Source organism: Flammeovirga aprica JL-4, from assembly GCF_012844305.1.
Lineage (GTDB): Bacteria > Bacteroidota > Bacteroidia > Cytophagales > Flammeovirgaceae > Flammeovirga > Flammeovirga aprica.
Genome location: NZ_JABANE010000005.1, coordinates 57,672 through 115,342 on the forward strand (window position 1 = coordinate 57,672; position 57,671 = coordinate 115,342).

54 protein-coding genes (2 of these 54 cut by a window edge) are annotated in these 57,671 nt (G+C 36.1%); 31 read left to right on the forward strand and 23 right to left on the reverse strand.

Going from position 1 to position 57,671, the window contains the following annotated elements; translation table 11 throughout:
• Positions 1–287: the 3' end of a SusD/RagB family nutrient-binding outer membrane lipoprotein gene (locus tag HHU12_RS02650; protein WP_169654739.1), read on the forward strand. 1,354 nt of this gene lie to the left of the window's left edge; 287 of the gene's 1,641 nt are visible here — the last part of the coding sequence; the start codon falls outside the window, past its left edge; the stop codon is at positions 285–287.
• A 72-nt stretch (positions 288–359) separates the two neighbouring features.
• Here HHU12_RS02650 and gdhA read toward each other — a convergent pair whose 3' ends face one another.
• From gdhA to HHU12_RS02675, 5 genes are all read right to left on the reverse strand, one after another.
• Positions 360–1,703 carry an NADP-specific glutamate dehydrogenase gene (gene gdhA / locus HHU12_RS02655; protein WP_169654741.1) on the reverse strand — a complete coding sequence of 448 codons (1,344 nt, stop codon included), beginning with the start codon at positions 1,701–1,703 and terminating at the stop codon, positions 360–362.
• 164 nt (positions 1,704–1,867) lie between these two features.
• Entirely contained in the window at positions 1,868–3,097 is a 1,230-nt protein-coding gene (locus HHU12_RS02660; protein ID WP_169654743.1) for a PP2C family protein-serine/threonine phosphatase, read from the reverse strand.
• A 23-nt stretch (positions 3,098–3,120) separates the two neighbouring features.
• On the reverse strand, positions 3,121–4,392 hold the full coding sequence (locus tag HHU12_RS02665; protein ID WP_169654745.1) for an ABC transporter permease: 1,272 nt from the start codon (positions 4,390–4,392) through the stop codon (positions 3,121–3,123).
• A gap of 33 nt (positions 4,393–4,425) precedes the next feature.
• Entirely contained in the window at positions 4,426–4,680 is a 255-nt protein-coding gene (locus tag HHU12_RS02670; protein ID WP_169654747.1) for a hypothetical protein, read from the reverse strand.
• 93 nt (positions 4,681–4,773) lie between these two features.
• Complete coding sequence (locus HHU12_RS02675; protein ID WP_169654749.1) at positions 4,774–5,838, reverse strand: glycosyltransferase; 1,065 nt, start codon at positions 5,836–5,838, stop codon at positions 4,774–4,776.
• 247 nt (positions 5,839–6,085) lie between these two features.
• Between HHU12_RS02675 and bcp the strand changes: the two genes are divergently transcribed.
• The 3 genes from bcp to HHU12_RS02690 all read left to right on the forward strand — a co-directional run bounded on the left by bcp (position 6,086) and on the right by HHU12_RS02690 (position 8,643).
• A complete protein-coding gene (gene bcp, locus HHU12_RS02680; RefSeq protein ID WP_169654751.1) occupies positions 6,086–6,535 on the forward strand; it encodes a thioredoxin-dependent thiol peroxidase in 450 nt (149 codons plus the stop codon).
• 73 nt (positions 6,536–6,608) lie between these two features.
• Positions 6,609–7,451, forward strand: a complete 843-nt coding sequence (locus tag HHU12_RS02685) for a transketolase (protein ID WP_062615180.1) — start codon at positions 6,609–6,611, stop codon at positions 7,449–7,451.
• A gap of 169 nt (positions 7,452–7,620) precedes the next feature.
• On the forward strand, positions 7,621–8,643 hold the full coding sequence (locus tag HHU12_RS02690) for a linear amide C-N hydrolase (RefSeq protein ID WP_169654753.1): 1,023 nt from the start codon (positions 7,621–7,623) through the stop codon (positions 8,641–8,643).
• A gap of 71 nt (positions 8,644–8,714) precedes the next feature.
• Here the strand turns inward: HHU12_RS02690 and HHU12_RS02695 are convergent, their stop codons facing one another.
• The 3 genes from HHU12_RS02695 to HHU12_RS02705 form a co-directional block, all read right to left on the reverse strand.
• Positions 8,715–9,248 (reverse strand): dihydrofolate reductase family protein, encoded by a 534-nt coding sequence (locus HHU12_RS02695; protein WP_169654755.1) that lies wholly within the window; start codon positions 9,246–9,248, stop codon positions 8,715–8,717.
• Between the two features lie 112 nt (positions 9,249–9,360).
• Positions 9,361–9,807, reverse strand: a complete 447-nt coding sequence (locus HHU12_RS02700) for a GNAT family N-acetyltransferase (RefSeq protein ID WP_169654757.1) — start codon at positions 9,805–9,807, stop codon at positions 9,361–9,363.
• A 153-nt stretch (positions 9,808–9,960) separates the two neighbouring features.
• A complete protein-coding gene (locus HHU12_RS02705; protein ID WP_169654759.1) occupies positions 9,961–10,269 on the reverse strand; it encodes a rhodanese-like domain-containing protein in 309 nt (102 codons plus the stop codon).
• A gap of 87 nt (positions 10,270–10,356) precedes the next feature.
• On the opposite strand from HHU12_RS02705, the gene HHU12_RS02710 reads away from it, so the two are divergent.
• Complete coding sequence (locus HHU12_RS02710; protein ID WP_169654761.1) at positions 10,357–10,782, forward strand: OsmC family protein; 426 nt, start codon at positions 10,357–10,359, stop codon at positions 10,780–10,782.
• 138 nt (positions 10,783–10,920) lie between these two features.
• Positions 10,921–12,105 (forward strand): trans-sulfuration enzyme family protein, encoded by a 1,185-nt coding sequence (locus HHU12_RS02715; protein ID WP_169654763.1) that lies wholly within the window; start codon positions 10,921–10,923, stop codon positions 12,103–12,105.
• Between the two features lie 363 nt (positions 12,106–12,468).
• Here HHU12_RS02715 and pgeF read toward each other — a convergent pair whose 3' ends face one another.
• From pgeF to HHU12_RS02740, 5 genes are all read right to left on the reverse strand, one after another.
• Positions 12,469–13,260: a peptidoglycan editing factor PgeF gene (gene pgeF, locus HHU12_RS02720; protein WP_169654765.1), complete on the reverse strand. Its 792-nt coding sequence runs from the start codon at positions 13,258–13,260 to the stop codon at positions 12,469–12,471.
• A gap of 11 nt (positions 13,261–13,271) precedes the next feature.
• Positions 13,272–14,006, reverse strand: coding sequence for a 1-(5-phosphoribosyl)-5-[(5-phosphoribosylamino)methylideneamino]imidazole-4-carboxamide isomerase (gene hisA, locus HHU12_RS02725; protein ID WP_169654767.1), 735 nt, complete (start codon positions 14,004–14,006; stop codon positions 13,272–13,274).
• Between the two features lies 1 nt (position 14,007).
• Positions 14,008–14,595 (reverse strand): imidazole glycerol phosphate synthase subunit HisH, encoded by a 588-nt coding sequence (hisH, locus tag HHU12_RS02730; RefSeq protein WP_169654769.1) that lies wholly within the window; start codon positions 14,593–14,595, stop codon positions 14,008–14,010.
• Between the two features lie 209 nt (positions 14,596–14,804).
• Positions 14,805–16,661 carry an alpha-amylase family glycosyl hydrolase gene (locus tag HHU12_RS02735; RefSeq protein ID WP_169654771.1) on the reverse strand — a complete coding sequence of 619 codons (1,857 nt, stop codon included), beginning with the start codon at positions 16,659–16,661 and terminating at the stop codon, positions 14,805–14,807.
• A gap of 55 nt (positions 16,662–16,716) precedes the next feature.
• Positions 16,717–16,962, reverse strand: a complete 246-nt coding sequence (locus HHU12_RS02740; RefSeq protein WP_169654773.1) for a hypothetical protein — start codon at positions 16,960–16,962, stop codon at positions 16,717–16,719.
• A gap of 414 nt (positions 16,963–17,376) precedes the next feature.
• On the opposite strand from HHU12_RS02740, the gene HHU12_RS02745 reads away from it, so the two are divergent.
• Positions 17,377–19,017 (forward strand): ABC-F family ATP-binding cassette domain-containing protein, encoded by a 1,641-nt coding sequence (locus HHU12_RS02745; protein WP_169654775.1) that lies wholly within the window; start codon positions 17,377–17,379, stop codon positions 19,015–19,017.
• 459 nt (positions 19,018–19,476) lie between these two features.
• Here HHU12_RS02745 and HHU12_RS02750 read toward each other — a convergent pair whose 3' ends face one another.
• From HHU12_RS02750 to HHU12_RS02760, 3 genes are all read right to left on the reverse strand, one after another.
• A complete protein-coding gene (locus HHU12_RS02750; protein ID WP_169654777.1) occupies positions 19,477–21,126 on the reverse strand; it encodes an FAD-binding oxidoreductase in 1,650 nt (549 codons plus the stop codon).
• Positions 21,110–22,762, reverse strand: coding sequence for a glycerol-3-phosphate dehydrogenase/oxidase (locus tag HHU12_RS02755; protein WP_169654779.1), 1,653 nt, complete (start codon positions 22,760–22,762; stop codon positions 21,110–21,112). The genes HHU12_RS02750 and HHU12_RS02755 overlap by 17 nt, the downstream gene beginning before the upstream one ends.
• Before the next feature lie 70 nt (positions 22,763–22,832).
• On the reverse strand, positions 22,833–23,105 hold the full coding sequence (locus HHU12_RS02760; protein ID WP_169654781.1) for a SelT/SelW/SelH family protein: 273 nt from the start codon (positions 23,103–23,105) through the stop codon (positions 22,833–22,835).
• A 104-nt stretch (positions 23,106–23,209) separates the two neighbouring features.
• Between HHU12_RS02760 and HHU12_RS02765 the strand changes: the two genes are divergently transcribed.
• Positions 23,210–24,313, forward strand: a complete 1,104-nt coding sequence (locus HHU12_RS02765; protein WP_169654783.1) for a lactonase family protein — start codon at positions 23,210–23,212, stop codon at positions 24,311–24,313.
• Between the two features lie 114 nt (positions 24,314–24,427).
• Here HHU12_RS02765 and HHU12_RS02770 read toward each other — a convergent pair whose 3' ends face one another.
• A complete protein-coding gene (locus HHU12_RS02770; RefSeq protein WP_169654785.1) occupies positions 24,428–25,429 on the reverse strand; it encodes an META domain-containing protein in 1,002 nt (333 codons plus the stop codon).
• 234 nt (positions 25,430–25,663) lie between these two features.
• Here HHU12_RS02770 and HHU12_RS02775 point away from each other — a divergent pair, with 234 nt between their 5' ends.
• From HHU12_RS02775 to epsC, 6 genes are all read left to right on the forward strand, one after another.
• Positions 25,664–26,032, forward strand: coding sequence for a hypothetical protein (locus tag HHU12_RS02775; protein ID WP_169654787.1), 369 nt, complete (start codon positions 25,664–25,666; stop codon positions 26,030–26,032).
• 203 nt (positions 26,033–26,235) lie between these two features.
• Positions 26,236–27,156 carry a PfkB family carbohydrate kinase gene (locus HHU12_RS02780; protein ID WP_169654788.1) on the forward strand — a complete coding sequence of 307 codons (921 nt, stop codon included), beginning with the start codon at positions 26,236–26,238 and terminating at the stop codon, positions 27,154–27,156.
• A gap of 117 nt (positions 27,157–27,273) precedes the next feature.
• Positions 27,274–27,939, forward strand: a complete 666-nt coding sequence (locus HHU12_RS02785) for a TatD family hydrolase (protein ID WP_169654790.1) — start codon at positions 27,274–27,276, stop codon at positions 27,937–27,939.
• Positions 27,940–27,976: 37 nt separating this feature from the next.
• Positions 27,977–28,696 (forward strand): tRNA threonylcarbamoyladenosine dehydratase, encoded by a 720-nt coding sequence (locus HHU12_RS02790; RefSeq protein ID WP_169654791.1) that lies wholly within the window; start codon positions 27,977–27,979, stop codon positions 28,694–28,696.
• 258 nt (positions 28,697–28,954) lie between these two features.
• Entirely contained in the window at positions 28,955–29,545 is a 591-nt protein-coding gene (locus tag HHU12_RS02795) for a 1-acyl-sn-glycerol-3-phosphate acyltransferase (protein ID WP_169654793.1), read from the forward strand.
• A gap of 242 nt (positions 29,546–29,787) precedes the next feature.
• Positions 29,788–30,537 (forward strand): serine O-acetyltransferase EpsC, encoded by a 750-nt coding sequence (gene epsC / locus HHU12_RS02800; protein WP_240970831.1) that lies wholly within the window; start codon positions 29,788–29,790, stop codon positions 30,535–30,537.
• Positions 30,538–30,749: 212 nt separating this feature from the next.
• On the opposite strand, the gene HHU12_RS02805 is transcribed toward epsC, so the two are convergent.
• The 3 genes from HHU12_RS02805 to HHU12_RS02815 form a co-directional block, all read right to left on the reverse strand.
• Positions 30,750–31,277 carry a hypothetical protein gene (locus HHU12_RS02805; protein ID WP_169654795.1) on the reverse strand — a complete coding sequence of 176 codons (528 nt, stop codon included), beginning with the start codon at positions 31,275–31,277 and terminating at the stop codon, positions 30,750–30,752.
• 185 nt (positions 31,278–31,462) lie between these two features.
• Positions 31,463–32,290, reverse strand: coding sequence for a PspA/IM30 family protein (locus tag HHU12_RS02810; RefSeq protein WP_169654797.1), 828 nt, complete (start codon positions 32,288–32,290; stop codon positions 31,463–31,465).
• Between the two features lie 21 nt (positions 32,291–32,311).
• On the reverse strand, positions 32,312–32,740 hold the full coding sequence (locus tag HHU12_RS02815; protein ID WP_169654799.1) for a J domain-containing protein: 429 nt from the start codon (positions 32,738–32,740) through the stop codon (positions 32,312–32,314).
• A 332-nt stretch (positions 32,741–33,072) separates the two neighbouring features.
• Here HHU12_RS02815 and HHU12_RS02820 point away from each other — a divergent pair, with 332 nt between their 5' ends.
• From HHU12_RS02820 to HHU12_RS02830, 3 genes are all read left to right on the forward strand, one after another.
• Positions 33,073–34,770 carry an AMP-binding protein gene (locus HHU12_RS02820; protein ID WP_169654801.1) on the forward strand — a complete coding sequence of 566 codons (1,698 nt, stop codon included), beginning with the start codon at positions 33,073–33,075 and terminating at the stop codon, positions 34,768–34,770.
• A gap of 54 nt (positions 34,771–34,824) precedes the next feature.
• The gene (locus HHU12_RS02825; RefSeq protein ID WP_169654803.1) at positions 34,825–35,487 is read left to right on the forward strand and encodes an alpha/beta hydrolase; all 663 of its coding nucleotides are present in this window, start codon (positions 34,825–34,827) and stop codon (positions 35,485–35,487) included.
• Positions 35,488–35,569: 82 nt separating this feature from the next.
• On the forward strand, positions 35,570–36,157 hold the full coding sequence (locus HHU12_RS02830; protein WP_169654805.1) for a phospholipid scramblase-related protein: 588 nt from the start codon (positions 35,570–35,572) through the stop codon (positions 36,155–36,157).
• A 34-nt stretch (positions 36,158–36,191) separates the two neighbouring features.
• On the opposite strand, the gene HHU12_RS02835 is transcribed toward HHU12_RS02830, so the two are convergent.
• A complete protein-coding gene (locus tag HHU12_RS02835; protein WP_169654807.1) occupies positions 36,192–37,100 on the reverse strand; it encodes an RluA family pseudouridine synthase in 909 nt (302 codons plus the stop codon).
• 228 nt (positions 37,101–37,328) lie between these two features.
• Between HHU12_RS02835 and HHU12_RS02840 the strand changes: the two genes are divergently transcribed.
• From HHU12_RS02840 to rhuM, 12 genes are all read left to right on the forward strand, one after another.
• Complete coding sequence (locus HHU12_RS02840) at positions 37,329–39,341, forward strand: T9SS type A sorting domain-containing protein (protein ID WP_169654809.1); 2,013 nt, start codon at positions 37,329–37,331, stop codon at positions 39,339–39,341.
• 42 nt (positions 39,342–39,383) lie between these two features.
• Entirely contained in the window at positions 39,384–40,415 is a 1,032-nt protein-coding gene (gene ribD / locus HHU12_RS02845; RefSeq protein ID WP_169654811.1) for a bifunctional diaminohydroxyphosphoribosylaminopyrimidine deaminase/5-amino-6-(5-phosphoribosylamino)uracil reductase RibD, read from the forward strand.
• Positions 40,416–40,512: 97 nt separating this feature from the next.
• Positions 40,513–41,220 carry a DNA alkylation repair protein gene (locus HHU12_RS02850; RefSeq protein ID WP_169654812.1) on the forward strand — a complete coding sequence of 236 codons (708 nt, stop codon included), beginning with the start codon at positions 40,513–40,515 and terminating at the stop codon, positions 41,218–41,220.
• Between the two features lie 154 nt (positions 41,221–41,374).
• A complete protein-coding gene (locus HHU12_RS02855) occupies positions 41,375–41,953 on the forward strand; it encodes an RNA polymerase sigma-70 factor (protein ID WP_169654814.1) in 579 nt (192 codons plus the stop codon).
• 319 nt (positions 41,954–42,272) lie between these two features.
• Positions 42,273–43,229 (forward strand): FecR family protein, encoded by a 957-nt coding sequence (locus HHU12_RS02860; protein ID WP_169654816.1) that lies wholly within the window; start codon positions 42,273–42,275, stop codon positions 43,227–43,229.
• A gap of 90 nt (positions 43,230–43,319) precedes the next feature.
• Positions 43,320–46,643, forward strand: a complete 3,324-nt coding sequence (locus tag HHU12_RS02865) for a SusC/RagA family TonB-linked outer membrane protein (protein WP_169654818.1) — start codon at positions 43,320–43,322, stop codon at positions 46,641–46,643.
• Between the two features lie 13 nt (positions 46,644–46,656).
• On the forward strand, positions 46,657–48,276 hold the full coding sequence (locus HHU12_RS02870; protein WP_169654820.1) for a RagB/SusD family nutrient uptake outer membrane protein: 1,620 nt from the start codon (positions 46,657–46,659) through the stop codon (positions 48,274–48,276).
• 100 nt (positions 48,277–48,376) lie between these two features.
• A complete protein-coding gene (locus HHU12_RS02875; protein ID WP_169654822.1) occupies positions 48,377–49,306 on the forward strand; it encodes a metallophosphoesterase family protein in 930 nt (309 codons plus the stop codon).
• Positions 49,296–50,546 carry an NPP1 family protein gene (locus HHU12_RS02880; protein ID WP_169654824.1) on the forward strand — a complete coding sequence of 417 codons (1,251 nt, stop codon included), beginning with the start codon at positions 49,296–49,298 and terminating at the stop codon, positions 50,544–50,546. Before HHU12_RS02875 ends, HHU12_RS02880 begins: the two co-directional genes overlap by 11 nt.
• Before the next feature lie 189 nt (positions 50,547–50,735).
• Entirely contained in the window at positions 50,736–52,004 is a 1,269-nt protein-coding gene (locus HHU12_RS02885) for a bifunctional folylpolyglutamate synthase/dihydrofolate synthase (RefSeq protein WP_169654826.1), read from the forward strand.
• Between the two features lie 139 nt (positions 52,005–52,143).
• The gene (locus tag HHU12_RS02890; RefSeq protein ID WP_169654828.1) at positions 52,144–52,629 is read left to right on the forward strand and encodes a hypothetical protein; all 486 of its coding nucleotides are present in this window, start codon (positions 52,144–52,146) and stop codon (positions 52,627–52,629) included.
• Positions 52,630–52,803: 174 nt separating this feature from the next.
• Positions 52,804–53,802, forward strand: coding sequence for a virulence protein RhuM/Fic/DOC family protein (rhuM, locus tag HHU12_RS02895; RefSeq protein ID WP_169654830.1), 999 nt, complete (start codon positions 52,804–52,806; stop codon positions 53,800–53,802).
• A 64-nt stretch (positions 53,803–53,866) separates the two neighbouring features.
• Here rhuM and HHU12_RS02900 read toward each other — a convergent pair whose 3' ends face one another.
• On the reverse strand, positions 53,867–55,609 hold the full coding sequence (locus tag HHU12_RS02900) for an alkaline phosphatase D family protein (RefSeq protein WP_169654832.1): 1,743 nt from the start codon (positions 55,607–55,609) through the stop codon (positions 53,867–53,869).
• Positions 55,610–56,056: 447 nt separating this feature from the next.
• Between HHU12_RS02900 and HHU12_RS02905 the strand changes: the two genes are divergently transcribed.
• Positions 56,057–56,308, forward strand: coding sequence for a hypothetical protein (locus HHU12_RS02905; RefSeq protein ID WP_044205002.1), 252 nt, complete (start codon positions 56,057–56,059; stop codon positions 56,306–56,308).
• A gap of 270 nt (positions 56,309–56,578) precedes the next feature.
• Positions 56,579–57,196 carry a DUF4251 domain-containing protein gene (locus tag HHU12_RS02910; RefSeq protein ID WP_169654834.1) on the forward strand — a complete coding sequence of 206 codons (618 nt, stop codon included), beginning with the start codon at positions 56,579–56,581 and terminating at the stop codon, positions 57,194–57,196.
• Positions 57,197–57,261: 65 nt separating this feature from the next.
• Here the strand turns inward: HHU12_RS02910 and HHU12_RS02915 are convergent, their stop codons facing one another.
• Positions 57,262–57,671: the end of a PepSY domain-containing protein gene (locus HHU12_RS02915; protein ID WP_169654836.1), read on the reverse strand. It continues 1,120 nt past the right edge of the window; the window shows 410 of its 1,530 coding nt (coding positions 1,121–1,530); its start codon lies off the right edge, out of view; its stop codon occupies positions 57,262–57,264.

A 57,671-nucleotide genomic window follows, 5' to 3' on the forward strand; every position in this document is an offset into this window, starting at 1 on the left:
TAGAAGGGGCTTTAGATGAAATTCATACTCAAAAATGGGTTTCTTTATTACTTAATGGATATGAGTCTTATGCAGAATGGAGACGTACACATTATCCTTCTATTGTTACCAAAAAACAAATCAATCATCCAGATAACAGATCCAATGGGAAAATTCCAGGACGCGTATTATATCCTAGCCGTGAGCAAGGTGCCAACAGTAAAGGGTACAATTCTGGAGTTCAAGCTTTAGAAAATGGAAGTAATGATTTTATGAGTGATTTATGGTGGGCAAAAGATCACCACTAATAGGATATAAAAAAAACAGGTTAAGTCATAATGAAACGACTTAGCCTGTTTTTTATTTATAAACGGAGTAAATTAGATCACACCATATGCCAATAAAGCATCAGCAACTTTCACAAAGCCACCAATATTTGCTCCTTTCACATAGTCAACCCATCCGTCTTCTTGACCATATTTCATACATTTAGCGTGGATTTTCTTCATGATACCTTGAAGTTTTTCATCAACTTCTTCGAAGCTCCACTGTAAACGCATTGAGTTTTGCGTCATTTCAAGACCTGAGATTGCTACACCACCTGCGTTGGCTGCTTTACCAGGACCGTACATGATTTTATTTTTCTCAAATACTTTTACGGCTTTATTTGTAGAAGGCATGTTGGCACCTTCACAAACAAGAATACATCCATTAGTAATTAGAGTTTCAGCATCTTTTTCATCCAACTCGTTTTGAGTTGCAGAAGGGAATGCTAAATCAGTTTTGATGCCCCAAGGTCTCTGACCTTCAGTATAAGTAGCACCAGGGTCTTTCTTCACGTACTCACCTAAAGAAACACGGTCTACGTTTTTCAACTGTTGGATGTGAGTCAATTTCTCAGCATCAATGCCATCGGGATCATGTAAGAAACCGCCACGGTCTGATACGGTAAGAACAGTTGCACCTAGCTGAATTAATTTTTCAACAGTGTATTGTGCTACGTTACCTGATCCAGATACAACCGTTTTTTTACCATTGAAATCATCATTTCTAACGGCAAGCATTTCTTTTGCAAAATAAACTGAACCATAACCTGTTGCTTCAGTTCTAGCATTTGATCCGCCAAATGCTAAGTTTTTACCTGTAAGAACACCTGTATATTCGTTGGCAATACGACGGTATTGACCAAACATAAAACTTACTTCTCTACCGCCAACACCAATATCGCCGGCAGGAACGTCAGTATCCTTACCAATATATCTGTAAAGTTCCGTCATGAATGCATGACAGAATCTCATGATTTCTGCTTCTGATTTTCCTTTAGGGTTAAAGTCAGAACCACCTTTAGCACCACCCATTGGAAGCGTTGTTAAAGAGTTCTTCAATACTTGTTCAAAACCCAAGAATTTTAAAGTACCTAATGATACCGACTTGTCGAAACGAAGTCCCCCTTTGTAAGGACCAATAGCACCGTTGAATTGTACACGGTGGCCTCTATTTACACGAATGTTGCCTTCGTCATCCATCCACGTTACACGGAAACTGATTACTCTATCTGGTTCTGTCATTCGTTCCAGAATCGAGGCGTCTAAGTATTTGGGGTTTTCGTTGATGAATGGAATTAATTTCTCTGCCACTTCCTCCACAGCTTGGTGGAATTCTGGTTGTCCAGGATTTCTTCTGATTAAACCCTGCATGAAGCTTTTTAACTCGAGCTTTTGCATTTAATTCTAGGTTAGTAATTAATATAAGTAATAAAATATGTGTTTATTGCCAGAGCAAAGTTTAAATCTTCTTTTGATAGAACTATTAATCATGAAGAGTCAATATATTTAGTAATTAACTCAGATCTTGGATAATAAATTCCATTTCAAAAGAATGATTTCTACTAACTCTTCTCAAGGTCCACCTTACATGATAATAAAGTGATGTCGTCAGCATACGCTTGATGACCCTTGAAAGTATTAAGGAGTGCAATAAGATTCTTGTGCATTTTTTTCTGATCGAACTGAACATTTGCAGTTAAGAACTCTAATAACTTGTCATCTCCTAGCTCTTCATCTTCGTCGTTATAGGTTTCAGTAAAGCCATCTGTGAACCCGAAAACGAAGAACTTGCGCAAGTTATTAATTTCTCCAACTTCAATGAAAGGTAATTTTGTAAATGACCCCAAAATAGTTGTACCTTCTTCTAAACGAGAGAATTTGTTTTCATTATAGAGGAAAGGAGGGTTGTGTCCTGCATTGATGTAGTGGATGCATTGTGTATCGGTATCGTACACCATGAAGAAAGCAGTGATGAAATTCTCACCTTGAGCACTTTCTAAAATCTGAGTGTTGGCCTCATGAACAATGCTCTCAATATCCATATTTCTTCTTGCCAAAGCACGTATTGTCCCTTGGAAGTTGGACATTAAAATAGCAGCTGGAACCCCTTTTCCTGATACATCGGCAATGGAGATTAAAAACTTCGTATCCGTCATCTGGATAAAGTCATAATAATCACCGCCGATAGAGTGGTGGGGCATGTAGCTTGCGTGAATCGAAACAGGAACATCATCGCCGTAAGGCAAGTTTCTAGGGAAAAGCATCGTCTGCACCTGAGAGGCGATTTTCAACTGCTTCTTTGTTTCTTTTTGCTTTTCTTCTTTTCTGGCTAGCTTTTTATTTTCGATTGCTACCAATATAATATTGCTCAAAGCCTCTGTAAAGCCTGAGTCATGAAAGTCGATATGTTTTTCCGAGGCAACTCCAACCAAAGCATAAGCCAAAACATCGTTTTTGTGTTTGATTGGAATGATAGTATCAAAATTTTCAAACCCTTCAGGTTTAACCTTTACTTTTGAAGTTTTAGTGTAATCCTCAAAAAGTTTGGGGAAACGCTCTGTTAAATCATGATCATGGTTGCCATAATTAACATAACGTACATGTTCTTGCAAATCTTCATCAAAAACAAAAAGAAGAAGATTTGAAATACTAGGGTTTGATGAAAGTGTTAGTTTATAGATAGTATAAAGGTCTTCTTCCGATTTATTAGCATTGATTGCACTTATCGTCTCAAAAAGAGATTCCAACTGCATTTCTTTTAGCATTAATCGTTTATCAATAAGATTCGCCATAGATATATGAATACAATAATATTTTATTTAGAATTAGTATGTGGGTCAAAGGCATCTCTAAGCCCGTTCCCAATTAAATTAAAGGCCAAAACAGTAAGGCTAATAGCAAGACAAGGGAAAATGATCAGATGCCAATGTCCACTAGGTGTTAATTCTGTTAAACCTTCTTTAATCATCGTTCCCCATGACGGCATTGACGGTGGTCCGCCCAGACCAAGGAAACTTAAACCTGCTTCAATAAGTATTGCTGAGGCAAAATTGGAAGCACAAATTACTGCAAGAGGGCTCAATACGTTTGGCAAAATGTGATGCCAGATAATACGGGTATTCGAATAACCTAAAGCTCTTGCCGCTTCAACATAGTCTTGTTGTTTGATGGATAAAATTTGTCCTCTGATCACACGTGCAACTTCTACCCACATTGTAAGGCCGACTGCTACGAACGTGACCCAAACGCCTTCACTCTGCAACGCTAAACGGACTGCCACTACCAGCATAATGGCAGGAATAGACCAAGTAATGGTCATTAGCCATAAAGCAATTTTATCTATATATCCACCAAAATAACCACTCATGGCACCAATGGAAATACCAATAGTCAATGAGATGATCAGTGAAATAAAACCAATGGTCAATGATACTCTTGTGCCGAAAATCAATCGGCTTAATACATCACGACCAATTTTATCTGTACCTAGAATAAAGGTTTTCTTTTCCACATGCTTGCTCTGAAACTCTTTAATAAGGTCGTTTCTGTAGGCTTTCTTTACATTTTGTCTCTCATCAAGGTAGATTGTAGAATCACCTCTAGTAAGATAGTTGTGTGGCAGGTTTTTACCGAGAATTTCTGAAGGAGAAGAGTAAATAGATTTTACAACTTCTACCAAAGGCAGTCCCATTTCCAACCTTTTTGTAGTGTGCAGTGATTTTTTTTCTAAACCAGGGTACACCACAAAAAATACCGAGTCACCTATGATTTTTGGAGTGCCGACAATCGGAATTTCAAAGAATTTATTTTCCTCTCCATTCAGTAAAATATCAATCACCGAAGGCGTATGTACTACAATGTCTTTTTTCTTTTTCAGTACATCTACCGAAAACATTGGTGGCTTTTTAGCGGTTTCTAAAAGGCCATCATTGGCAAAGTGCGTACCATCAGGCATGATCAAATAGCCTGCAATAGCCATGCATGCCAATATGAAAATATAGACAATAGAAACCATGGCAGGAGTATTCCTCTTTAGTCTCTTCTTGACAAAGTGAGATGGTGGTTTATGTACTTCGTACGCTGTCATTTATGCTATGTAAAAGAATAAAAGTTAGTGTCTTTATTGAGAATTATGAGCCAACAAGCCTTTCTTTGAGGCAAGATAATACAATGATGAGTATAAATTCTCATAATCCGAAAGTTCAATTTCAATTTCTTCCGAAGGAGAGGAAAAAGAACGTACCCACCCTTTTTCAATCAAATGCTTTAATTCAATTTTTAAAGTACTTTCTTGGAGAGAAGTTTCTGAGAGTAAGTCTTTGAAACTCACTACAAAATAGAGCTCGTCAAGAATGTTGTATTCTATATCAGTCATAAAAAAAAATCTTATTTCAAAAATAACAAATTTGAAAGATTAAGCGCAGGTTTGTAAAATATTTTTCGTCAAAAGCACGTTTTCTAAGCTATTCTAAACCTTATATTTTCTGTTCTTCCATGAATATGGACTAAAAGTAGCAAGCAAACCTATACTGAATGCATAAAAAGGATAGAGAAGAGAAACAAGGGGAATCCATTTTACAAGCTGATTATCGCCTTGCCATCTTAGAATGATCCTATTAAAAATGTATTCTATTAATAGCCTTACGCCCATACCCGAGAGCAATATTAACGAATTTCCTGAAAAGAAAGCAATGGAGATCAAAGAAGCTATAAAACTAAAATGTAATAAGAAAATAAAAACTGCACTGATTTGAGGTAATGTATTGTCATAATGCCTCCATTTACTGGCCCATCTTATTCTTTGTTGAACAAAAGATTTCAGGTCTGAAGGCGGAGGCGTTTTTACAATCGCTTTGGTATCTTTTACAAATTGAATTTTTGAAGGGTCTTCTTTTGCAATTTGATGCATCAAGAATTCATCGTCACCTGTAGGAATATGGATATGTTTTTCATAATCATTCTGCTCAAGAAATGCTTTTCTTTGGAATGCAAGGTTGGCCGCATTGCACATATTAGGTTGTCTACTCAAAATAGAAGTTGCCCCGGTAAGTATCAGACTTCCAAATTCAATGGTCATCAGTTTTTGTGAAAATGTTCGGTAAGGTGAAAATTGTACAGGGCCGGAAAGCAATTGAGGTTTATGGTAGCTATTGTAATTTTCAACCATCGTTTGAATCCACTCAGCATCATGAATACAGTCTGCATCAGTAGTAATGATCAGTTCACTGTCAGAAAGTTCTACACCTTTGCGAATAGCCATTTTCTTCCCTTTTTCCTCTGAATCTAGAGAAATTACATGAAAATGATCATAACTCTTACAGAATTCTTGTAAGTGTTGAAGTGTGGCATCTTCAGAATGATCGTTGATAAAATAACAATTGTAATTCGTGTAGGACTGATTGATAAGGGATTGAAATAATGAGGAAATGTTACTTTCTTCATTCCTTAAAGCCACTACAATAGAAACTGAGGTGCTGAATGTCTGTTCGGATTTTTTTGTGACAGAAGAATTCCAGAGATGGATTAATCTCATCAAATAAAGAAAATAGAAAATACTCAGTATTAAAAAACAGAATTCCAATGTGATTTATAAAGGTTCTTGTGAAGTGGTTGATGTTTTTTTCAAACTTAATGCAAAAATAAGAAGTAAACTATTTCATTTTGATGAAATGCCCCAACTTCCTAAATATATTGATTTAAGGTAAATGCATTTTTTGTAACTCCCTCTGAAACTTTTACATTTGTCAGCACACAACAAATTACACTAAAACAATACAATTATGGCATTGGAAATAGGACAAGCAGCTCCGCAATTTGAGAGCGTAGATCAAAATGGTAATACAGTAAAACTATCCGATTTTAAAGGGAAGAAAGTAGTTTTATATTTTTATCCAAAGGATATGACTCCAGGGTGTACAGTTCAAGCTTGTGACCTGAGAGATAACTATGAAAAGTTAATGTCTGAAGGTTATGTGGTATTGGGCGTGAGTACTGATTCTGAAGAGCGTCACCAGAAATTTATTGCCAAACATGAGTTGCCATTTCCACTTTTGGCAGACGTAGATCACAAAGTTCATGACTTGTATGGTACTTGGCAATTGAAAAAAACGTTCGGAAAAGAGTACATGGGTACGGTCAGAACCACTTTTATCATCGATGAAGAGGGAATTTTAACGGACATTATTAAAAAGGTGAAGACGAAAGAGCATACTAAACAGATAATTGGTTAAGTTTGCAGTCGGAAATAAAATTTGGGTATAAAAACCCAATGAACATATAATAAATAGCTTACATCAAAGAAAGATGGCAGAGATAGCAGAATTGAAAAGAATAGCGTCTCAAGTAAGACGTGACATCGTTAGAATGGTAAACGGTGCAGGAAACGGTCACCCAGGCGGAGCCCTAGGATGTGCTGACTTATTTGTAGCACTTTACTTTAAGCACATGGAACACAACAAGGAGTTCAAAATGGATGCTGTAGGTGAAGATGTTTTCTATCTTTCAAACGGTCATATTTCAGCTGTTTTTTATAGCACGCTGGCTAGAGCTGGTTACTTCCCAGTATCTGAATTGGCTACTCACAGAAAAATCGACTCAAGATTACAAGGTCACCCAACTCCTTATGAGCACTTAGAAGGTGTACGTATGGCTTCTGGTTCATTAGGACAAGGTTTATCAGTTGCTGCAGGTACTGCATTGACGAAGAAATTAAACAATGACGACAAAATGGTATATTGTTTAATGGGTGATGGTGAGCAACAAGAAGGTCAAATTTGGGAAGCAGCAATGTATGCCGCTCACAACAAAATTGACAACTTAGTAGGTATCATCGATTACAACAACCGTCAAATTGATGGTGATGTATCTGACGTGTTAAGTTTGATCGACATCGAAGCGAAATACAAAGCATTTGGTTGGGAGACTATCGTTGCTGAAGGTAACGACATGGAGAAATTAGATGCTGCATTGACGCAAGCAAAAGAGCTTTCAGGAAACGGTAAGCCGATCATGATCGTAATGAAGACTGAAATGGGCTTTCCAATCGATTATATGGTAGGTACGCACAAGTGGCACGGTGTTGCTCCAAATGCAGAGCAAACTGAAGCAGCTTTAGCTCAATTAGAAGAGACTTTAGGTGATTACTAATCAATCTCTTTGAGATATTAAAAAGGCTAGGTGATTTTAGAATTACCTAGCCTTTTTTGTGCTTATATAAGAGTGATTTACAGTATGTTTGATCTTTCTGTTTTTTAAAATAGGGTTTACGTATTCTATTTTCCCATTCTAAGATATAACATTAATAATATTCTTAGAAATGAAAAAATTAAACATTAAAACACTTATTACAGCATTTACTGCTTTAATACTTACTGTTTCACAAACTACTTTTGCTTGTACTTCCTTTAATTATGTAGCTCCTGATGGAAGCCGTATTGTTGGTCATTCAATGGAATTGCCTGTTGAAGCACATGAACACCTCGCATTGATTCCAAGAGGTCACCAATTTGCTGAAGATGGTATTAAAGCTTTATATGGCTTTGTCGCTATGCAACATGGTACTGGAGATGCTACAACTATTTCTTCAGGAATGAATGAGCATGGAGTATCAATTACTGCTCAGGAATTAGGGATGTCAGTGTATGCTTCACAAGGAAAAGGAGATTTAAGCCACTGGAATGTTCCTGCTTATATACTTGGTAATGCTAAATCAGTAGATCATGCAGTAGAGTTGTTGTCAAAATTATCGATTTATCAAGGTAATGATGTATTCGGTACAATGGGTACTCACTGGTCTATTCAAGATAATGATCGTGCGATTGTGGTAGAAGTAGAAAGTGCTATGGGTATCCCAACCGTTTATGAAAGTGTTGGAGCAATGGCAAACAGTCCTTCGTATGATACTCAAATCGTAATAGCTAAAGAGAAATTTAATAATGCACAAGACCTAAGAAAAGTGGATCGCAATCAAGTTGAATCAGTTGGTGTTTACGGAAACCAAACTTCTCCAGATCGTTTTCAACGTGCTATCTTTTTGAATGCAACAGCAGATTTTTCAAGAGATGATTCTAAAGCAGCAATTCTAAACCACACATGGAATATGCTTAATACATTTGATATCGCTCAAGGAACGTTGTACTGGACTTGGTTAGCTCCTGAACCACAGACTGTAACTCACTTTACAGTTCACGATTTGAAAGAAAAAGCGTATTATTATCGTACTTATAAAGATATGAATATTAAAAAAGTAGATGTTAACGCTATTGATTGGGCAACTGCTAAGTATTCATCTTCAGATATCTATAAGAGCGTGACTAAATATGAAAATGTAACTTTCTAATTGGTTTTCAATTAAAAGGTAGATAAAGTATAATAGGGTTGTTCCAGTTAAAAGTGGAACAGCCCTATTTTTTATTTTTTTCTAGAATAATGCGTCTGAACAATTTGCCCCAAATGTACTTTTGTACTAACCAATTCAAACTCCAACAGCTTATCTGTTTCGCCAAACAATGGAAATCCACCGCCAAGGACTACTGGAATAGTTGATATGATCAAATCATCAATTAAATCTTCTTTTAAAAAACTTTGAATGACAGAACCACCGTCAATATACAGGTTTAAGTAGTTTTGAGCATAAAGTTGTTCCAGGATTTCATTTAATGTCCCGTTGATGATAAATACTTTGTTTGATAAATGCTCTGGAATTTCCTTGATAGAGGTGCTGAGTACAAAAACTGGCTTAGAATAAGGCCATTCTCCTCCGAAACCTTTTACGATTTCATAGGTATTTCTTCCCATCACCAAAGCGTCTATGGAGTCCATAAAAGCACCAAATCCCATATCATCATTATTAGGATTAGGAACTGTTTGAAGCCAATCCAATCCTTCGTTTTTATCGGCAATAAAACCATCAATGCTAGTAGCGATATAAACTTTATTATTCATTTCTTTCGTTTTTTATCTATTGGGTTATTCAAAATTGTCCTACTTCATACATTATAGCCATAATCCACCATAAAAAAAAGAGACTGTTATAATTAACAGCCTCAAATATCATTTAAACGAATTGTTCCATCAATACATGTGGAATGCCATCTTCCATAAACTCATCACCTTTCACGGCAAACCCTTCATCTTCATAAAAGGCAGTAGCATAGGTTTGAGAGTGGAGATACATTCTAGTTCCTTCTTCTGCGATATCTTCGATTTCAGAGAGACTCGCTTGAAGTAAAGCATTTCCAATACCTTGACCGCGGTAAGGCTTCGATACAGCAAAGCGTCCTAATTTGTATCCTTCTTCTGTTTTGAAGAACCTACAAACTCCAGCAGGATGTCCGTCATCCAACACTAACAAGTGAAAAGCTTTTGGTTCAAGCTCATCAAATTCCAGAGAAATATCGATTTCCTGTTCATCCACAAAAACTTCTTTACGGATTTGCATTACTGCAGGCCACCAATCAGAGTCAGTACCTTGAAAAATGACAATGGATAATGTATCAGACATTGATAAATAAATTATGATTATTAATGAGGCAAATATCGGGAAAAGATCTTTTCATTGGGCTCTTTGTTAAAGATAATACACAAAAAAGCCTTCTTGAAATTAGAATAATCTAGATCAGGAAGGCTAAAAAAAGGTGTATTCTTGTGAATAGAATTAGTCGTCTAATCCGTATTCGTCGATGTAAGCTAAGATGCCACCCTCAAGGTTCTCAAGGTTAGTGAATCCAAACATGCCTTCAAGAGCTTGAATAGCATTAGCAGATCTCTTACCGCTACGGCAGTGAACGATCACTCTTTTGTCTTTGCTGAATTGTTCTACTTCATCAACAACAGTAGCTAACGGAATTAAAATTCCACCAAGGTTAGCCTCGTCATACTCGTAGTCTTCACGTACATCTATAAGCTGGAAGTCAGCACCGCTTTCCTGTAATTCTTTGAACTCTTCTACAGTAATACTTTTCATAGTTCCTTAATTTAGTTTGTATTTTCGTAATTTTATCAAACCTTTGTGTATTGAACAAATAATCAAGTATAAAAATAACATTCAGTCATGAAAATTGAACTAAATCGAGTAAATGAAGGCGTAAAATTCGAAGCTACCTCAGAAGAAGGCAACTCTTTGTTCATTGATGCAGGCAAAGGCAAAATGGATGGCATGGGCGAGGGAAGTGCGTTTAGTCCAATGCAATTAGTTCTGACAGGCGTGGCTGGCTGTGCATGTTTTGACCTGATTCATATCCTGAAAAAACAACGTCAAGTAATCAATGATGTGAAGATTTCAGTAGAGGGCGACCGTGTGGATGCTGTACCTGCACCGTTTGAAAAAGTGCATGTTCACTTCCAATTATTCGGTGAAATCAACGAAGCGAAAGCAAAGCGTGCTGTGGAGTTAGCAGTAGAGAAATATTGTTCTGTAGCCGAGATGGTAAAATCAACAGCAACAATCACGCACTCTTTTGAGATTATTGCGGAATAAAACCATCCTAGAAAGTCTATTGTGTGCGATAACTAGCTTTAATTGCTCTTAAAAAATCACAATGGAAGACTTTATTTTCATTATTAATTAGTAATATTGGAACTTGATTGATAATCAAGTATCTAACTAACAAACTGTATGAGTCAAGAAGAGAAGAAATTTGAAACTATTGCGGTAAGAGCGCAAACACCCCGTTCGCAAAACAGAGAGCACTCTGTGCCAATTTATGCCACTTCAAGTTTTACATTTGAAGATGCTGACCATGCGAATGCACTATTTTCAGATGAGGTAGAAGGTAATATTTATTCAAGATATTCTAACCCTAACAATGACGAGTTTATTGATAAGCTAGTGAAATTGGAAGGTGCGGAAGCTGGTATTGCCACATCATCAGGTATGGCGGCCATGTTTTTGAGTATCGCTTCTTTTGTAAGTCAAGGTGATCATATCGTAGCTTCTCGTTCATTATTTGGTTCTACACACCAAATTCTAACGCAGTTATTACCTAAGTGGGGCGTTACTCATACATATGTTGATATTCACGATTTAGAAGGATTTGATAAAGCGATCACTCCAAACACGAAGATGATCTTTATCGAAACACCTTCCAATCCAGCATTGGACATTATTGATATTGAAGCTTTAGCGGCTATCGCTGACAAGCATGATGTCATTTTGAATGTAGATAACTGTTTCGCTACTCCATATTTACAGAATCCTTTGAAATTAGGTGCTCATATTGTTACACACTCCGCTACTAAGTTCATTGATGGGCAGGGTAGAGTGTTAGCAGGTGCTATTCTAGGTTCAAAAGAATTGATGGAGAAAGTGAAGTTTATGTCAAGACATACAGGTCCTGCATTATCACCTTTCCATGGTTGGATTCTTTCGAAATCGTTGGAAACATTATCAATCAGAATGGAGAAGCACTGTGAAAGTGCTCACGCTGTTGCTGCTGCTTTAGAAGGTCTTTCTGAAGTGGAGTTAGTGAAGTACCCATTCTTGGAGTCACACCCTGGTCATGAATTAGCGAAAAAGCAAATGAGATTAGGTGGTGCTTTGGTTTCATTTGAAATAAAAGGTGGTGTAGAAGCTGGAAAGAAATTCTGGAACAGCTTAGAGTTGATTTCTAAGTCGTCGAACTTAGGTGATACAAGAACAATTGCAACTCACCCTGCATCAACAACGCACTCTAAATTGACAGAGGAAGAAAGATTAGCCGTAGGTATCACGCCTGGTCTAATCCGTATTTCAGTTGGTTTGGAACATGTAGATGATATTTTAGCTGATATCAAACAAGCTTTAGCGAAAAGCCTAAGCTAATCATCAGCCTTAAAAATAAATTTAAACACCAATTTGGGAGCTATTCCTGAGTTGGTGTTTTTTTATTGCGAATTTATTGAAGCACAAACGCCCCCGCTCACTGTTCGACGTATTAAGCTGTAGGCATTACTCTCTGGCGCAAGTGTTAAGCCGATAGGCGTCACTTGTGTCTAACAATCGGAAAAGTCTCCAGACTTCCGAATCAACTAAACAAATTCCACAAACCCTTTCATCAGTAAACATTGACTATTAATTTGTGGGGTAGGGAGTCAACAGACTCCTTCCAAATATAGACACAAGTGACGCCTCCGCCTTAACACTTGCGCCAGTGGAGGGAGTGGGTAGGTGTTTTAGATTACAGGTTTATCGAAGCACAATCGCTCCACCAAACCTTCCCGTTTGTCCAGGAGATGCTTTTCTTGCAGAGAAGAACCGTTCATCCGTATAGGTGTCAAAAGGAAGGAATTCAATGTTTTCCTTAAGAATGCCTAAAGCACTACATTGTGATTTTTGGGCTTCTGTGATATTAAGGTAGGCTTTTTCAGGATTGATGTGGGGTAATAGAATTTTATCTATGTCGTTTGGAAATGCGTCTTCATATTGAACGATTACATCCTTTCCAATTTCATAGTTGGCTTCTTTGATAAATGGGCCGAAAGAGATTTTGATATTTTTTACCTCAGAATCAAAATCAGTAACCATTTGCTCTACCGCTTTTGTTAGGATTTTTAGTACCGTTCCTTTCCATCCAGAATGCACCGCACCTATCACTTTTTTTATAGGATCAAATAATAGGATAGGAGTACAATCAGCTGCTAAAGTCAATAACCCAATGTTTTTCACATTAGTGATCATGCCATCAGATTCAGGAAAGGGGTTTTCCATTTTCAGGTACTCCTCCACATTATTTTCAGTGATGGAGAAGACCTTATTGGTGTGTTTTTGGTCGGCAATAAAAAGGCGTTGACAGCCTAGAGCGTCTTTGACAATTGCTCTGTTTTTTAGAACGGCTTCATGATTATCATGAAGCATATTGCCAAGGTTCAAAGAAGCAAAAGGAGGGGTACTAACCCCTCCATTTCTCGTGGTGATGAAATGATCAATCTGACCTTTGTATTCACTAAATTGTTCAAAAACTAAGGTTTCAATACTCATTTCTTACCAATCTATTTAGACATGTGTTGATATATATCCTCAATTGAGATCGTATTCTCATAAATGGCTTTTCCAACTACGACAGAAGGAATACCTGCTTCTTCCAAAGCAATCAAGTCATCAAATTTACTTACACCGCCACTCGCAATTAATTCGATATGTGGGAAGTCTTTCATGATTTCGCCATACAACTCAGTGTTAGGACCTTGCATCATTCCATCTTTAGAAATGTCAGTACAAAGCACTTTTGTAATACCTTTAGCCGTATAGTTTTTCAAGTATTCAAATAAAGGCAGTTTAGAGTCTTCTTGCCATCCACTTACAGCAATCATTTTATTTTTAGCATCTGCTGCTAAAATGATTCTATCGTTTCCGAATTTTGTAATCCAAGAAGTAAATTTTTCTACCTCTTTTACTGCAATACTACCACAAGTTACCATTTCAGCACCATGGTCAAATACTTTCACCAAATCTTCGTCTGACTGAATTCCTCCACCGAAATCAACAATCAAAGAAGTATTTTTTGTGATTCTTTCTAATACACCATAGTTGACAACTTGCTTCGCTTTAGCACCATCTAAGTCTACCAAGTGCAATCTTTTGATTCCCGCATCTTCAAATTGTTTTGCGATTACCAACGGATCATCAGCATAAATTTTCTTTTGATTGTAATCTCCCTGTGATAAACGTACGCATTTACCATCAATCAGGTCGATAGCTGGAATGATATCTATTTTTGTAGACATATTAGATTTTTGTTAGAAAGTTTTCTATAATTTTTTGCCCAACATCACCGCTTTTTTCAGGGTGGAACTGTGCCGCGTAGAAGTTGTCTTTATGTAATGATGCACTGTAAGGGTTTACATAATCCGTCACAGCAATTGTATTTTCGCACAATTCAGCATAGTAACTATGCACATAGTACACATAGTCTTCATTACTGATTCCCTCGTATAAAGGAGTTTTCAGATCATGAATATTGTTCCATCCCATGTGAGGGACTTTTAGTGTCTCGCTTTCAAATTTTTTGACATTCACATCAAAAATACCAAGACAGTCCGTGTTTCTCTCCTCGGAATGCTTACACATTAATTGTAGACCAAGGCAAACCCCTAGTGTAGGTTGTTTTAAATCTTTGATCAATTGATCTAATTGACGTGCCTTAAGATAGTCCATTGCTGATTTCGCCTCTCCAACACCTGGAAAAATAACCTTATCGGCGCTTTTCAACTCTTCAGCATTGTCTGTCAAGATGGGATCAATCCCTAAACGTTGCAATGCATAACGTACAGATTGTACATTTCCCGCATTGTATTTTAAAATGGCAACTTTCATCTAACAGATAGTTTTATTATTACGCAGTTACGCGATTTGAAATTTGAAAATCAAAATTAAAACTCTTTCTATAGAATGAAAAAAACATTGCCATTTTTAATACAAAAAGGAGTGAAATCTATCAAATAAATAGAATTCACTCCTTTTTTTTGAATTTATCTTACGTTGAAACAGAGTTGTATCTCACACCTCAAACATGGATTCAAATCCTAAAATGAAAGGTATAAAGCACCGTATTTCTGTACCGGAATACTTAATCCACTTTCATTGGCTGTATTGAAATCAAGATCATATGTATAACCAGTAATCAGGTCTTTAGCCGTGATTTTTTTCTCTTTGATACCGATTAAGGTCATTACTTCATTCGGAATAATCACTTCAGAAGTAATGTCTTTGTTCTCAAAATTGGCAATTACAAGCACCTTATCATTATTAGTATAACGAATAAAACTATAAGTCTTGTCCACATTATACTGAGAGTTTGTACGGTTAAACTGCTGTAAATCTATCAAATGACCTTTGCGAATTGCTTCAGAACCTTTGGCCGCTTTTAATAGTTTTTTATAGTCATTTCTTAATGTTTTCTGACTTTCGCTCAGCAAACCACCATCATATTTATGGTCATTGACCCATTTTTGATGCTCTGGAATTCCCCAATAATCAAAAATTGTAGACCTGCCATCATCACCACTGAATCCAGATTCACCAATAGCTGGCTCACCTACTTCCTGACCGAAATAAATCATCACAGGACCACTACCTAGTGCCGCACTTACAGCCATACCAGGAATACCTAAAACAGGATCGCCTGCAAACTCCTTAGATGCAATTCTTTGTTCATCATGATTCTCTAAGAAACGCAACATATGATTGTTGAAGCCGTCCATGTCTTTCCATACCTTTGTAAGGTGAGACAATGAAGAACCTGGTCTGTCTTCCATTACCGCTCTTAATGAATCATACACGCCCACTTTGTCATACAAGTAATCAAATTTACCATTGAAAATGTAATTCTTATATTCAGTAGGGTTGTAAACTTCAGCAATAAAACGGATTTTAGGATTGATTTTTTTGATCTGAGGAATCATCCAATTCCAGTACTCAACAGGTACCATTTCAGCCATATCACATCTAAATCCATCTACTCCTTTCTTGGTCCAGTAAGTCAAAACTTCCAAAGTCTTTTTCCAAGTAGATGGAACTTCTCCATTGATGTCAAAAACTTTTTCACCATTACCAGAAAGGTGATTGACACCGTAATTCAGACGAACTGTTTCAAACCAGTCATTGACCGTAGGCGCAAAAGTTACGGCTCCATTTCCAGAAACTTTTGCCGGTATTTCCTTAAATTTCCCATCAGAGGTAGTGAATTTATCACCGCCCAGTGGCTTGTAGCCTTCAGGTACTTCAAAAGGTTTTCCAGGGATATAATAGAAGTTGTTATTGGCATCAAAACCTTCTTTTAGATTGTCAGAAGCACCGAAATCTTCAATTCCTTCTGGTTTTTTATCAGAGTGGTATTTTCTCGCAACATGGTTTGGAACGAAGTCAATAATCACTTTCAGACCATTATCATGTGATCTTTTGATCAGCGTTTCAAACTCTTCGACTCTTTTGTCAACATTCACCGCAAGGTCAGGGTTGACATCATAATAATCCTTGATAGCATACGGAGACCCCGCACGTCCTTTTACCACATCGGCATCATCCAGTGGAATGCCATTTTTTCTGTAATCAGTAATCACAGCATGCTCAATGACACCTGTATACCAAACGTGAGTTGCCCCAAGGTCTTTAATTCCTTGTAGTGCGGCATCATTGATATCATTAAATTTACCTACGCCATTATCAGCGAGAGTACCCCACTGTTTATTTGTAGTATTGGTATTACCAAAAAGGCGAGTCATCATCTGGTAAATGATGATTTTATGGTCTTCAATTTTTTCAGTGGATTGAGATTCCGCCAATAATTTTTTCACTTTCTTTTCTTCTTTGTCATGCGATGTAGAGCACCCTGCAATAAGCATTGACAGCAGTGCTCCAACGATGGTAATTTTTTTGATCATTGTTATTTAGGAAACAGGAATTGATAATAAAACAGCAGGTTGGAATTTTAAGATTTTATTCCTTTGCACCTTTCTTGTTGTAAGGTCTTTTCTGGTTTAATGAATTGGCAATTTTGTACAGGTCTACTTGGTCTAAAATAGTGTCATACAGGTTTCTATGTTTGTCTACATCTTTTAAATCATCCTGCATTTTTACAGCTACAGTAAAAGGATTTGTGTCTTTCAATTGCTTTTTTAAGGCATTTAAATAGTCCTTGTCTTTTTTGATTGCATTTAGAACAATTTGTTCAATTTCATTCATATTTTAATAGGGGAATAAGGTTAAATTCTTAATAAAAAGTGTGTAGTAATAATAGTTAATTTTGAACAGAATTTGAAATTAAATTACTATAAATATTTTTTAATTATATGATATTATAGTTGTGGCAATTTAAGATTAATTCTAATGGACTCTTATTGAGTTAATTTTTTGTGTTTTTGATTAATTTTAATGAATTGACTTACAGATTAAAGGACTAAAAGTTACCTCTTTTCCTTAGTGGTGCATTATTATTTTATTAGATGATTTTTTTAATAATAACAGCTTGTAAAGTAATCCATTTCCATTTTTACTTTTTGATGCACAAAGAAAGTGTATAATTACTTTTTAATAGTTATCAAAAAAATCTAATTCCTTCATTCCTTCTCTTATCTTTGCTTCATTAAATAAATACCTATGATTTCAGTTGATAATTTAGCCGTTGAATTTAGCGGTCAGACACTTTTCAGTGATGTAAACTTTGTGATTAATCCTACCGATAAAATCGCCTTGATGGGGAAAAATGGTGCAGGAAAATCTACAATGATGAAGATAGTAGCAGGTGTACAGAAGGCTACTAAAGGACAGGTGACAGCTCCAAAGGAAGCGGTGATTGCTTATTTGCCCCAACATTTATTGACTGAGGATGACTGTACAGTATTCGAAGAGGCTTCCAAGGCGTATCAGCATATTTTTGAGATGCGTGATGAAATGGAAGGACTTAATAAGCAACTGGAAACACGTACGGATTACGAAAGTGATGAGTATATGAAAATCATCGAGCGCGTAACGGACTTGAGTGAGAAGTACTATGCTATTGAAGAGATAAATTATGATGCTGAAGTTGAAAAGGCATTAAAAGGTCTTGGTTTCAAACAAGATGATTTCCAACGTCAGACAAGTGAGTTTAGTGGTGGGTGGAGAATGCGTATCGAATTAGCAAAAATTCTTTTACAGAAGCCTGATTTGATTTTGCTAGATGAGCCTACTAACCATATTGATATTGAATCAGTAATTTGGCTTGAGGATTTCTTAGTCAATAAGGCTGATGCAGTAATGGTGATTTCCCATGATAGAGCATTTATTGATAATATCACCAACCGTACTATTGAAGTGACTATGGGGCGAATCTATGATTATAAAGCCAATTATTCTCATTATTTGGAATTAAGAGAAGATCGTAGAGCACAGCAGTTGAAAGCGTATCAAGAACAGCAGAAGTTCATAGCAGAAACTAAAGCTTTTATTGAGCGTTTTAGAGGGACTTATTCTAAAACAAATCAAGTGAACTCGAGAGAGAGAATGCTTGAAAAGTTAGAAATTATAGAAGTGGATGAGGTAGATACATCAGCATTGAAACTGAAATTCCCTCCGGCACCAAGATCTGGAGAAATTGCTGTGACAGTGACAGATGTTTCAAAATCGTATGATGATAAAGTGATTTTCAAAGATGCCAACATGTCCATCCGTAGAGGAGAGAAAGTGGCTTTTGTAGGTAGAAACGGTGAAGGAAAATCGACTATGATCAAGTCCATTTTAAAAGAAATAGGAATTGATTCTGGTGAAGCGGAACTAGGACATAATGTACAAGTAGGGTACTTTGCTCAAAATCAAGCTTCTTTATTAGATCCTAAATTGACCATTTTCCAAACGGTTGATGAAGTGGCGAAAGGTGATATCCGAAAACACATCAACAATATTTTAGGGCAGTTTATGTTCGGTGGTGAGGATGTAGATAAGAAAGTAGGTGTTCTTTCAGGTGGAGAGAAAACACGTTTGGCAATGGTGAAATTATTATTGGAACCCGTCAACTTACTGATTCTTGATGAACCTACCAATCACTTGGATCTAAAATCAAAAGACGTATTGAAAGAGGCTTTGAAAGACTTTGACGGTACTTTGATTTTGGTTTCCCATGATAGAGATTTCTTACAAGGTTTATCTGAAAAAGTATTCGAATTTAAAGAGCAAAGAGTCATTGAGCATTTTGAAACGATTGATGCTTTCCTTGAGAGAAATAGAATAAAGAGTATCGCAGATATTAATTTATCTAAGTAATTCATTATTAGGTAGATGAAAGGATGTCGCTTGAGTTTGAAGCTCAAGTGACATCCTTTTTTTATGTTATTTTCAATGTTATGATTTTTTAATTGAAATATTAGCAGTTTTTATAGGATAATTGTATTAATCTAATATTTTTATTTAGCGATTATTTGGTAAAAAACTTAGATTCGAAACCGAAAACTTCTATAACGAAAACTAAATTATTACTTACGTAAAAACTAATTGTAAATGAACGACAAGAGACTAATTATTTTGCTAGGACTCATCATCGCACCACAAATGTTGCGTTTTGTATTCAACTTGAACACTAGCTTTATCTTCATCGCATTTCAGTGTATAGTTATTTCCTTATTCTTTTTTGTATTATACAAGAAGGTAAGAGTCACTGAATAAGGCTTTTATAATAAAACCCCATTGTGTTAATACGATGGGGTTTTATTTTTGAAATGCAAATTATTTATTTGATTCGTTTATCACACTTCCAGGATTCATTATTCCGTTAGGATCAATAATACTTTTTATACCTTGCATGAGCTGATAGCTGTTTTCTCCAATTTTTTCTTTCAACCAAGGTGACAAGGCCCTGCCTATTCCGTGATGATGTGAAAGAGATCCATTATTGGATAAAATGGTGTTGACAAGTCCTTCATGGAATTGCTGATAATCTTCAAGAGGAGCAGACTTATCTGTAGGAGAAATAAAAGTAAAATAGAGGTTGGCTCCATTTTCATACACATGTGAAATATGACACATACAAACGGTATTGGGTCTAGATTTTATATAAGTACGCACATTCTTCCATAGCTTTTTAAGATCTTTCCACATTACTGAAGTTTCTATAGTATCAGTCATCAGCCCAAGGTCCATTAGAGGCTCACGCATATAAGCGGAGTGGAAACGCTGTGAAAGCCATTTTTTTGTAGGACGGCTCCCGATAGATCTGCCACCAAATTTCTTTGAGGTCGATTTGATTTTATCGATTACCAGAGAGGTATAATCTTTATCTCCTTCCACTGAGATAAACATCAGAGACCTGCTATTCGGTTTGTAGCCTATTGCTTGCAGTGCTTTATCAGAGAAAGAACCCTCAAAACCTTTCATTCTAAAAGCAACTTCTGTTTCTTCATGATCTGAAATTCGGAACAGATGGGGCAAGCCAAATTGCCCTTGAATACAAGCTTGCATTGACCCTTGAGCACTTTCAAAATCTTTGAAGATGATACAAGCATTACGGCGATTATTCGGTTCAAATTTTCTAATCTTGATGGTAGCTTGTGTGATCACACCTAAAGTTCCTTCGGCCCCAATAAACAAAGGCATTACATCCCATCCTTGTGCGGCTTTAGGATAGCTTTCATTTTCAAAGATCCCGATAGGAGTGAAAGCTTTTAAGCTTAAAACAATATCTTCTATTTTACCATAGCCAGTAGAACATTGACCGGCACCTTTCGCTGCAATCCATCCGCCTAAAGTGGAAAACTCAAAGGATTGAGGGAAGTGACCGCATGTGTATCCTTTTTGATTCAAGAATTTCTCCAAAGCTGGTCCGTTGATTCCTGCCTGAGCAGTGACGGTGAGACTCTCCTCATCCAGATGAATGATTTGATTGAGATGTTTGGTCAAATCCAATGCGATACCTCCATCAGGAAGACCTATACCTTTAGTGACAGAAGATCTTAAGCCTTGAGGACAAATTGCTATTTTCCACTCATTGCATTTCTGAATGATTAATTCCACCTGTGATTCATCATTAGGACTGATTACTAAATCGGGAGGAGTAGTTACTTTTTCTTGTCTTAATTCAAGAAGCTCACTGTAAAACTTTCCAGCAGCATGTTTTGCTCTGTCAAAATCTGAAGTTTTAATATTTTCAGCACCTACTATTTCAGTAAACTCTTTGACATATTTAGGTGGAAGCTGAATTTTCCGATCTACAACTACTTCTTTTTCACCGGGTAAAAAAGTAGGTAAATTCACTTCCAAAACAGGTATTCCGACAAGTTCTTGTATTGTTTTCTTTACATCATCAGAAAGCACTTCCTGATAGTTAGGATCTCCCCAATTAAGAATTTGTCTGTAAGTTTTTTTAAGCAATGTTTTCATTTCTCTTACTTTGATTTTGAATCAAACGATAATGGTTTAACAAGTTTTCTTTTTGTTGTATTAGTTGTTCTTCACTGTAATTTAATTTCTCCTTCAAAATTAAACTTACTTTTTGAATTAGCACATCTGAAGGCTGTCTTAATGTGCCCAAACCTGTTCTTCTTAGAAATAAATCTTCCAAAGTGAAGGCCATTTCATTCTTGATTGCATAATGGATTTGTGCCGTTACTTCACCTTCTTCTGATAGGTTTTCTGAATTACTATTAAAATGAATATCTAGAATTTCTTTCGCTTCCTCTCCATACATATTCACTAAAGTGTCGATTTGAAGGTGAATAGCTTTTGGAAATTCATCCATCAAATATTTTTTATAGTTTTCAATATGTAAAATCCCACAACCAAAAAGTGGCTGTTTTGCAGTTTGTTCATGCTTTTTTTCTAAATCAACTACTGATGAAATCTTTTCTCCCAATAGCTCAGCCAAATGCCTTGAAGTAGTATACTTTCCCCCCTCAACTGTCAATAAGTTTTTGAAACCCTCAGAAGCATGGTCTACAATTTCATGTTTGCGGGATTGATCATACGTATTTTCTGTATTTTGATCCACCAAAGGCCTCAATCCTCCATAATAATAAGTGATATCTTCTTTTGTAAGGAGTGCATTTCCATAGCAAGCATTGACTTCTTCAATCAATTCATCAATACTTTCTTGCGTCACATCCCATTCATCCACTTCTCCCTTATAAGGTTTGTCTGTAGTGCCAATAATGGTATGTCCTCGCCAAGGCAGCAACATGATATGTCTGCCTTTTGGAGTAACCAATGCCACGGCATGTTTATTTCCCAATGAAGGAGTGACAATATGAATTCCTTCTGACCTGAGTGGTATATTTTTTCTTTGAGGTGAATGCTCAAGCTGTAAAACCGAGTTAGCCCAAGCGCCAGCACAATTAATGACTACTGTACCATTTAGTTTTACTTTCTGCTGATGAATAAGATCAAAAGCCTCTATGCCTTTCACGACGTTGTTGATCACTTTGAAATCCGTCACTTTACAGTAATTACTCACCTCGGCATCATGAAGCATAGCCGATTTGATAAAATTTAAGGTCAGCCGCTCAGCATATGCATTCTGACAATCATAATAGATATAACTACCCATAAGTCCTTTTTCATGAATAGTTTTCTCTCTTATCATTGTTTTCCTTCTGCTTAATGTTTGATAGTTCGGAAGGGCATTTTCTTTCAGTTTTGTTTTCTGCTTGTCAAATGAGAGATAATCATAAGCTTCCATTCCAGCTTTTAGCATCAATTGCTCTTTCAGCGAATAATAAGGAAGCATAAATGGAATAGGGCGTACAAAATTAGGGGCAATGTCTGACAAATAACGCCTTTCTCTCAGCGATTCTCTGACAAGCCCAACTTCAAGGTTTTTAAGATAGCGTAAGCCCCCGTGAATTAATTTGGAGGTAGCGGCAGAAGTACCACTACCAAAATCACTTTTTTCCAACAAGGCCACAGAAGCTCCTTTCAAACTTAATTCATAAGCAATAGAAGCACCTGTAATGCCGCCTCCAATGATGATCGCATCATAATGAGGAGCAGAAAAGCCTCTATGAGACATAGGGTATTGCATAGGTGTTTATTTATTGGTTGGTTCCCAAAAAATAAGGAATGCAATTCATATTTCAATAGAAATCATTCATTTATTTGTCAGTGTGACCCAATGAACGCTCTGGATCAACCAAGTCTCTGATCGCTTGTTTTACTTTTTTGGGCTCAGGAAATCCCTGCTCTTTTCTGTCCCATACTAATTGCTCATTGACAGAAATTTTAAAAACACCGCCGTTTGTAGGTCTTAAACTGATCTCTTCAATTTCATTATTGAAAGTGTAGAGTAATTCCTGTTGCAACCACACCGCTCTTGGAGTCCATTGGCATAGTGTGCAATATTCTATTGTGATTTTAATTTTTTCCATTGCTTTCGTTTCTTTTGTCGTAATGTTACGGTTGTATACAGAAATAAATGTAAATAATTTATGTATTTTTTGTACTTTGAAGATCTAAATAAATTAAATAAACGATGAAAAAAATTCTGATAGCTTCTTTAGTGTATTTACTTTTTAACCCCGTTTTTGCACAGCAAAATTTTTATGTAGGAACGTATACTAGCACCACTTCAGAAGGAATTTACAAAATGCATATTGATGCAAAGAATGAAAAGTTGGTTCTCGATGGAGTAGCCGCTAAATCGGATCAGCCTTCTTACCTTGCCTTTTCAAAAGACCATCAGTTTGTGGTGGCAGTAAATGAAAACTCAGACAATAAACTTCCAGGCAAAGACGGTCAGGTAAGTTTATTCAAAGTAGACAAAGCAACAGGAGATCTTACATTTGTCAATCAGGTCAATAGTGGGGGAGCTCACCCTTGTCATGTTTCCCTTGATGATCAGAATAATGTTTTTGTAGCGAACTATTCGGGAGGAAATGTTGGTGTTTTTAAAATCAAAGATGGTCTTCTTGAAAAAAAATCTGACTTGATTCAGTATGAAGGCAAAGGGCCTCAAACCAACAGACAAGAAGCGGCTCATGCTCATTTCTCTAATTATATCGCCGCTAAAGAAAGAGTTTATACCGTTGATTTAGGGAGTGATAAAGTACATGAGTACAAGGTGGTAGATGGTAAACTGGAAGAGACAAACACTATAGCAATTACAGCAGGCGGAGGTCCTCGTCATTTAATATGGTCAAAAGGAGGAAAGTTTCTTTATGTATTGAATGAGTTATCTTGTACAGTTGCTTCATATACCATGTCAGAAAGCGGTTTTGTGCTTAAGGAGGAACTATCTACTCTTCCTGCAGATTTTGATAAAAGTAAATTGAATACTTGTGCAGCTATTAAAGTATCGAAAGATGGAAAATACTTATATGCTTCTAACAGAGGACATAACAGTATTGTCACTTATAAAATTGATCAGAAAACAGGTAAACTAACGAATTTGGGCTACACGAAAATTCATGGTGATTCTCCAAGAGATTTCAGTATCAGCCCTAAACAAGATTTTGTAGTTGTTTCAAATCAACAGTCCAATAATGTTGTTTTATTTAAGAGAAATAAGAAAACAGGAGCATTGGAATACAAAAATGAAGTGAAAGTACCACTGCCGGTAAATGTAGTTTTCTGGTAAAAAAATAAACCCTGATGCAAAACATCAGGGTTTTTTAGCTTAATGATAAAATAGTTTCGTTTGAATTGTAAGTCCGGGTACTTGTCTTAAAAGATCAAGTACCTTTCTATTGCATTATTTTCGCTTAGCTTTGATCAGCAATTGATCATCTTGGTATAAGTAAAGTTCCTTGTCCTTTACTTCATAACGGTTGACTTTATCAATTTGCATGAAGAATGCACCTTCCACATTGTTTTCAGCGCACATCATTCTTGTAGCAGCCAATGGACCTATTTTGATCGCAGATGAGTAAGCATCTAATTCAAATTTACCTTTGAAATTATTACAGCTTCCAGTACCATTTGCTTCAAGGTCTTTTGACAAGAAGAAGTTAGGAATATTGCCACCCAAGTCAGCAACACCTTCAATTTGCGTTACTTCCCAGTTTCTGAATAAATCTCTGTGATTCATACCTTTTTTGGCAGTAACCAGCACTTCATCCCCTTTGTATAAAGTAAGTACATCACCTTCCACTTTAAACTTATTGAACTGCTCAAGCACTTTTCCCAAAGCACGCTCATGCTCTGCTACTTCTTGGCAGAACATCATTGTTGACATAAAAGGTCCAGCACTTAAAGTATCCGCCTCAGCATCATATTTCATCGATCCGCCTAACCCGTTACAGCCAGCGTAACCTGAAATTCTATCAGTGGCAGGATCAAAAGCGATATATGTTTTCAAAGGATCAGTAGTCTTACCGTCCAAGCTTTCGATTACCCATGTACCCGAAAGTGTCATATATGGATCCTGTGTTTCTTTCAAAATCTTTACAAGTTTATAATTTAATGAAGAAGCATCTGCCGGAGGGTTTTCCACCTCAGTAATAGCTACTTCAATTTGGTATTCATACCCTTCTTTGTATTCAAATCCTTCAATGTTGCCGTAGAAATTACTCCACTCTTGAGCTCCATCTTCTTTTACTTGATAGCATTTTTGAGGACCTACACCTGTGCAGTCCACTTTTTTACTGCCAATGATTAATGTTTTTGTTGATAAATTAGGCTGTTTTGTTGTAGCACAACTTAATAATGAACCAATGCTTATTATAAATAAAGCGAATTTTAGTATTTTTGCCATGTTATTTAATGTAGTTATGTTGAGTAAAACTTAACGGTTCAATGACATTTAAGTTTTTATTCAAGTGATATATTGATAAATTACTTTTTAAATAAACTGTAAACCAGTTACTTATTCAGTATTAAAAATAGTTAAAAGAAATAACGATCAACCAATATTTTTAAAATATTTGGGCATACTATATTGTTCATACTATTTTTTTAATTGTCGTTATAGCAGATGAATTAAAGTATTATGACAAGATATATTATCAGTTTACTAACATGTTTGTGTGTTTGCTTTGGCGTGGTCTCCTGTGGTCAAGAAGAAGCTTCTTCGGTGACGGCCTGCGATAATGCAAGTATTGCGAATATGGTGAAACAATACAATGACATCATTGAGGAGGCGGTCAATAGATCAGATTGTAGCACATTGCTTACGGTCAGTCCCGATGTAATCAGTTTTATAGACAACAATTATAATTGCCTTATTATTTATTTTGTGCTCACTGACGACGATATAACGACGGATAGAGAGGCAGAAGAATATATCAATGATATCAGGGAATTTATGTTAGACCTCACTTATGCGTGTGAGTTGGAGAATACTCCGGTTTTGAATTAAATGAAGTTTTAGGCTTAGCGGACTACTTTTAATTATAATAACAACCTAATACCCACCTTTTATTTTGTAATTATCTTAATGATAATTTATAGAATGAGGTTTTTCCATTCATATTTTTTTACTTTTGTGCTCCAAATAAGTACTAATCAGAATTGAGATAGTACTTTCTTATCTAGAAATTACAAAGTAATAATATAAAACTTATGAGTTTATTAACTGTAGGTTCAGTTGCTTTTGATGCAATTGAAACACCTTTTGGCAAGACTGATAAAATCATCGGCGGTGCTGGAACATACATCTCTATTTCTTCTTCATTCTTCGTAAAACCTGTTAGAGTAGTAGCTGTAGTAGGTGATGACTTTCCTCAGGAATACATCAAAACACTTCAAGATCAAGGTGTTGATACAGAAGGTCTTCAAATCAAAGAAGGTGAGAAAACTTTCTTCTGGGCTGGTAAGTATCATAATGATATGAACTCAAGAGACACTTTGGTGACAGAATTGAACGTTTTAGAGCACTTCGATCCAATCGTACCGGAAAGCTACCAAGGGACTGAATATGTGATGTTGGGTAACCTTTCACCACAAGTTCAAAGTACAGTTATTGAGCGTTTGAAAGATCGTCCAAAGTTAGTAGTAATGGATACTATGAACTTCTGGATGGACATTGCAATGGAAGATCTTAAAAAAACGATCTCTATGGTAGATGTACTTTCTGTAAATGATGAGGAAGCACGCCAATTATCAGGTGAGTATTCTTTAAAGAAAGCGGCGAAGAAAATCATGGCAATGGGACCTAAGTACTTAATCATCAAAAAAGGTGAGCACGGTGCTTTATTATTCCATGAAGACCAAATCTTCTCAGCGCCAGCTTTACCATTAGAGGAAGTGTTTGACCCGACAGGAGCAGGTGATACTTTCGCGGGTGGTTTCATTGGCTATTTAGCGAAAACAGATGATATTTCATTTGAAAACATGAAAAAAGCAGTGATCTACGGTTCAGCAATGGCTTCTTTCTGTGTTGAGAAATTCGGTACTGAGCGTTTGTTGGAAATCACTGAAAAGGATTTAGAAGCACGTGTTCAAGAATTCCATAAATTGACATCATTTGATATGACTTTCTAATTTGAAAGCATTCAATTGTTGAAACTAAACTTCTCTGCTTATTTTTGAATAAGTTATTGAGCATTTAAAATTTCAATTTTAATTGTACAATAGCTTAAAAAGTAGAGAAGTTTTTTTATGCACAAATATTTCAATTCACATACACATTATGCCACTGAGCATTCATTGGAATTAATCAACAGGTTTATTCAGGATGACTTTAAATTATCTGATGAAAAAATAATCAGTGCTGGTCTTCATCCTTGGCATTTAGAAGATGTGGATGTGGAGAAGTGTTTGACAAAGCTTGAAAATGAAGCGATACATTTAGATGCGGTAGGGGAAACAGGTTTGGATAGAGTGATTTCATTTCCCTTGGAGGAGCAGAAGCGTATTTTTAAACGACATATTGAAATAGCGGAGAAATATCATAAACCCGTCATCATACATTGTGTACGCGCTTATTCCGATGTACTTCAGATCAGAAAAGAAATGAAGTGCAAAATGCCTTGGGTTTTTCATGGGTTTATGGGAAATGTACAGATAGCACGTCAGTTGATTGATAAAGGCTGTTTTTTATCCTTCGGAAAAGGAATTTTACAACAAAGACCCAAGCTGCATAAGGTCCTTCAGGAAACTTCTACTGCATTTCATTTATTTGAAACAGATGATGATCCTGATCTCAAAATAGAGGAGGTATATCAAAAAGGTACAGCTCTTTATGATAGTACGCTAGAGGATGTGGTAGAAGAAAAATTAGAAATAGCTAAAAAGTTATTTCCCAAAATTGATGAACTTCTTTAGATTTGCAGTCGATTTTTAAAATATACATTCAAACAAGATGGGACACTGGCAAGAAAGAACGGAGTTATTGATAGGTCAAGATGGCATTCAGACATTAGGAAGTAAGCATGTGCTGATAGTTGGAGTTGGTGGAGTTGGTGGTTTTGCAGCAGAAGCAATTGCGAGAGCAGGAGTAGGTAAAATTACTATCGTGGATGGAGATGTTGTTGATGAGAGTAATAGAAACCGTCAGATTGCAGCATTGGTAAGTACAACAGCTAAACCTAAGGCATCAGTAATTGGTGACAGAATCAAAGATATTAATCCTGATGTAGTATTGGATATCAAGGAAACGTACCTTGAAGATGAAACGGCAATTCATCAATTGCTGGAAGAGTATGACTACGATTATGTGGTGGAATGTATCGATACTCTTACTCCTAAAGTAGCTTTATTGTCAGCTTGTATGGAGAAAAAAATCAAAGTGATCAGCTCTATGGGTGCCGGTGGAAGAATGGACCCTTCGCAAACAAAAGTAGGTAGATTGAGAGATACTTATAACTGTCTTTTGGCAAAACAAGTGAGAAAACGTATACCTCAGAAATCATTTAGAAGAAAAATTAAATGTGTTTTCTCTCCAGAATTAGTGGATAAAAATAAAGTGGTGACCGTAGAGGATGTGAAACATAAAGCTTCTACAATTGGCACTATTTCTTATATGCCTGCAGTGTTTGGTTTAACAGTTGCGTCAGTGGCAATCAGAGACTTACTAAAGTAAAAACAGTGAGGTGAGAGAGTGGAATTCCATTGAAATAATCACTTTCTGTATACACTTAGTTGTTGTTTGATGCTCAGTTTTTAAGTACTTGAAAGTAATTTAAAGACTGAGCATTTTTTTGTATTAACATAGGTTTGGTAAAAAAGATGGGGCTTTTTGTCACAAACAGCCCCGTGAGCTGGTCCTATCTATTACATGAATTTTTAATGTCTTTCATTTAAGATAAACCTATAGAACCTTCATAGAAAGGAACAAAGCATGATACGATTAATCTTCCGTTTATTATTCAATTTGAATGGTTGGTCATTAAGTATTGATCATATTGATCAAAATGATTTAAAAAAGAGTGTTTTTTTAGCTACTCCGCATACTTCTAATTGGGATGCTGTATATATGGTAGCGGCCATGTTGAAGATAGGAGTTAAACTACGATTTGCTATCAAAAGAGAATGGATTAGATTTCCACTCAGTATTGCGCTCAAACCTATGGGGGCGATTGGTATTGACAGAAGACCTCAAGGAGAAAGAAAAACAAAGTTGAGTATGGTGGAAGCCATGGCTAATCTTTTTGAAGTCAAAGAAGAACTTTCATTGGTTATCCCACCAGAAGGATCAAGATCCTTGAGAGAAGAATGGAAATCAGGCTTCTATTATGTAGCCACTACTGCCAAGGTGCCTATTGTGTTAGCTTATTTAGATTATGACACTAAAACTGCAGGAGTATACGAGGCTTTCCATCCCACAGGAAACTTCGAAGAGGATATGAAATACATCATTTCTGTCTATAAGAAACACAATCCGGGACCAAAATTCCCAGAAATGTTTATGTATGATAAAAGGTTTGCCTAGCAAAAGGCGAAATAATATTTTAAAGTAGAAATGAAAGTTTCTACTTTTTTTTGTCTAAAAACCCGTTTACATTTGAATAACAACCCGAAATGAATAATTTTCGTTCTTAAATTATTAATCCGGAAATGCGGTAACTACCTTTATCAAGGAATTATCACCAATAATTGGTTATGGAAAGTAAAGTAAAAAACGTGGAGAAAGATATAATCACTCAAATAAATTCTAACAAATGCATGTTTCAGATGCCCTCTAAACAGAAGGCGGAAGAATTTATTGATGATATGTTTCAGTTCTTGTTCCCTGTAGTTTCAGGAGTGGAACAAGGACACTATGCTGCCGAATTAGCATTGATCAGACTTAAAGGAAAGCTACAGGAGTTATTCCTGCCAATCCGTGATCAGTTTGAGGTAGGATGTAGCAGTGCGGCTGAACGTTTCTTTGAGTGCTTGCCAGAAGTACATGCCAAGTTATTGAAAGATGCTCAAGCGATTTACGATGGAGATCCAGCCGCTAATCATATTGAAGAAGTAATTTTGGCTTATCCGGGTTTCTTTGCTGTTTTTGTGTATCGTCTGTCTAATCAGTTATACAAATGCGAAGTGCCTATCGTTCCTCGCTTGTTTTCAGAATATGCCCATAGTAAAACAGGGATAGATATTCATCCAGGAGCAACCATAGGTGAATACTTCTGCATTGACCATGGTACTGGAATTGTAGTCGGGGAGACAACCAATATCGGTAATTACGTGAAACTCTATCAAGGTGTGACTTTAGGCGCCTTAAGTGTAAGCAAAGATCTGGCAACTATGAAACGTCACCCAACGATTGAAGATAACGTAATCATCTATTCTGGTACTACTATTCTGGGAGGTGAAACGGTAATTGGAGAGAACTCTATTATAGGCGGTAACGTTTGGCTGACCGAAAGTGTGGAACCGAACTCGACAGTGTATAATCAAAGCACTGTGAGTGTGAGAAAGAAAAAGATGTAGGAACTTGTTTCTAAGTACTAAGACAAAAAATAATATGAATTAGTGTTATTAATTTTTGGTTTAGTACTTATTGAAAATAGATAATGCCTCAGTTGAAAAGCTGAGGCATTTTTTTTAATAAAATGAAAAGTAAATAAAGGATTTAATTGAATAATAATTAGTTGAACATATAAAATCGAGATAAGTTAAATTTTAATTGTTCAACATTTACATTACCTGTTCTTACAATACTCAATATGCCCTAAGGCATTGTTCAGCCCGTCCACTCCACTATTTAAATGGCCAATAGCATCATGAAGATGATCTACGGCAATAGTTAGGTGAGAGTGCATCTCATCCATATCGTCAGCATAATGTACGTTGGTGAGGGAGATTGTGGCAATATCAAAGACCATCTTTGCATCATGAAATGAACCATGAGCATCGCCAGCTTTGTCTTTGGCGTGGGTACAAATCTCTTCAGCCTGTGCTCTAGCACTGTGGGATTCATCCTTAGCAAAGTGGGCATTTTTCATAGCCTCTTCTGCCTCTTGTTTTGCAATGTTGACATTTTCTTTAATACACTCAATGGTATTGCAGTCAAAGCATTCACTGATGAAGTGCAGTGCAGTATTAGCACCTTCATGAGAAGACTGATAATAGTCGTAAGCCTCGTGAATATCTGTTACTATAACATGATGTTGAGCATTAATAAGATTAAAAGTAGTGATAAAAGTGATGAAGTAAATAAGTCGCAGCATAAAGGGTGTTGGTTGTTACTGTTTACACAACACGTTCTTTATTAAATAAGTGCGAAATATTAACATGAAAGTTGTCTTATATAAGAATAGTACAATATTTCTCCTCTTATTATAGAAAAAAGGGCAAAAAAATAGGACAATCCATAGTAATGAATTGCCCTTGATCTATAATTTTTAAAAAGCTGTTATTGCTTATTTTTCAACTGCTCTTTCAGTCTATCTAATTCAGATGATCCACCACCAGCTGAAGACCCAGCAGAAGAAGAACCTGCAGATGTATTATTAGTAGGGTTTTGATTAAGATTCGCTTTCAATCTTTTTAGTTCATCAGAAGTACCCAATGATTCTACTGAAGACCCGCCGCTTAAACCTAAAGCTTTATCAATCTCGTTATCTACCGTATTGTTGCTGATATCTGCAATTTCACCATAAGATTCTGCCAAAGCTTCTTTCTCTTCTACTTTTTGCTTCATTTTTTCTAATCGTGCAATTGTAGTAGACGAGTCCACGCTAGCCAATTGTTTATTTAATTTAGCTGAGGCATCACTAACAGTCGCTCTAGCTTTCAATGTTTTCAATTCATTCTCCCAGTTAGAAATCTGAGATTTTAAACTTTGAACATTACTTTCCATTTTAGAAAGCATACCAGAATAATTGTCAATATTTTTTTGATTTGCACCGGCTCTTTGCTCGTATTGCTGTTTTCTCTCCAAAGCCTGACTTGCCAAACGATCTGCTTCATCAGCGCTGATATGTCCGCTTTGTGCTCTTTGTAATAACAATACTGCTTTCGATTCAAACTCTCTAGCGTTTCTACTATTTGATTCAAACTCTTTCTTCTCACGGATAGAAAGTGCTTTCACTTCCGCAAGACCTTGCATTGATTTTGAAAGATCAGTTTTTAAATCTCTAATACCTTGTTCAGTTTGTTTAATAGGGTTTTCTAATTTATCTAAAACTGAATGTGCCTCCGCTTCCGCTATCCCAAAAAGTCTTTTTAACCATCCAAACATTTCGATTCTCTAATTTTGTTATTAATTTTTTAATTTTTTTTCAAAGTAATTATAAGCCTCATTGATTTGTAATGTGACCTTTTGTGCCATTTCTTGTTTAGCGGGGTCGCCAGCATACAAATCCGGATGATATAATTTAACCAATTTTCTGTAAGATTTCTTTATTGTGGCAAAATCATCCCCTCTTTTTACTTCTAAAGCATTATAATATTCATCTTCCTGCGACTTTTGCTGTGTTTGCTGAGAAGAATATTGCTGTTGTGAATGTGTATGACTCTGATAATTTTGCTGCGGTTCCTGATACTTATAGGTATCATTCTTTATCTCCTCGTAATGTTTCCTCCAGTCTTCTTTTGAATCATTCTCGAAAAGCTGTTGAAAAACGGGATTATTCTCAATCTGATCGTTGATTGTTGACTTTAATATATTCTTAAATCGGTCGACTAACATCGTATATATCTAACTTGCTTAATGAATTTGAATAAACGTCTTACTATATAAGACGAAAAGTTACTAAAAAAGATACTTTAATGCATAAAAAGTTATTTGTGAATGATTTTTCATTTATTTTTTTGTGATATTCCTCAATAGGTGTATATTTGACATTTACTAAAGATGTGTTAATTAGCACTCTTCAATAGTACACACTCAGACATTTTTTTTATATTTTTGAGCAGTCATAGCCTTCGATGTTGTTGAAGAATTTGACTTCTTAGATTTAATTATCTAATACTATACACAGAAAGAGGTATTTACCTCTTTTTTATCAACCAATAGTGCAAATGGAACAGAATTTCCCTTGGCATAAACACTATGCCGATTTTACTCCAAAAGAGATCAACCCGGATAATTACCACTCATTACTCAAGTTATTTGAGGAATCTTTCCAGAAGTTTTCAAAAAAGATTGCATATGAAAATATGGGAGGAAAGCTCACGTATGAGGATGTTGATTTGGCATCTCAGCATTTTGCTTCCTATTTACAGAATCATTGTAATATGAAAAAAGGGGATCGTATTGTAATCCAAATGCCGAATACATTACAGTATCCAATTGCTATGATTGGAGCGATTAGAGCGGGTATGGTTGTGGTAAACACAAACCCTCTTTATACGGAAAGAGAAATGGAGCATCAGTTTTCGGATGCTGGAGTAAAAACGGTTGTAATTTTAGCCAATTTTGCGGATAAGCTACAAAATATAAAAGGCAGACTGCCAGAATTAAAAAATATTGTGATCACTGAATTGGGTGACTTATTAGGTTTTCCAAAGAGTCTTATTGTCAATTCGGTGGTGAAATACGTGAAGAAAATGGTGCCTGCTTATAAACTTCCTACAGCAGTGCCGTTTAAAAAAGCATTGAGTTTAGGAGAGAAAGCGGAATACAGACGCCCGGCGATGACTGGAGAGGATCATGCTTTTCTTCAATACACTGGAGGTACAACTGGAGTTGCAAAAGGAGCAATTCTTACACACAGAAATATAGTTGCGAATTTAGAACAGTCCAATGCCTGGTTGCAAGGCTGTCTTGAGGAAGGGAAAGAATTAGTGATCACAGCATTGCCGTTGTATCATATTTTTGCCTTGACGGTCAATTGTATGACGATGATGAAAATTGGTGCTCACAACCTCTTGATCACCAACCCAAGAGATATGGATGCTTTCTTGAAGGAAATCAGCAAATATAAGTTTTCTATCCTTACAGGTGTAAATACCCTTTTCAATGGAATGTTGAATCACAAGAAATTTGCCGATATCGACTTTTCCGAATTGAAGGTAACAATTGGTGGAGGTATGGCCGTACAAGAAGCCGTAGCAAAACGATGGGAAGAAGTGACAGGTTGTACCTTAGCGGAAGGTTATGGACTTACAGAGACGTCTCCCGTGGTTTGTGTACACCGTTTGGATAGCCCGAAAATTGGAACAATTGGTTTGCCTTATCCTTCTACAAATGTGAAAATCTTAAATGAAGAAGGTGTTGAAGTGCCAATAGGAGAAGAAGGAGAACTTTGTGTGAAAGGGCCTCAAGTAATGAAAGGATACTGGAAGCGTGATGATGAGACAGCGGAGACTTTCTTCCCGAATGGATGGTTGAGAACTGGTGATATAGCCACTATGGATCATCATGGTTATTTTAAAATTGTAGACCGTAAGAAGGATATGATTTTGGTATCTGGTTTTAATGTGTATCCTAATGAAGTGGAAGAAGTATTAGCTATGCATGACGGAGTGGCCGAATGTGCTGTGATTGGTGTACCTGATGAGAAGTCAACAGAAGCGGTGAAATGCTTTATAGTGAAGAAGGATCAGCATTTAACAGCAGAAGCATTGAAGGACTTCTGTAAGCATAATTTGGCAGGGTACAAGGTACCAAAACATTATGAATTTAGAACAGAACTGCCAAAATCTACAGTCGGTAAAATTTTAAGAAGATTATTAAAAGAAGAAGAACTGGATAAAAGCAAAAAGGTTCTTCACTAAAAATAGAGAAATCAATGAAGGTACTGTTTTACGGCAGTGCCTTTTTTTATGAGTATGGAACAGCAGAAGAATTGGGTGCCTCTTCAGATTGAAGCACCTTTTTACACGAATGGAGCGATTACAGAATCGACAGAACACCTCTGGATGGTATTTCATGGCTATGGTCAGCTGGCAGATCATTTTATGCGAAGATTTGATATTCTTTCAGCAGCACAACATCATGTGGTAGCTTGTCAAGGTTTATCCCGTTTTTATCTTGATAAACAATATCAGAAAGTAGGAGCATCATGGATGACAAAACTGGACCGAGAAGCAGATATCCGACATCAGCAACTGTATATTTCTACCGTTTTTGAAAACCGTTTGCAAGCTTTAGACAATCTGAATGAGAGCGTGAAATACAATTATCTGGCTTTCTCTCAAGGAGGGACAACGGTACTGAGATGGCTCAATTATTATAAACCAAAAGTCGATAATTTAATTTTATGGGCAGGAGATATTCCGAAGGAATTAACAGCTGATGACTTTAATTTCTTGACGCCTGATTCAAATGTATTCATGGTGTTAGGGGATAAGGATCCTTTTAGAACCTTTATTGACATAAATAAACAAAAAGAGTTATTAAACTCCCTTAATTGTAATTCAAAATTTATTAGTTTTGATGGAGGACATCATGTCAGAAGAGATGTCCTTGAAGAATGCCTAAAGCATTTTTAAATTAAATAATTAATGAACTAATATCTCTTATTTTTTTCAGTTGAATTACTTCTAACTTAGAGATACTAACCAAACTCTTTTTATGCATCCCGTATTAAATAATAATCAATTCTTTGTAAAAGAACATGTTGGAATGTTCAAAGCCGCCAACAACTACGATATTTATGACCCTGTAACAGATGAAATTATAATGGAATGCCGTGAGGATTCATTGGGTTTCATTACTAAAATGTTGAGGTTCACAGACTACAAAAGAATGACTCCGTTTCATATTGAGATCAGAACTACAACAGGACAGAAAATCCTTACTGTAAAAAGAGGAATTTCTATTTTCTTATCTGACGTAGAAGTGCTGGATGAAAATGATCAGTTGGTGGGTATGTTCAAGCAGAAATTCTTTTCTATTGGAGGTAAATTTGAAGTGTTTGATGCGGACAATAATTCACTTTGTATGTTGAAAGGAAAGTGGACAAGCTGGGACTTCAAATTTGTAAAAGATGACTTTGAATTTGCTCATGTAAGCAAAGAGTTTGCAGGCTTTGCAAAGGAATTGTTCACTTCAGCCGATAACTATGGTTTAGAAATCAACCCTGAGGTGCCTCAAGATCATAAATTAAGATTGTTAATTATGGCAGCAGTGATGTGTATCGATATGGTATTAAAAGAATAACTACTTAAAAGATAAAGTAAAGGGTAAGGAGTGATTACTTCTTGCCCTTATATTTTTCCCACATTTTAGTTTCTCTCTCCAAAAGCGTTTCAAATTTTGAAGGATAAGCTACTGAGAACTCATTTCTTTCCTCTGTTCTAGGGTGAACAAATGAGATGGCTGTACTGCTCAAAAACAATCCTTTTCCTTTAAGGGTGTTTCCATCTTCCCCATATTCTTTATCTCCTACAATCGGGTGCCCTATCATGGCAAGGTGCTTTCTTAATTGATGTGTCCTTCCTGTATGCGGTTCTAATTCCACTAATGTCAGTGCTTCACTTCTTAGAGATGGGATCTCTTTCACTACTTTATAAGAACTATGGCAAGGTTTTCCTTCTAAGTCATGCTTAATATCTCCCTCTTTTTCCTTAAAAGACCCCATAGCCACAGCATGGTATTTCTTTTTGATGGTTTTATCCTCAAACTGCTGTCCAAGTTTTACCCTTGCCAGTCGTGTTTTTGCGATTAATAAAAGACCAGAAGTTGGAGCATCTAACCGATGACAAGGTTTCGGCCAAGGCATTGTATCTGTCAAGTTACTCTGAGAAATATTAGAAAGAAGAGCATTTTCGATGGTTTTGAACTGATTGCCGCTTACTGGAATTCCAGACGGTTTGTAAACCACTGCTAAATCTTCATCCTCAAAAATAACATCAAGCTTCAATTCAAATATTTTTGGCACTTTAGCTTCTTCAGTATAAATCACAATTTCCTGTCCAGGAACAATCCATTCAGCACCTTTGAGTATTTGGCCTTCACAAATTACACGTTGTGCTTTCAATGCCTTTTTGAGTCCATTCCTAGAGGTTACATATTGACTATTTCTCAAAATGAAATCAAAAAAGCGTTCTTTCTGATCAAGGTTATCTGGGATTTGAATTTTTTCGAGAATCGTTTTTTCCATGGTGAAAAATAATATAAAAGAAGCTTAAAACTTACTGTTGAGAATTTGAAGAATTCGGTGATAAAGTTATAGAAAAGAATAGAATTAAGTTTAATGATTCAAAAATAACCTCCTTTTTCTCTGAAATAATCACATAGGGGCAATAAAACAGATGAAACTGACCCTAGCAACTTTTTGTTAGAGGAGTAACCAAAATTGACTTAGTATTAAAACCAAATTATCACTATCATGAAAGTCTATCTATATATTCTGGGGCTTTGTTTACTGGGCCTTGATGCTTTTGCTACTACGTACTATTCTAGAGGAGATGGGAATTTTTATACCGATGACATATGGGCCACAACGGAGGGTGGAACAGGCAGAAAGTTTACGGATTATTCTATAACTGCAGATGATGATTTTATCATTCAAGGTTTCGATATTGTTTCTTTGCCAAGTACCTCAATCAGTATAGGCAGTATAACAGTGACATCGAATGCTCAACTGACAGATTTTACTGCTTCATGTGCTTTGACAGTAACTGATCTATATATTCTAGGTCAATTAAACTTAGCTGGAGGAAGTGTAGGAGCAGTTAATGTTGAGAATATCTATCTTTTTGGAGCATCAGCATCATTAAGACTTAATGTTGTCACTGATGCTATTACACATTCTGGTTTACTATTCGTCAGTAGTTCAGCTTCCAATCCAATTATTGAAGGAGGACCACCTAATATTACAGGTCTCTTAGATGATTTTATTGATGGAACAATAACAGGAGATAACATATTGCATGTCCCAACACTAGCCACAGAAAGTACTCTAGCTGATTTACCGTCAGAATTTTCAAGTGAAACTGTTGCAATTACTTTACAGAAGGATTACACATTGAAAATTAGTAATGCTATTCATTCAGCATTTACTATATCAGCAGGGTCAGATGCTTCAGCCTCAAATAATGGAAGTATCGAATTCCTCTCAGGTGCATCAGGAACATTTATGCCGGCTAATGATGCGAATCCATTTCTAAATCTTACAATAAATACCTCTTCAGGAATTACCCTAGGAAGAGGAATAAATATAGGAGGTGTATTAAAACTCACAGATGGGATAATCACGACAAGTGGCAATACTTTAGCCATAGTTTCCGGGGGAAGTGTAAGTGGAGCTTCTTATACAAATGATGTAAATACAACCATATCAGGAGGGTCGAATGCCTCACATGTTGACGGTACAATGTCAATGGTCGTTTCAGCAACTAATGATTACGTTCTTTTACCAGTAGGCGATAATAGCTTACTGCGAGTTGGCGGTGCTAGAAACCTTGTTTCACCATCACCTAGTGACTTTGTGCTCACTATGGCCCATACACAGTCAGCACATTCTAATAATACAGATTTAGATGATGTAAATTTGAAAGTAAGCCTGATGGAATATTGGGATATTTCAGTATCGGGTGCAGATGTAGACAACGTGACGAAGAATTTTAATGTTGTTCTTTCTTACCATACTAATTCTGGTATCAACACAGCATCTTTAAGTACAGTACACCTTATGCATTACAGAGGTGCAAAATGGTATTCTGAAGGAGATATGGGTGGAACGGGTACACATACCACTGATACAAATGACCATAATGATAGTGTAGAAGGTTTTATAGAAGCAGGAACAGCTACTTTCAGTCCCTTTACCCTAGGAGGAGACAGCAGTCACGATCTACCCATCACTTTAAAATCATTTGATGCAGAGAGAGAAGGTGACGCACTTGTATTTAATTGGACAACAGCTCAGGAGATAAATAATGACTTCTTTGAATTAGAAGGTTCAACAGATAAAAAGAAGACAAAGGTACTTGCTAGTATCGATGGAGCGGGGAACTCTAATGTTGATATTCAATATTCTCATACCTTACAAAATTGGAACAGTTATCAATTCTTCAGATTGAAACAAACTGATTTTGATGGAAAATATTCCTACTCAGATTGGGTTCAAGTAGAAAATAATGAAGCTCAAAATGCATTTGATTATATCATTTATCCTAATCCATCCAGCATAGAAATTAATGTGGAGACGACTTCTTTAGCCAATGAAACCATCAATACCTATCAGATATTTGATTTGAGCGGAAAGCGATATCACACCACAAGTTGGAACCCCACGCATCATACCATTGATATTTCTACCTTGCCCAAAGGTATTTATATGTTAATGATTTCAACGCTATCAGGAAAAAAGAAGATTCAACGTTTCACAGTCCAATGATCTATAACTAAATTAGCTATCGGAAATTAACAGACGATAGTTATGGACAAAAAATATATGTATAGAGCATTACAGCTCGCTCAGAAAGGAATGGGACATGTAAGCCCAAACCCTATGGTAGGTGCTGTAATTGTATATAAAGATCGAATTATTGGAGAGGGATATCATCAGAAATATGGTGAGCCACATGCTGAACCTAATGCAATTGCTTCTGTAAAAAAAGAAGATCAACAGTATCTTTCTGAAGCGGATATGTATGTTACCTTGGAACCTTGCAGTCATTATGGAAAAACACCTCCGTGTGCTGATCTGATTGTAAGGACAAAATTAAAAAATGTATATGTCTGTAATCTTGATCCTAACCCACTTGTAGCGGGACGAGGAATCAAAAAAATGACAGATGCGGGCGTACATGTTGAAACTGGAATTTTAGAGGAAGAAGGCTTAGAAGTCAATAAGCGTTTCTTTAAAACTATGATACACAATAAGCCATATGTGATCTTGAAATATGCTCAGACAGCTGATGGTTTTGTGGCAAGAGAAAATTACGATTCTAAATGGATCAGTAATGGTTTATCGCGTCAGCTAGTTCATAAAATGAGAGCGGAGGAGGATGCAATTATGGTAGGCAGTAATACCGCAAAGCATGATAATCCAACGTTGAATACTAGAGATTGGGCAGGCAAAAACCCCTTAAGAGTTGTCGTTGATAGAGAGCATAAGCTGAATCAGAGTTTAGATCTTTTTGATAATGAATTGAAAACGATTTGTTATACGACATCTTTTGATGAAGAAAACGAGAACCTCGCTTTTATTCCTTTAGGAAAAGATACTTTCTTTGAAGATCTTTTGACAGATTTGATGGGTCGAAAAGTACGTTCGGTAATTGTGGAAGGTGGAAGTAGATTATTAACGCAGTTCATTGAGAAAGGATTGTGGGATGAAGCTCATATTTTCACTTCATCAACTACTACCTTTGGGAAAGGCATTGAAGCACCAACTTTGACTAATGCTAGGAAAGTATCGTCTCAACAGATTGAAGGAGATGATTATTCCATTTACAAAAGAAGATAAAACCAGTACAATATTATAATGAAGTCTCCTGCTTAGTGCTCTAATCAGGAGATTTTTTTATTTTAGGATTCACATCATTCACTCAAACGAATTCAAGATGACAAAAAAAGAAGTAATGGACGCCCTTTATAAATTAGGAAATGAAGGAACAAAATCTATTTATTTAAAGCATGGTGCTAAAGAACCCTTCTTTGGTGTAAAAGTAGGTGATTTGAAAACCATTCAAAAGAAGGTGAAAAAAGACCATGATTTGGCACTTGAACTGTATGCTACTGGCAACTCTGATGCAATGTATTTGGCAGGGCTGATTGCGGATAACAAAACCATCACAAAAGAAACTTTACAAGAATGGGTGAAGCTGGCTAATTGGTACATGCTGTCAGAATATACGGTAGCTTGGATCGCTTCAGAATCGAAATTTGGTTGGGAATTAGGGCTAGAATGGATCAATGACGCAGATGAAGGAATACAAAGTGCAGGTTGGTCTACTATTTCCAATTACATCGCTATCACAGCAGATGACCAAATTGATATAAAGAAAATAGAAGAATTACTAGACCAAGTCAATGCTGATATTCATGAATCATTAAATCGAGTGAGGTATACTAAAAATGGGTTTGTAATTTCAGTGGGAGCATATATTCCATCTTTAACAGAAAAAGCGGTAGAAGTAGCTAAAAATATAGGAAAGGTAAGTGTCAATGTGGGTGAAACTAGCTGTAAAGTACCATTGGCATCTGACTATATTCAGAAAATTATTGAGAAAAATAGAGTGGGGAAGAAGAAGAAAAAAGCAAGGTGTTAAGAGCAGATTTTAAATATGCTCTAAGGGTATAGTCCGTTTGAAGAGGGAAATACTTCATATTTCTTTCTTCATTATTTATTCCTTTTTTGTTAATACGATGATCACACAGTTGCCGATTTTTATTTACTAGTTTTGTGTTTTCAAATCTAGGACAATGAGAAATAAACTAGCAACAGCAACTGACATCGAACTCTTACAGCTTCTTATTGAAGAAGAAAATCTCTCTGCTTTTGATGAAATTTATGAGCGCTACTTTGAGCGTTTGTTCCGGTACGGAAATCAAATCTTAAATAACCAACAGTTAAGTGAGGATATTATACAAGAAATTTTTGTTACTCTCTGGACAAAAAAAGATGTGCTTCAAATTACTCACCTCAATGCCTATTTACATCAAGCCGTCAAATTTCAAACGGCAAAGCATTTCCGAAAAGCCGTACTTACAGAAGAACAATTAGAGTTGGCGGAGAAAATATTTAGTCAGCAGAATACAGATGATTTAGTTATTGTCAATGAACTAACAGAAGAGGTCAATCACCTTATAGCAACATTACCTCATCGATGTAAAGAGGTGTTTCAGATGTCGAGGTTTGAACATTTGTCTAATCAGGAAATTGCAACAAAGATGAACATCTCTATTCGCACGGTAGAAACCCATATCAGCAATGCTTTGAAATTCCTGAAAGAGAATATTACGGCCACTTCATTTTTGCTATTCTATTTTCTATTTCTTTAAAGCTAAATAATTGGATAAAAGCAATGGAACAATAATTACGTGCACCATGACTGAAGTCATGGGCTAGTGTTATTGACTCCAATAACACTAAAGTGTTGTCTCCGTTACCAACCTTCAAGACTTTAGTCTTGAGTAGGTTGCCCTATCACCTGCCCATAGTTTTAACTATGGTGCAAGAAACACTCGATTACTTTTGTCCTAGTACTTAAGATGAACAAACTATTACTTTAATAAACTGTTTGTGAATTCCCTCCAATTTTTAAAAAATCATTACGTGTGCCCTTCTCTTTTTGATACTAACAGGTGAAAACACCATAAAATGAAAGAAAAAGACTTTTTAAATATCATCGATAGGTACGCTTCTGAAGAAGCAAATGAAAATGAGGTAAAACTCGTTGATCACTTTTTTGATGGAAGTCAAAATACGGCTTCAAAAGAGTGGGACAAAGAGAATACCTTGACAGCAAAGAAGAAAGTACAACATAAGATACATCAAGAAATAGGTGTAAGAAAAACAGTGCCCTTCTATTCCAATTCTGTTTTCAAATCTGTTGCTTCAATTGTAATAGTCGGCTTATTGATGGGCTTGTATTTTTCTTTTCAACCAAAAGATATAGAACAAGTGGTTGTTCAAACTGCTGTGGGGGAACAGAAGAAGGTAATTCTGCCAGATGGATCTATCGTTCATCTCAATAATCTTAGTAGTCTTTCCTATCAAAGCGACTTTCAAACGAACAGAACATTAGTGCTAGAAGGTGAAGCGTTTTTTGATGTTCAAAGAGACACCCTACATCCTTTTAAAGTGTTCACACAAAAAACAATTACGCAGGTATTAGGAACTTCATTTAATGTGAAATCCTATCATGAAACCGTTGTAGAGGTAGTGGTAAAAACAGGAAAAGTAAATGTGAGAAGTAAAGTAAATCAGCATAATTCTATTGATCTTTTACCTCAGCAAATGACCCAGTATTATGGGGAGGAGCAACAATTAGTGAAAAGGGAAATCAAGGGAAATGAAGGCTTACAGTGGATGAATAAAGTAATTGTTTTTGATCAAACACCTATAGAAAAGGCAATTGAAGAGCTGGAAAGGTGGTACAATGTGAAGATTCAGATTGCTGACCAAGGGATCAAGAACTGTCAGTTAAACGGTCAATATAAAGTAAACAAGCTAGAGGAAATTCTCCAAGGATTAGCCTTTATGAATAATATCCAATACCAGTTTCAAAAGAACGGCGTCATTGTTTTGAAGGGTAAAGGATGTCAATCGCAATAAATAAAAAACCCGACACTGTTGGCGCAGGACGGGTGATAAATCAATCGCAAAATTAATTTATTTATGAGTACAAATGTAAACAAATTGTTGATGAAACTATCAACAAAACGGCTTATTTATGCCTTAATTTTTATGAGCGTAATGGGATTCTATTCTCCTGCTCAAGCTTATCATTTTGAAAATACACAAACCACAATACCTTTAGAGGTGGAAGGCATCACATTGCATGGTTTATTTAAAGCAATAGAAGGTAAAACGGATTTGGTCTTTATGTATGATCAATCTGTAGAAAACAATACAACCTTATTTAATTTTTCATCATCAGACATTTCTGTAACTGAGATTCTAGAGCAAGTCACTCAAAAAACGGGATATACATTTAAGGTCATCAATCAAACGGTATATGTAAAACAGCCAATTGATGCTTCAAATACTTCACAGGGTAATAAAAAAGTTCAACAAGAGGATAGAATCATTGAAGGGCAGGTGATTGATCAGGAGACAAAAGAACCTCTGATTGGTGCCTCGGTTTACATCAAAAATACGACCAAGGGAGTGGTAACCGATTTTAATGGAAACTTTAGAATCAAGGTTCAAGGTCAAGTGACTACTTTGGTTTGTTCATTTATTAGTTATAAAAAACAGGAAATCTCTATTGAAGGGAAAAATAAAATTACCATTGCTTTACAACTAGATTCGAAAGCATTACAAGAAGTAGTAGTTGTAGGTTATGGAACGCAAGAAGCCAAAGATGTGACTGGTGCTGTTGGAATGGTGAAGGAAGAGGATTTTAACCAAGGAATGATTAATTCTCCAGAACAACTTTTACAAGGAAAAATGGCAGGTGTTAATGTTGTAGCATCGAGTGGAGAGCCAGGAGCGGCAATGAATATTGTGATCCGTGGAGCAAGCTCAATCAGAAGTGGAAACTCTCCACTTTATGTAATCGATGGAATGCCATTGGACAATTCTGATGTTTCACCTGAAGGAGCAGATATGGGTGTGGGAAGCTCACAAGCAAAGAATCCTTTGAATTTTTTAAACCCTAATGATATCGCTTCGATCAATATTCTTAAGGATGCTTCTGCGACAGCAATTTATGGTGCGAGAGGTTCTAATGGTGTTATTTTAATTACAACTAAAAAAGGAAAAGAGGGGAAAGGAACTTTGAGTTATGCTGGATCTGCAGGTCTTTCGACTTTGTCTAAGAGAGTTGATGTTTTAGAAACTCCTGCTTTCATTACTGCGACAGATAGAATAGCAGAAGAAAATGGGACGGAGAACAATTACATCTATGATAGAAATGTAAACACAGATTGGCAAAAAGAAATGACAAGAACGGCCAAGACCCAAAACCATAATCTTTCGTTTTCAGGTGGAAAAGATCAATCTTCTTACCTTGCTTCTATCAACTATTTTGATCAGGAAGGTATCATGAAGCAGAGTCAGCAAATTCGATTTTCAGGAAGAATTAATGTTACTCAAAACTTCTTTGAAGATCGATTGAAACTGGGGGCTAATTTAACAGCAAGTCAAGTAGAAGACTCGGGTATTCCAAGAAGTAACGGTGCAGGATCTGGAGGAGAATTAATCACTAATATGCTAAAGTCTAATCCTACTTACCCTACGCATGATGAAAATGGAGAATTGTTTGTATTCCCTTCGGGTGTCAATCCTTATGCCTTCTTAGAGTTATACCAAGACTACACAAAAACAAACCGTATCATTGGAAACTTTAATGCTGAAATTCAATTATTAAAAGGATTGAGTTACAAATTGAATACAGGTGTTGACAATGCTACTTCCAATAGAAATCTGCAGATTGATCCTAATAATATTGAATTCTTTAGCCCTGATGGACGTGCGACAATTCTTAATGTAGAGAGTGAAAATAGATTGATAGAGAACTATTTTAACTATCAATTAAAAACAGGCAGACACAATATGAAATTTCTATTGGGTCATTCTTATCAGAGATTTTACAGGAGAACTTATGGCTTTACGGTCAATAACTTAACGACTACTGAAGTAGACGCGATTAATAATCCAAGTATCGGTTCTGATTTGACTTCAACTCCACCAACAGGTAGTGCTCAGGTCAATGAACTACAGTCATTCTTCGGAAGAGTGAATTATACTTTCAATGAAAAATACATCTTTACAGCATCATTAAGAGCGGATGGTTCTTCGAAGTTTGGAGATAATAACAAGTATGGTATTTTCCCTTCTTTTGCAGCTGCTTGGCGATTAAGTGAGGAGCCATTTATTCAGAACTTAGGCGTATTTTCAAATCTCAAATTAAGAGCTAGCTGGGGACAGACGGGTAATCAGGAAATTCCAAATAAAATCACTCAAGCTTCTTATTCAACAAGCGTATCTAATGGTTATTGGTTGAATGAAGGTGGTGAAATTACGAATGGAATAACATTGGCTCGTACTGCAAATCCAGATATCAAATGGGAGGTAAATACACAGGCAAATATTGGTGTTGACTTTGAACTTTTCCAAGGGAAATTGTATGGTACTTTCGATTATTTCAACAAAAAAACAACGGATTTACTATTAAAAATGACCTCTCAAGATCCATCACCTTCGCCTTACGTTTGGAAAAATGTTGATGGTACGATTACGAATAAAGGTTTCGAATTTTCATTAGGAGGTCATGTTATCACTAGAGGGAATTTTAATTGGAATGTAGATGCTAATGTGACTCGCATTCAAAACGAAATCAATAAACTGCCTTTAACATTAATTTCTACAGGTTCATTGTCAGGTCCTGGTTTATCAGGTGCACAAGTCAATGCTTATGCAAATGGACAACCTATTGGCGCTTTTTACTTGCTAGAACATCTTGGGTTTGATGAAGAAGGTAAAAATATCTTCAATGATGTAGATGGAGATGGTACTATAACTAATAATGATAGAGTCTTTGCAGGCAGTGCACTTCCAAATTATACATTAGGTCTTACGAATAATCTATCTTATAAGAATGTTGACCTGTCCTTTTCTTTAAATGGAAGTATCGGAAACAAGGTGTATAATAATACAGCAAATGCTTATTTCTCTATCCCTTCATTAACCAATGGCAATAACATTACGAATGCCATTGCCAGTACCAATGAAAGCAGTCAAAACGTTCCTCAGCCATCTACCTATTACTTGGAAGATGCAAATTTCTTAAGATTAAACTACCTCACAATTGGTTATAAGTTTAATACAAGTAAGTGGAACAACGTAAGTAATCTTCGTATTTATGCTACTGGTCAAAACTTGTTGACCATCACCAATTATTCAGGATTTGACCCTGAGGTAAACACTGATAAATCATCAGATGGAAACCTTTCATACGGTATTGATTATGCCAACTACCCAAGAGCGAGAACTTTTATTTTGGGTGTCAATGTATCTTTCTAAATCTAATAACATCATGAAATCTCTTATCAAAGTATCTTATATATTTTTAGCTTCTGTAATGGTCGGTTGTACAGACCTGAAAGAAGAAATTCTGGATGAAACGCTGAACAAAGATCTTATTACATCAAGTGAAGCAGCAGAAAGTGTTACAGCTGCAGCTTATGCTCGTTTACGTTCCACTTTTACGCACAATGCCAAAGTATTTGGTCTACAAGAAATCACAACAGATGAAGCCATCTGCCCCACAAGAGGAACAGACTGGGATGACAATGGTCTTTACAGAGAATTGCATACTCACTCATGGACAGCCAATAATGGAGCTATCCGTAATACTTGGAATGAACTAAACCAAGGTGTGGCAAAGTCGATGATTGCAATAAAAACAATGCAAGATATGGAGGGCAATTTTGATCAAAAAATTGCTGAAACTACGGTCTTAAAAGCATTTTATATGATGCATTTATTGGATTTATATGGTCAGGTGCCAACAAGAGATGTTGAAACTTTGAAGTTCAATGAAGACCCTTTGGTGTTGAAAGGTGAAGAAGCAGTTCAATATATAGAGGAAGACCTATTGAGTACTATCGATCATTTAGGAACAAAAGAAGAAGTAGGCAGTTCAAGAATCACAAAAGAAGTGGCTCAAGCTTTATTATCACGTTTATATCTCAATATAGCTGTATATACTGATCCGTATGCTCCTTCTTACAAATTCAAATCTGAAGATTTAACGAAAGTAATTCAACATTCAACAGAAGTAATTAACTCTTCAAGCTATCAATTAGAAACTGCTGATTACTTCTCTATTTTCGATACGGATAATCATGGACATAGCGAAATGATTTTTGCTGTGGATCAGCGTTTGGAATACAACTTAGGAGACAACCGTTTTGCTGTAGTAAGTTTAGCAAGGTCACAAAAGCCAACACCAACTAGAAGAGGGTGGAATGGATATGCAACATTGCCTGAATTTGTAGATACTTGGGATGTAACAGATCCTCGATTCTCAAAAGTGAACTTCGCACAAGAAGAGGGTACTTTAGCTCCAGAGCTCTACGAGTTGAATAGAGGTTTTATGTCGGGACAACAGTATGGCCCTGTATTAAATGAGGATCAAAGTGATTTTGAAAAAGATACATCCGGTCAATTAATCATTACAGCACTGATGAATGATAGAGACGGACTACCAACAGATTTTACAAAAGAAGTAAAACTATTTGATAATCAATCTTCAGGGATTCGTGTAGCAAAATATCAATTTGATATCAATGGTTCCTCAAATAGTCGTGGTCAAGTAGATATTCCATTGATAAGACTAGGAGATGTTTACTTGATGAGAGCTGAAGCAAAATTCAGAAATAATGATGTGTCAGGTGCACTTTCTGATATCAATACTTTAAGAACAGCAAGGGGAGCCAAACCATTAACTTCTCTAACTGAAGAAGCACTTTTTAATGAAAGAGGTTTTGAGCTGTATTGGGAAATGCAGAGAAGAACAGATATGATTCGTTTTGGGAAGTTTGAGGATAAGTGGACTGAAAAAAGCAGTTCAGATCCTAATAAAAGGGTTTTCCCTCTTCCTCAAACGGCATTAGATGCCAATCTTAATTTAGTACAAAATCAAGGTTACTAAACTTTTTCTAATCAATTCATAGGGGTATTCTTGATGTCATTAAGAGATAAAAAAAAACAGCTATTGACGATGGCATTGAGTAATACTTCCTTTTCTTACTATGAAATACGCTATCAACAGGCGCACTTTTTTAAGACTTTCAGCAACTACATTATCTGCTGTTCCTTTTCTTAGTTTTAGCAATATTATTTCCGAAAAACCATTGTTGCAATTCGGGATGATGACGGACTCTCATTACGCTGACTGCCCTTCAAGAGGAATACGTTTTTTTCAAGAGTCAAAAGCAAAAATGAAAGAGTGTGTTGACTTAATGAATCAACGAAAGGTAGATTTTATGATTCATTTGGGTGATTTGAAAGACGAATCCAAACCTGCTATTGAATCTGAAACGCTTCAATATTTGAAAGACATTGAAAGTGTTTATGCTGCATTTTCGGGTCCGAGATTCCACGCTATCGGCAATCACGATTTGGACAGTATAAGCAAAAAACAATTCCTTGATCATATTGAAAATACAGGAATCCCAAAGGATAAAAGTTATTACTCTTTTGATCAAAATGGTTGTCACTTCGTTGTTTTGGATGCCAATTATCTCAAAGATGGAACAGATCATGGCAACAACAATTTTCATTGGGAAGACACACAGTTACCACCTGAAGAGCTTCAATGGTTAAAGGAAGATCTTAATAAAACCACTTTTCCCACTTTCGTTTTTTTACATCATACGCTTTATGATGTGGGGGAAAAAGGAAAAAAATATCATGTTACCGATGCGGACCAAATCAGAAATATATTGGAAAAATCAGGTAAAGTGATGGCTGTTTTTCAAGGGCATTATCATCGAGAACAATATCAAAAAATAAATGGTATTCATTACTATGTCCTTAAGGCGATGGTAGATTATTCAGGGAAAGAGAATAACAGTTATGCGATTGTGAAGCTGTATAAAAATGGCGTATTGGAGATAGAAGGATTTCGTAGAGCAATAAGTAAATCTTTACACTTCAATTTAATTAAAAATGAAAACTAGAAACTATTTTTTATGGATGTTATTCCTATGTATGTTGCTTTTTTATGGTTGCAACAACAACAGCGAAATTCATCAAATGCAGACGGCTCATCTCCATCAAAACAAAGTAATTGTTGATGAAGGGAAAGCAATTGCAGACTTCTACTTTTACAGTGATCAGGTTGCTGTTTCCGAAGAAGGAGAGGTAAAAGGAAAAGGAGATGTTCTTTCGTTCAGAGTACACAATTGGTCAGAAAGTATGTTGGGTCGTCAACTTAAAGTGGCGGAAATGGGGAATGTAATTTTGAGTAATTCCACAGGAGATTTAGAATCATTCATGGCAGGTTATTTATTGATTACTAAAAATGAAGATACTTATAATGTCACCTATTCAATCCAAAACCCTAATAAGAATTGGTCAGGGCAAGCAGAAATAACGTCTTGGATTAATAAAGCTTCAAGTAATCATAGAGCCATTAATACGGCATGTGGCACTTGCACAGACACGTATAATGAAGTACTCAATCCTTCTACAAGTTTGCAAGTAGCGGAGATGTTTGCACCCAGACTTTATTTTGATAAAGCAGCCAAAACCTTTCCGTCCACTGGTCAGAAAATTTTTGATATCTCAAAAAATAAAGATTGTGGACAGCAATTATCTCTCAGTTCAGGAATTGACAAATCAGGAAGTATTGCTGAAGCTGAAACTTACTTTCAAATCACCAACTGTCCAGAAGATGACCGCAGATTGTTTATCACTTATTGGTGGACTTACATTCGACAAGACAATTGCTTTTTCAATGCTGGAGGTCATGATTATGATTGGGAAAGAATTGTGGTGCAAGTCAACAAAGATACATGGACAGCCACAACGGTGACTTATTATCAGCATGCTGGTTGGTATACTCATAAGCTGACTCAAAATAGAGCAACTGTTTATATCGGCAAAATTGGTCATGGTGCTTATCATAATTCCGGAGGAAGTGGCGGATGCTGTTATTGGGCCGACTACAGAAACCCTGGACCACTTTGGGAAACATGGAAAAGCCCCATTAAGGAACTTCGCTGTGATGGTGAAAATTGGATGGCTTTTGATGGTAAATGGGGCAGCCCGGCTCAAGGACCGTTGTATAGAGATAGAAATTACTGTGATCTTGACCCTTGTAAAGGATCTACAGTCTTAGGTTGTACAACAAGTGGTTGTGCTCGTAGTGAATATACTTCTACGAATTTGGGAGGCATTGATTACGGTTTCAATTAAATAGAGAAAGCCAAGGGCCATGGATTTTTGGTGGCTCTTGGTGTTTTTTTACTTGCTGTTTGGAAGGACTATCAAATTAGAATGTAAAGCACAAGAAATAAGAAAACGAGATGTTAACCTTTGTGTCATCTAGAGTGATTAAAATCTAAAAATTACCTACATTCGCTTTTCAAAAATTGAAATAAGAATATGACCTACCAGGAAACTTTAGATTTTTTATACGCACAGCTTCCAATGTTCCAGAGAGAAGGGAAGTCTGCTTTTAAGAAAGATTTATCCAATACCATTGCTTTATGCGAGGCGCTTGATCATCCTGAAAATGCATTCAAGTCCGTTCATGTTGCAGGAACAAACGGTAAAGGAAGTTCTTCACATATCCTTTCAGCTGTATTACAATCGGCAGGGTATAAAGTAGGTTTATATACATCTCCACACCTGAAGAGCTTTACAGAAAGGGTGAAAATTAATGGTCAGCCTATTGCTGAAGATAAAGTTGTGGAGTTTGTAGGTGGTATTAAAATGCATATCGAGGAGATTCAGCCTTCGTTTTTTGAATTGACTGTAGCGATGGCCTTTGATCATTTTAGAAATGAAAAAGTAGATATCGCCATTATTGAAGTAGGTTTGGGAGGAAGATTAGATTCTACAAATGTGATCAGTCCAGAAGTAAGTTTGATTACAAATATCGGTATGGATCATATGGATATGCTGGGTAATACTTTGGAATTGATTGCTGGTGAAAAAGCTGGAATTATAAAAGCCGATACTCCAGTAGTGGTCAGCCAAAAGCAAGAGGAAACGACACCAGTATTCTTAGAAAAGTCTTCTCAAGAAAAAGCACCGATTACTTTTGCAGAGGAAGTATATCAATGGAATGCATCTAACATTATGAAATCAAATCAGATTTTCTTAGAAGATGTAGTGTTAGAAGCCAAAGGAAATTATCAGAAACATAATGCATTGGGCGTGTTATCCATAATTGATGCTTTAAACCAAAAAGGAGATTTCTTTATTTCTAAAGAAGCCATCAAAGAAGGGTTTAAAAACTTGAGTGCATTAAGTGGTTTGGAAGGACGCTGGCAAACTTTGCAAACAGCTCCTCTGATGATCACAGACGTTGGTCATAATGAAGATGGATGGCGATTTGTATTGGATCAGATTTCAACATTAAAGTTCAACAAGCTTTGGATGGTTTTGGGTGTGGTCCAAGAAAAAGACTTACCTAATATGTTGAGTAAACTGCCTGTAGAGGCCTATTATTTCTATTGTAAGCCTAATGTGCCAAGAGGATTGGATGCATCAGTTTTAGGTGAAGAAGCGGAAAAAATTGGTTTAAAAGGAGAAGTAATTAGTGATGTAAATGAGGCTATTCAAGCGGCAAAAGAGAAGGCTTCAGAAGAAGATTTGATCTTTATTGGGGGTAGTACATTTGTGGTGGCAGAGATCGAAAACCTTTAAAGTTGCTTAAAGTAATAAACATCTTTTAACTTAATAGAGTGGCGTAATTAGAATTTTATCTAATACATTTGCTCTTGATATGCAAGAAATCAATTCCATAAAGGGTTGATTTCTTTATGTTTAACGAACTTTCTAGTTTATGAAATGTAGAAAATTTTTCTACTTTATTATTGCCGTAACTGTATCAATTAGTTTTTATTCATGCGGTAGAACGGCAAATTCAATGAACAAACACTCATTGTGTTATGAAAAAATTATCAAGAGTGACCCTGTTAGAAATGAGAACGGACAAATGATTTCTTTTATGGATTCCATGTTTCTTCAGTTAGATATCAACGGGAAGAACGTAAAAGGAACTTTTGAATGGATGCCTTCAAAAAGCAAGTACATAACAGGAACATTGAAAGGAAAAATTGAAGAGAATTTGATCAAAGCCATCTACACTTACCAAACTTCAGAAGGTTTAATGCAACAAGAAGAAAGGTATATCAAGTTGGAAGAAGATTCAGCTTACTTTAGGGTAGGAGGAAAGATGAGGCTCAAAGATGGAGTGTATGTTTACACTAATGATCAAGAGAATATGCAATTTGGAGCAGCAATACCTTTGAAGTATTGTGGACTTTAAAAAAATAATTTGATTAACATCAAAATTGTAGAAGAGATAAGAAAGGTCTTTCATTAATTTGGAAGGCCTTTTTCATTATTTCTCTTGATAGAGTTATTTTTTTGATACATAATACCGATCGTATTACTTTTATTCAGATTTTAGAATTGTAAACTATTGACAAATAAACGAAACATGAAAAGATCACCTGAAATAATTATTTTCTCTTCTCAATCTGGAGTGACTGAATTTAAAGTTGTGCTAGACCATGAAGAGGATACAGTATGGGTTTCTGATCAGCAAATGATCGATCTTTTTGGTAAGGCAAGAAGAACTATTGGAGAACATATCCGAAATATCTATGAGGAAGGTGAATTAGAGAAAGAAGCAACATGGCGGGAATTCCGCCAAGTTCAACAGGAAGGTAATCGTCAGGTTTCAAGAAAGGTATCTTCATACAACCTAGATATGGTTATTTCGGTTGGTTTTAGAGTGAAATCAAAAGTAGGTATAGAGTTTCGTCAATGGGCATTACAGAAGCTAAAAGAATATTTATTGAATGGATACTCCCTAAATGAGCAATTACTTACCCAAAAAAGTGACCAAGTAGAAAGGTTACAGGAAGAAATAGTACTGCTGAATAAGAAACTATTGGAAAGTAAAAATGAGATCAAAACAGGCTTTCTGGGAATTATTACAAATTATGCTAGGTCCTTTGAATTGCTAAGTAAATATGACAATGAGGAGCTTACTACTTCAGGTCTGAATGAAGACATTATTTATGTCATCAACTATGAAGAAGTAAAAAGAGCAATCAAGGCGTTGAAAGAAGATTTAATGGGGAAAGGAGAAGCAGGTGAACTGTTTGGAAATGAGAAAGATGATTCATTCCAAGGTTTATTAGGAAGTATCTCACAGACCGTTTTTGGTCAACTGGCTTATCCAAGTATAGAAGAGCAAGCAGCACAGTTGCTTTATTCAGTCATCAAAGGCCATGCTTTTAGTGATGGCAATAAACGCATTGGATCATTTCTGTTTGTATGGTTTTTAGAACAAAATCAATTTCATCTTAAAATGGATGGCCAAAAGAAAATTACAGACAACACGCTTGTTGTATTAGCATTGGCTGTAGCTCAGAGTTTACCAGAACAAAGAGAATTAATCATTAAACTAATTATCAATTTGATAAAGTAGAATACCCCAAAAATCAAATCAATGACTTTTAGGGTATAAGTATATTCAAAGTTAGAGTGTTTCTTTAGCTGAATGTTGAAGAATGTGCTACTGTTGTAGTGGTGTCTTCAGAGAAAACACCATTAACGAAGTGCCACTCCGCATTTGCTGATGCATTGGAGAATGTAGCGAATACAAAGCCTCTTCTTGAAGCATCTGCATATTTTAAACCTTCTATAAGTGCAACATTTGCCTGTTCAAAAGGAACAATTACGGAAGGATCACTACCAAAGATGCCTTCAAACCCAGGAGAAGAAACTGAAGCGGTGGCGAACTCTTCTCCTACTGTATTTCCTGAAGCATTGATTAAATTACTGTTCCAGGCATTGTGTGTATCTCCTGCAAGTGAAATTAAATTTTTTCCTTCAGCCGCACCATAAATGATTTCCCTTTCCGCAGGGTAGCCGTCCCAAGCATCAAGGTTATAAGGAAGTACGGTTTTCAATCGTGCAGTTTCCTCTGCCGTAACTGTAGGATCTCCCAAGGCAATTCTTTCTTTGATAGTTAAAAGCTCAGTGACACTTTTTTGATATTGCAGTAATAACTCCATAGATGCTGAACCAGAAGCAGCAATAGCGGCTACAATCTGAAGTAGTTCTATGGGAATTGTGTAAGTACCCATTAATACCTGACTTCCTAATACTTGCCATTTTGCAGTACCTGATGCCAATTGACCAGCTAACCAACCTCTTTGTTCTGTGCCAAGAAGTGTCCTGTTTAAGTTACCCCAGTCTGCCAAAAACTTTACACTATCCAGTCCAGTTGCGGTAAAATAATCACTGTAATCCAATTGCTTTTCACGGCCAATAATACGCGTGTCCAACATGTGAAGGTCTACAATTCCACCAAAATCAAAACTGCGGTAAATTTTTGCATTGTCACTTACTCTTGCCGGCAGGTATTCATGCCACACTTGAAGAGCATAAGCTTTTCTAGTTTCATAGTCACCTTCCCCTTCATTGTGGTTTTCCGCACCATCTTTATACGCATCATTTGTAATTTCATGATCATCCCAAACGCAGATAAAGGGTTTTGATTGATGAAGTTGTTGCAGTTGAGTGTCCTGTCTGTATTGACGATAACGGGTTCTATAATCTTCAATTGAAAGTATTTCCCCATCAGGTTTGTGGAAACGATCTAAAGAAGCAGTTTGCTCGTTGACTCCATAACCGTCGGCTCCATACTCATAAATGTAGTCACCAAGATGAACTACAACATCTGCCTCTGACAGTGCCACAGCTCCATACACATTAAATAAGCCCGCTTGGTAATTGGCACATGATACTACTGCCATTTTTACATCGCTTACTTCACCAGTTGCGGGAAGCGTTTTGGTCATGCCAATTGGAGATACTTTTCCTGTGAATGTACTTGAAAAGCGGTAATAGTAAGTCTTGTTAGATTGTAATCCACCGACATCAACATTAACAGTATAATCTGAAGCCGTATCAATTGTTACATTTTCATTGGCTATAATAGAGTTAAAGTCTTTGTCTGTTGCCACTTCAAGTTTTATTTCATTGGTTTGCTCATTTGTGGCAGGGGTGTACCTTGTCCATAAAATGACTTGTGATTGAGTGGGGTCAAAGCTAGCTACGCCTTCAAAGAAACCAAATTCTCCTTCAGGTGTGATATTGGGATCAATTTCTTCCAATAGATCATCATTTGTACAAGCTGAAAGTGGAAGAAGAGTAGTACCACTTGCTACGATAATTGAGTTCCGAATAAATTTACGGCGAGAAACCGCATTCATCACATTCTTTTTCATTAATTGATGGGAAGTTGAGTGTTTGAGAGCATGTATGAAACATCTATTTTAGTAAAAATCCACCCTTTCAGAACATGAGTTTATTAATTTCATCAACTACAGAATCACTATTTTCTCTGAAATTAATTTCCTCACAACCTAAAATGGAAAATTTTTACTTTTGAAATATATATTCCATACATGCTTTAAGTTTTAGGCAAAATTATAAAGAGTAAATGACCTCAAAGTGAATTGATTATTATTGAATGATTATTCATTTTATTTAATGTTATTAGAAGGTTAATAAACCTGTTTTCTCAAAATAGTTTACTAACAGTATGAGTATCATGTCTTTTGGAGAGCAGAAGAAAAAGTAGTAGAACAGCTATATTATTGGAATTGAAAATCACACAAATTTTTCTACTTTTGCACTAACATGTTATTATTTAATCCTAGATAAAAATTACAATGATGGATGAAAATATGATCGCAATGCAGTTTGCAAATGCGATAAACACTACTGAAGATGAGAATCAAATTGTACAAATGATGCAAGCGGCATTCGGTATGTTACAGGGAATGAATCTTCCTGAAGAGAACATTAAGGATATTGCTGGCAAAGTTTCTACTTTCTTGTCTGAGTTAGAAGTTGAAGAGGGATCTCAAGCAGCGAAGAACAAAGCAAAAGCAGTTGAGACATTAGCAACATTAATCGGATAGTATTCGTACTACTCTTTTAAATAACAAGTAACACTTTATTTCGGTAAAGTGTTTTTTTATGTCTGAAGGTTTCTATTTTCATCTTAAAGGTATTTAGTATCAATCTTCTGATATTTTATTAACATAGATCAAAAAAATGTTTAATAATAGTCTCTAATGGCCTATTTTACACTTTTTAAGATGTTGAACTAAAACTTTTTCAATCATAACCGTATAATATTAAACAATCAGTAATACAAAGAAAATTATCAATTAAAATTATTTATTATTATGAATACGACGGTTTTCAAAAATTACATCATTGCGTTAAGTTTGATTTTAGGCTTCTCCTTTACCTCTTTTGCTCAAGAAGATACATCCACATTATCAAAAAAAGAACAAAAAGCTTTAAAAAAGGAACAGAAGAAAAAAGCAAAAGAAGAAAAAAAAGCACAAGCTGAAGCGTATGAAAAGTTACAGCATGAACAAGCTTTAGCAGCAATAGATAGTCAACAATTTGTTTTAGAAGCCAATCAGCTTTATGATAGAAGAGGCAGAACAGTGAATGTTCAGTCGAATATCAACTTTATCAAAGTACAAAAAGATGTAGGTGTTTTACAGATCGGTTCGGCCAATTTGGTGGGATGGAACGGCGTTGGAGGTATTACTGTAGATGGTAGAATTTCTGACTGGAAAGTGAAGAAAGATGATAAGAACAGCAGAACTACAGTTTCTTTTAATATCATGGGTTCTATGCTCGTAGCAAGAGTGGTGTATGATCTTGATGGTACAGGAAACTACTGTAATGTAAGAATTGATGGGGTGTTCAGTGCCAGTCAATTGAAAATGCGAGGTATGTTAGTGCCGAATAATATGAGTACTACTTATGAAGGTATGATCAGGTATTAATTCTTTTCGTTTAGAAAAAGGAAAACCCATGAAGGAGATTTTAAAGTCTTCCTTCATGGGCTTTTTTATGCCTTGATCCATTTCTTTATTTTCTTACGCTTTCTGTAGAGATATTCATACAGGCCCGTCACGAGTAAAATATTGAAAAGTAACCCAAGAACCGGAATCAGCAGTATGCTGTACTTATCGAAAATGAACTGGAATAATCGACCGTTATGCAATTCAAACATATAGTTCCATAACGGTAATTTGTATTCCTCTTGAATCACCTTTGGAAAGTGATAAAAGGTGTCTTCTTGAGGAGGAGTTATGGCCAATAAACCTTGAGAATAAGCAGATATATATTTCTCACCTTTTGGAGATGTAAAAGCGGCAACGGTCATAAAATCACCTGGTTTTTGAATTCTTTGATAGAAAGGCACTTTTTCATGAGTGAGTGCATCAGTACTGAAATTTTCACCTTCTTTATAATCAT

Bases quoted from the DNA above. Each gene is read 5' to 3' on its own strand.
- HHU12_RS02860 (WP_169654816.1), top strand. From the start codon at position 42,273: ATGAAAGAAAAAGACTTTTTAAATATCATCGATAGGTACGCTTCTGAA.
- HHU12_RS02765 (WP_169654783.1), top strand. From the start codon at position 23,210: ATGAAAAAAATTCTGATAGCTTCTTTAGTGTATTTACTTTTTAACCCC.
- HHU12_RS02795 (WP_169654793.1), top strand. From the start codon at position 28,955: ATGATACGATTAATCTTCCGTTTATTATTCAATTTGAATGGTTGGTCA.
- HHU12_RS02710 (WP_169654761.1), top strand. From the start codon at position 10,357: ATGAAAATTGAACTAAATCGAGTAAATGAAGGCGTAAAATTCGAAGCT.
- HHU12_RS02685 (WP_062615180.1), top strand. From the start codon at position 6,609: ATGGCAGAGATAGCAGAATTGAAAAGAATAGCGTCTCAAGTAAGACGT.
- HHU12_RS02790 (WP_169654791.1), top strand. From the start codon at position 27,977: ATGGGACACTGGCAAGAAAGAACGGAGTTATTGATAGGTCAAGATGGC.
- HHU12_RS02875 (WP_169654822.1), top strand. From the start codon at position 48,377: ATGAAATACGCTATCAACAGGCGCACTTTTTTAAGACTTTCAGCAACT.
- HHU12_RS02805 (WP_169654795.1), bottom strand. From the start codon at position 31,277: ATGCTGCGACTTATTTACTTCATCACTTTTATCACTACTTTTAATCTT.
- HHU12_RS02755 (WP_169654779.1), bottom strand. From the start codon at position 22,762: ATGCAATACCCTATGTCTCATAGAGGCTTTTCTGCTCCTCATTATGAT.
- HHU12_RS02835 (WP_169654807.1), bottom strand. From the start codon at position 37,100: ATGGAAAAAACGATTCTCGAAAAAATTCAAATCCCAGATAACCTTGAT.
- HHU12_RS02715 (WP_169654763.1), top strand. From the start codon at position 10,921: ATGAGTCAAGAAGAGAAGAAATTTGAAACTATTGCGGTAAGAGCGCAA.
- HHU12_RS02690 (WP_169654753.1), top strand. From the start codon at position 7,621: ATGAAAAAATTAAACATTAAAACACTTATTACAGCATTTACTGCTTTA.
- HHU12_RS02905 (WP_044205002.1), top strand. From the start codon at position 56,057: ATGATGGATGAAAATATGATCGCAATGCAGTTTGCAAATGCGATAAAC.
- HHU12_RS02775 (WP_169654787.1), top strand. From the start codon at position 25,664: ATGACAAGATATATTATCAGTTTACTAACATGTTTGTGTGTTTGCTTT.
- epsC (WP_240970831.1), top strand. From the start codon at position 29,788: ATGCCCTCTAAACAGAAGGCGGAAGAATTTATTGATGATATGTTTCAG.
- ribD (WP_169654811.1), top strand. From the start codon at position 39,384: ATGGACAAAAAATATATGTATAGAGCATTACAGCTCGCTCAGAAAGGA.
- HHU12_RS02850 (WP_169654812.1), top strand. From the start codon at position 40,513: ATGACAAAAAAAGAAGTAATGGACGCCCTTTATAAATTAGGAAATGAA.
- HHU12_RS02830 (WP_169654805.1), top strand. From the start codon at position 35,570: ATGCATCCCGTATTAAATAATAATCAATTCTTTGTAAAAGAACATGTT.
- HHU12_RS02855 (WP_169654814.1), top strand. From the start codon at position 41,375: ATGAGAAATAAACTAGCAACAGCAACTGACATCGAACTCTTACAGCTT.
- HHU12_RS02870 (WP_169654820.1), top strand. From the start codon at position 46,657: ATGAAATCTCTTATCAAAGTATCTTATATATTTTTAGCTTCTGTAATG.
- HHU12_RS02760 (WP_169654781.1), bottom strand. From the start codon at position 23,105: ATGGAAAAAATTAAAATCACAATAGAATATTGCACACTATGCCAATGG.
- HHU12_RS02675 (WP_169654749.1), bottom strand. From the start codon at position 5,838: ATGAGATTAATCCATCTCTGGAATTCTTCTGTCACAAAAAAATCCGAA.
- hisH (WP_169654769.1), bottom strand. From the start codon at position 14,595: ATGAAAGTTGCCATTTTAAAATACAATGCGGGAAATGTACAATCTGTA.
- HHU12_RS02825 (WP_169654803.1), top strand. From the start codon at position 34,825: ATGGAACAGCAGAAGAATTGGGTGCCTCTTCAGATTGAAGCACCTTTT.
- HHU12_RS02750 (WP_169654777.1), bottom strand. From the start codon at position 21,126: ATGAAAACATTGCTTAAAAAAACTTACAGACAAATTCTTAATTGGGGA.
- HHU12_RS02670 (WP_169654747.1), bottom strand. From the start codon at position 4,680: ATGACTGATATAGAATACAACATTCTTGACGAGCTCTATTTTGTAGTG.
- HHU12_RS02910 (WP_169654834.1), top strand. From the start codon at position 56,579: ATGAATACGACGGTTTTCAAAAATTACATCATTGCGTTAAGTTTGATT.
- hisA (WP_169654767.1), bottom strand. From the start codon at position 14,006: ATGTCTACAAAAATAGATATCATTCCAGCTATCGACCTGATTGATGGT.
- bcp (WP_169654751.1), top strand. From the start codon at position 6,086: ATGGCATTGGAAATAGGACAAGCAGCTCCGCAATTTGAGAGCGTAGAT.
- gdhA (WP_169654741.1), bottom strand. From the start codon at position 1,703: ATGCAAAAGCTCGAGTTAAAAAGCTTCATGCAGGGTTTAATCAGAAGA.
- HHU12_RS02740 (WP_169654773.1), bottom strand. From the start codon at position 16,962: ATGAATGAAATTGAACAAATTGTTCTAAATGCAATCAAAAAAGACAAG.
- HHU12_RS02745 (WP_169654775.1), top strand. From the start codon at position 17,377: ATGATTTCAGTTGATAATTTAGCCGTTGAATTTAGCGGTCAGACACTT.
- HHU12_RS02735 (WP_169654771.1), bottom strand. From the start codon at position 16,661: ATGATCAAAAAAATTACCATCGTTGGAGCACTGCTGTCAATGCTTATT.
- HHU12_RS02780 (WP_169654788.1), top strand. From the start codon at position 26,236: ATGAGTTTATTAACTGTAGGTTCAGTTGCTTTTGATGCAATTGAAACA.
- HHU12_RS02660 (WP_169654743.1), bottom strand. From the start codon at position 3,097: ATGGCGAATCTTATTGATAAACGATTAATGCTAAAAGAAATGCAGTTG.
- HHU12_RS02840 (WP_169654809.1), top strand. From the start codon at position 37,329: ATGAAAGTCTATCTATATATTCTGGGGCTTTGTTTACTGGGCCTTGAT.
- HHU12_RS02695 (WP_169654755.1), bottom strand. From the start codon at position 9,248: ATGAATAATAAAGTTTATATCGCTACTAGCATTGATGGTTTTATTGCC.
- HHU12_RS02815 (WP_169654799.1), bottom strand. From the start codon at position 32,740: ATGTTAGTCGACCGATTTAAGAATATATTAAAGTCAACAATCAACGAT.
- HHU12_RS02900 (WP_169654832.1), bottom strand. From the start codon at position 55,609: ATGAAAAAGAATGTGATGAATGCGGTTTCTCGCCGTAAATTTATTCGG.
- pgeF (WP_169654765.1), bottom strand. From the start codon at position 13,260: ATGAGTATTGAAACCTTAGTTTTTGAACAATTTAGTGAATACAAAGGT.
- HHU12_RS02885 (WP_169654826.1), top strand. From the start codon at position 50,736: ATGACCTACCAGGAAACTTTAGATTTTTTATACGCACAGCTTCCAATG.
- HHU12_RS02820 (WP_169654801.1), top strand. From the start codon at position 33,073: ATGGAACAGAATTTCCCTTGGCATAAACACTATGCCGATTTTACTCCA.
- HHU12_RS02880 (WP_169654824.1), top strand. From the start codon at position 49,296: ATGAAAACTAGAAACTATTTTTTATGGATGTTATTCCTATGTATGTTG.
- HHU12_RS02785 (WP_169654790.1), top strand. From the start codon at position 27,274: ATGCACAAATATTTCAATTCACATACACATTATGCCACTGAGCATTCA.
- HHU12_RS02810 (WP_169654797.1), bottom strand. From the start codon at position 32,290: ATGTTTGGATGGTTAAAAAGACTTTTTGGGATAGCGGAAGCGGAGGCA.
- HHU12_RS02700 (WP_169654757.1), bottom strand. From the start codon at position 9,807: ATGTCTGATACATTATCCATTGTCATTTTTCAAGGTACTGACTCTGAT.
- HHU12_RS02770 (WP_169654785.1), bottom strand. From the start codon at position 25,429: ATGGCAAAAATACTAAAATTCGCTTTATTTATAATAAGCATTGGTTCA.
- HHU12_RS02890 (WP_169654828.1), top strand. From the start codon at position 52,144: ATGAAATGTAGAAAATTTTTCTACTTTATTATTGCCGTAACTGTATCA.
- HHU12_RS02705 (WP_169654759.1), bottom strand. From the start codon at position 10,269: ATGAAAAGTATTACTGTAGAAGAGTTCAAAGAATTACAGGAAAGCGGT.
- rhuM (WP_169654830.1), top strand. From the start codon at position 52,804: ATGAAAAGATCACCTGAAATAATTATTTTCTCTTCTCAATCTGGAGTG.
- HHU12_RS02865 (WP_169654818.1), top strand. From the start codon at position 43,320: ATGAAACTATCAACAAAACGGCTTATTTATGCCTTAATTTTTATGAGC.
- HHU12_RS02665 (WP_169654745.1), bottom strand. From the start codon at position 4,392: ATGACAGCGTACGAAGTACATAAACCACCATCTCACTTTGTCAAGAAG.